The sequence below is a fragment of the Ezakiella peruensis genome, from assembly GCF_900215725.1.
GTDB classification, from domain to species: Bacteria; Bacillota; Clostridia; order Tissierellales; family Peptoniphilaceae; genus Ezakiella; species Ezakiella peruensis.
The window spans coordinates 57,672-115,342 of record NZ_LT962471.1; the positions used below are offsets into that span (position 1 = coordinate 57,672).

The window sequence follows — 57,671 nt, forward strand, 5'->3', positions numbered from 1 at the left end:
CGCCTGATTCAACTACGTTTGTAAATGCGTTCCAGTCAAGGTTTTGAGCGTCAACTTTGCATCCTAGAGCCTTTTCAATTTGTTGTTGGAAAGCTTCGATAGCAATACGTCCTGAGTCTGAGTTGTCTGAACCAAGTAGTCTTACAACATATCCTGCTGGATCTCCGCCAAGTTCCTTAACTCCTTCTTCGAATAGAGCCTTTGGATCTTTGATGTCTTCCATCAATCTCTTAGCTGGGCCTTCACCTTCTTTGTTGAATTCTACGCCTTGGCATCTCATAACTGGTGATACGAATGCGTATGCAGGAACTGGTGTACCGTTCCAAGCGTTGTCGATAACTTCTTGTCTGTCAAGAACAGCTGCAATAGCTCTTGTGATCTTGTTGTTAGCTACATGTGAATCTGGACCGTAGTTCATCATGAAATAACCTGTCCATGGGTTTTGTCTCTTAAGAATGTTGTATTCACCTGATTGTTCAAGTTCTGCACGAACCTTTGGATCACCAACACCTGATTGGTCAATTTCGCCTGTCATTAGAGCGTTGTTGATTGTGTTTTGGTCGTTTAGGATAGCAACGTGAACTGTGTCTGGCATAACGTTTTTAGCATTCCAGAAGTTGTCATTTCTAACGTAGTTAATTTCGTTATTTAATGTCATGTCTTCGATTAGGAATGGTCCACACATTGGAATGTTGCCTAGGTCTGTTGAGTATTGGTCGCCGTATTCTTCAACATAGTCTTCTCTTTGTGGGAAGTAAACTCTGTTTAGAAGCATGTCCAAGAAATATGGAACTGGATTGCCAAGTGTAAGAACTAGTGTGTATTCATCTGGTGTTTCAACGCCAAGTTCTTCAATGTCAGCTTCGCCTGAGTTAACAGCTTGACCGTTAACTAGTGGGTAAATGAAACTTGCATATGGTGATGCAGTGTCTTGCATAGCTGAACGTCTGATACCGAAAGCATAGTCTTCAGCTGTAACTTCTTTACCGTCATCCCACTTGTTTCCTTTTCTGATATGGAAAGTATAAGTTAGACCGTCATCTGCAATATCCCAGCTTTCAGCACCAGCTGGTTCATAGTGGTCTTCGTTATATCTGATAAGTGGTTCTAGAACGTTAACAAGAACATCGTTACCATAAGTATCGTTACCTTTTGATGGGTCGTATGTGTTTGGCCATAGACTCATAAATGTGTTGATGTGTTGGTCTTCGTCGATTTTTTCTCCGTCGATCATACCATCATCTTCGCTAGCTGAGTCATCTGTTGACTCGTCTGTCTTTTCTTCTGACTTGTCTGAGTTATCTGTAACTGCAGGTTCGTCTTTCTTTGCTGGCTCATCTTTCTTGCCACATGCTGTTAGCATTGTGATTGCCATTAAAGCTGCAAGAATTAAAGCCAATAACTTTTTATTCATATGTCTCCTCCTTTTGTTTGGGAAATTCCCAACACAGATATTATAACTAAGTTACAAGTTTATGTCAAGTATAAACTTAATAGTAGTGCTTAGCTAAAGCAAATCCAAAGTGTGTTTTGAATTACATAAAGGCCCTGGCTTTGATTAAATCACGTCGTGCGGAATCCGTACTTTTTTTATTTAGCAATTGTTACATTATAGAAATATTTAAATTATTACAAAAAATCCAGGATTTATCAAAAATCCCGGATAAAATTTGTCTTTGAAAATTAATTTAAATTTGCTTTTGCTTTTTCGTCTTCATATATGTTTCTAAGGGCGCCCGTCAGTCCAAAGACCATCCAGAGCATAACAATTATCCTATTTATATATACGATGTGCTCGGTCATTCCATTTGTCAAAATTCCTATGATGCTTGCCAAAAGCCCAATGGAAACGGTCCTTATATATTTGTCTGTGGATTTCATTCCGCTCTTAAATAAATTTACAATTGATCCAATCACTATATATAGGAAAGAAATAATTCCCAGTGCCCCACCCTCGGCCATAATTTCCAGATAAGTGTTGTGGGCGTGGAAGATTGGCATGGACCTAATCAATAATTCAAACTCCTGCTTAAAGGTCTTGTGGCCAAAGCCAACTCCGACCATTGGATTGTCTCTGATCAAATCTTTTGTAATTCCCCACATCTTAAAACGGTAGCTGGTGGATGAATCGGCGAAGTTAAAAATGCTATAAATCCTATTTTGAATTTTCTCCGGCAAGAAATTTATAGAAAAAATTCCTATCGGAATCAAAAATACAAAGAGGGGTCTCATGGCAAAGAACAAAAATACCATGGCCGCAAGGGCAATCGAGACCATGCCTCCGCGCGAAAATGTCAGCATCATATTTAATAGAAGTAGGCCGGCTATCATTAGATAAATAAATTTTTTAAAGCCGTCCCTGTGGGCCCAAAATTGGCTGACTACCAAAGGCGTTACCAGGACCAAATACTCGGCAAAGATATTTGGATTCATAAAGACCGAGTAGGCCCGTCTGGTGATGACGCCCTTGAGGCTGGCGTCTATCCATTCCCTTTGGACCGTGCCTAAAAATACGAATTGATATAGGCCAAAAACTCCGACCAAGGTCGCACCAATTGCAATCGAGGTCAAAATATTGTTGAGCCTTTCTTTGCTGTTAACTTCCTTGTAGACCATAAGGGCCAAAAATATGCCGCCAAAGTTAAAGGCCAGGTCTCTCATAGATCCCAAAATATTCAAACTGGTAAAGGAATTTATTATCATAAAAATCCCGACCAAAAACATGGGAATCAAAAGCGTATTTGCCTTTATAATCTTCTTATTAAATTTTAAATCTATGACCATTACCACAAAAAATAAAATTTCTGCCGCCAAGATAACTATGTCTGGCAAAAAGGCATAGGCCATCATAAATAAATTGAGAAATAAAAACTGGTACTTGTAAACTATTGGCAGGGCCATGGCACCGGCCATTGCAAGCAAAGCAAACTTGCCGCCCATAAAGATGCCCAAAGTCAAAGTCAAAATAGCAAATACAATGGCGTAGATAACTTGGTCCTTGTCTATGGTTTTTCTTGAGGTCAACTTATTTTCCATGGCCATCCTCCTCTAATCTATAGGCGTATTTAAAAAACCTGACGACCTGGCTGGTCTCATAGTATTTATTTTTAATAATCCAGGCAAGAACAAAAGCCATGACCAGCAAAAGTCCGCCGACCATCAAAAGTTTTTTACCTATGAAGCCTAAGGCAAAGGCGATTACAAGCATTACAAAGGCTGCCAATCCTGCGACAATAGACGTGGATAATTTTTCCCCAGCCCTCAAAAAAACCGAAGTGTTTTCCTCAAAAACCCTTGGCTGATCCAAGGTCTTCTCTATAAAGCCGTAAGCCTTGGAGTCCTTGGATAAGTCCTCGTCAACCAAAGTCCGCACAATTTTGGAATTGGTCTTCCCGTGCTTGCGTGAAAAAATCTTGTAGAGATTTGAGGATACAAAAACCCTGCCAATATATTTACCTGTTATTACAAGTCCGTTTACAAATTTTGAATTACTCATCAATATCAAAACCCACAACATGGGCTTCCATATTCATATACTTGGTCTTTACCATATACTTGATGCCGACGCGAATTTGCTCGCCGCCCAGCCAAAAAGCGTTGCCGTCGTCCTTGACCATGGCGTCGATCACAAAAGTCACCGCATACTTGCCAGGTACGGGCATGTTAACCCACTGACCATTTTGTTCGATTGGCTTTTCAAAAGGAATGTGGTTTACCTCAACGATTTCTCCCAGCGGAGTGGACCTATCAGCCCAATAAAGCTGGTGGCCAACCTTGATCGTATCAACAGTCACCTGTCTAACATCATTGATCTCAAAAGTCAGCTTAGCTGGCTTCATCATCTTGGATTCGTCAGGCTTGGTAAAATACCTCTTGGCCCCAAAAACAATGGCCAAAACCACAATTACAAGAATAAATAGGTCGACTATATTGATCAGCCCAAATAGCCTCCCCTTGTCATCTAAAATCTTCATAAAAATTTCTCCTTATCTTTCTATCATTAACAGCTATATTTTACATTATATGACACAAAAATTCAATGTGCCAAGTAATTTGTGGTTAAAATTGCGACTTTTTGCAGTGTTCGACTTTTTTGTCACTGCGGCGTAGGCTCTACTACGCCTCATTCCTAAAAAGTCTCAAGCTACAAAAATTCATCAATTTTTCCTCACAAATTATATTTAAATGGACACCTGCGTCGGCAAAAAATTCGTCCACTTCAAATCTCATCAAATTTTCCAGCGAAATTTATATATAAAAGGATTTCTTTCTCTTATTTCGAATTTTTGCGAACTGAAGCCCTGCCCAAGAGAGCGAGTGTAAACGAAGCTCGATTGGTGTGCAGCGACTCACGCAACCTGTTGTTCACGAAGAAAAAATATAGCGAAGCGTGTAGGGTCCACTTTATGTGGACCGAATTTTTTCTGAGTGAGTACAACAGTCTGAGGAGACGACGTACCCTCTAGTACACCTCATTCGACAAAAAATCTCAAGCTACAAAAATTCATCATTTTTTCCTCACAAATTCAGAGATAAAGAATATAAAGATGTTCGATTGGTGAATCTTACGGCCCTAACAAAATTGTATTTAGAAGTGMAARAAAAAAGCGAGCACATGCCCGCCTCTACAAATTAATAATATTTAATTTTTTGCCTTTCTATAGCCTGCATTAATCGCCTCTTCTTCAGTATTGAAAAAAACTGCATTTTTTAAAGAAACCTTATCATAGGAAGCACCGCCCGGCACATGGTAAATCATAGAATTTCTATTGCCGATTATCCTCCCGTCCGCCTTTAGATAGGCCAATAAATCTCCGTTGTCCGGATTGTACTTTGTAGGATCCTTCTTGGCAGTGTCTGAAGTTAAATTATAAGTAGCATTTGTGTTCTCATTATCTGCATCCATGATTAAAACGGTTTGTGTGGCTTGGTCCCAATCAACTTTTTTGTCCAGGCATTCACCAATAACCCTAATCGGTAAGTAAGTCCTTTCCATGTAAACTACTGGTGCAATGTCCATAGGAACATCTATGCCATTCTTGTTGTAAGTAGTCGTGCCAATAATAAATTTAATTATAGTCGCTTCATTTGTCAAAGTAACCTCTTGGAGGTCCTGGTTCCAATCAACTGCAAGACCTAAATTTTCAGAAACCAACCTAACAGGCACAAGTGTTCGCTCGTTTACAACAATCGGACTAGCATCACCATAAACATTCTGCCCATTTATGTTTATCTTGATGTCACCCTCTGCACGTAAGCTAAATTGCATGGCAAGTGCAAATAATATGACTAAATAAATTGAAAATCTCTTCTTCATAATCCGCCTCCGATCTTTATACTAACATTTTACTATAAAAAAGTACCTTTGTAAAGATGAAAATATATTTACAAAGTTTTCAAGCAAAAAGCCCGCATAAAAAATGCTAGCCCATCCCTAATCCAACTTCTTAAGTCCATCATAAAGTTCATTAAAAAACTTTTTAAAATTATTTATAAATCCAAGTCTCTGTTTTTTCGATAAAACCGTCCATAAAAATATTTTTGAGTTTCATGGCAATGGAATCAACGTCATCAGCCTCAAAAACAATGGTCTCATGATTATTAAATATCTCCTGGCAGAGGGCAAGCAAAAAATCATCGCCCACCAATGACTCCTCAGCCAACACATAAGCAATTTCATTATCCTCCACAAAGGCAAAGTTTTTCTCATCAAGATAATAGACCTCGTTGGGTAAAATTTTCATAAAATCTTCAAAGCTCGCTGTCAAAGGATTGATTGCCTGGTGCATCTTTTTATAATGAAGATAATAAGCCCAAGAGAACTCACGATTTTTAACTGTCCTCATGATTTTTACATGACTTGTGGCAATTTGCAAGTCAGAAGAAGAAAATTCACATGAATAACAAGTGCGCATAAGCTTAAAACCCTTTGACGAAGCAAAGTCTCTCTTTATAAGATCCTTGCCATCCAGCATAAGTTGAAGCGGCGCGCCATATCTGTTGGCAAGATCACGAAACGGAGGCAAAGACCTCATGTCTTCATTTCCAAAATCAATATAAATATTTTTATTGTGAAAAGAATTCCTATAAGTCTTAAACATAAATCCCCTTTGCAAAATAAACCCCATCAAGCCATAAATATTAATTAATTCTTAAATATTATTTTGCTAGCAATTGTAGAAAATTTATAAATTTTTCTCTCTAAGAATATGCCATAAAATTTTATCTTCGAAGCCACAACTTTCGTACAGTTTATCTGCTTTAGTTTTATTATCTACTCTTCCTGAAACTGTGACAAAGCTTGCCTTCTTACTGAGTCTTCGAAGTAGTTCATAAACAATAGCTTTTCCTAATCCTTGTCCTCTATATTGTTCAGATACTTGGATCCAATCTAAATATCCTTCTTTGATTTTATTATCAAATTCAGCAATACCTGTAGCAGCTATAGCATCGTTTTTCTTATCATATAAGCAGATCCATAGCTCTTCATCATAAACTGGCTTCTCTTTATAAGATTCCAGTTCACTAACTGTTAATCCCTCTTCCTCATAGCATGAATTTATATGATTTACAAAGTCAGCAGTGCTAGCTTTAACAAATATAAAGTCATCAGAAATAAACTGTTTGCCTACATCTTTTAGATAATGTGCTAACTTAAAGTAGACTTCATCAGTGTGTGTTTCCAATAAGCTAGAGTTAAATTCATTTTCATTTAAGACTTTAATATGAGCAGGAGTTTTAAAGTTACATGCCTTCCAAAATGATAAGGCAGAGGCAGCCGTTGGTTTCTCTAAATATTCTTTTTTATCCATTTTAACCTCACTTAGTTATTATCAGTATAAGAAGTGTCTTGTAGAATTGTGTTTGCATAATTAATAGCTCTATTAATAGCATATGAATATATTATATCATATTTTAAAACTTCTTACAGGTCTAATATGTTTAAATTAAAGCATATTAAAATCTAGCAGAATTGAATTGCAATACCTTAAACTAAAAATAGGATTCTACCTAACAACAATCCAATTTTTTCTATCATTTTCTTTTCTTGTAAGGACTTAAATGCCCTCTCAATAATCCTCTTTGTCACGCCATTTTTTCTGAAAGTTCTATTGATGTCAAGCTTGGATTTTCTAGTAGAAGTTCTATAGCCTTCTTCTCAGTCTTATTCAAACCGACATTTTTATTGTCTATTTGATCAATTACTTCTTGCTCAAAAGGAATGGTGCATCTAATATAGTTGCTTTCAATTTCAAAAACATCTTTTCCATATTTTTCTACAATAGTTGGAATCCCATGTCCAGTGTGTTCAGTTAGTCCCATATTTAGAAATATCCTCATCAATGTTGCGTTTCTAGGCTTACTTATTCCATCAAAAAATTGCTCTTTTGTCATTCCATTAGGAAGTCCACCATGTGATAATATATCAAGTCTATCATTAAACATTGAAATCTGTGGTTCAGTGATTGTCCAATCGTTATGAACCAAAGCATTTAAAATCGCCTCATTTACACAGTCAAAATCAAATAAATATGTATCTTTTCTGGGCCTTACTGTCGTATCAGAAATACATATATTTTCAGCCTGCAATCTGTTTTTTATTTTTCCATAAGTCGTTAATATGCAACCGTAACCATAATCGCTTCTTTCAGATATAGAGGCTTTATTATGTCCTTGGAATTTCACAAAAATAAATGGAATATTGTTTTTATCGGATAATAGTTCTGCCAATAAATTATATTCTCCGGCTTCATTCCTTAAATTTAAATTCGTTTCAAAAGGTATCTATTTTGGTAGTGAAGCCATTCTGAGAATTAGAAGTATGCTTGAACAATGGCAAAAAATGAAGGAAAAATACGAGAATAACGAGATCACAAAAGAAGCATTGGAGGATTGGAAGATAAATTATCCCGACAGTCTAAAAAAATTATGTTCGTTTTGAAGAAAGTAATCTCAAACGCTTTCATAACTCGATGTCAGTCAAAGTTCCACCGGAAATAAAATAGGCACAGAAAAAGCACATCACTGAAAGATTCTATGATCTTAAAGTCATGTGCTTTCACTATATAATTTTTTAAATGAGCCAGACAAATTGCGATTAGTATTTTATCGCCATTCTTGGCGAAGAATCCTCATCATAATAAAGTCACTGTACTCGTTGTTATAGTAGTATCCTTGCTCTTGAACACCTTCTTGCTTAAATCCGATTTTTCTATAGAAATTCAATGCATTGGTATTCATCCCTACCACACCAATTGCCACTCGGTTCATTTCATAGTGATCAAAAGCAAGGTTCAGCATAAGTCTAATAGCTTCTGTTCCATATCCTCTATGTTGCATTTTAGGGTCAGGGATGATAATCGAAAGATCAGTACAGTTCCAGGTAGGCCACATTCGTAACAATCCCGTTTCACCTATTATATTCCCCTCTAAATCTGTAATCGTATACCATACTGAGTCTTTCTGTTTATGACCAATTTTAATCCTCTCTTTCTCAGCTTCTTCATCAGTAAGTTTTGTAAAGCCACATTGGAACATGACTAATGGCTGATTGTACCAGTAGGTAAAGAATTTCACATCTTCGATTTTTTGCTCACGCAATATAATATTGTTTCCCTTAATTTCATTAATCATATTATTTCATATACCTCCAAATACTTCATTACACACATAGCTTCTAATTTACCTATCCCGACAGACAGGGATTTACCTCTACAAACGATATATCATCAGTCCATCGATAATACCACACTTTTGAAATCCATATTTTTCAGCTATCCGAATACTACTTTTTTGTTCAGGTACACATTCAATCACTACATGTTTACCTGAGTTTCTAGCTTTTGTCATCATCTCTGATGTCAAGCATGATGCAATCCCTAACCCCCAAAAGGAAGGTTCTAAAACCCATCCAATCTCGACACTCTCTGAATCATAATCATGATAAATCACATATCCGATGAAGTCGTTATCTTTTTCAACTGCATATATCAATGGTGTATCAGAAAGACCGAATCGAAATAGGAATTGCTCGGCCTGCTCTTTTGTGTATGGTGCTTCGATATATTGCATTACTTTCGAATTCGACAAAAGTTTGTAAAGCGGTTCAAAATCACTGACTGTCATTTTTCTAATTCTTATATTCATTCATACTCCACAACTTCTAATCTACCATTCTCTATTTTCCACAAAAGCCTCCCACCAAAACGATGGAAGGCTTTCTAAAATTTTTTCCTACCTTATTGCCCTTCAGTCAATAAGTATCACTCGTAAAACTCGCTTAATTCAACAACTCTCTTTTGAATCTATTTTTTCTCGCTTTTTGTATCAAAACAGTATCATTTAGAGAAATTTGCTATATCAAAATCGCTAAAACCTCGTGTTTTCACGGTTTTATAGCAGTAACATATTTGCTTCCGTTCTATCAAATTTCGCTGGAAAATTATCTTCTATTTATTTTTATACATACAATTTGCGAGGAAATTTCGATAAGGGCCGTAAGATTCACCAATCAACATCACGCGTTCGCGTTCGTTTCTTGGGAATCTCTGACACGAGACCTGCTAGCCAATCGACAGCGTCCTTGCGGACTTGTCTCTTGGGCTAGGGCTTCGAAGTGAAATAAATTTTTTAGGATGCAGGTGTACTAGAGCGTACATCGAGGACTAAAAAATTTTTTCACGAGAATATCGCGAAATTAGCCGCAAATTCTTAGATGTATTTTTCGATCAGCTCTCTAGCCTTTTCAATTCCATATTTATTTGCTGATGAGAACGGTACAATCGGGTGCACTGCCTTTAATTTTTTCTTAATCACCTTTTCCGCCTGCTGATATTTGCCCTTGGCGATTTTGTCTGCCTTGGTTGCAATTATTACGCAATCTATCCCTGTGTGGACGATGTAATCATACATGGCGCAGTCCAGAGCTGTAGGCTCGTGCCTGATGTCCACGATTAAAAAAATTGCCTTGAGGTTTTCCCGGGTTTCCAAATAGGTGTTGATATAATCGGCCCACCTATCCTTTTCGTCCTGGCTGGTGGCAGCATAGCCGTAGCCCGGCAGGTCGACCAAGCGGACTTGATTATTTATATTGTAAAAATTTATGGTCCTGGTCTTGCCCGGCTTACCCGATGTACGCGCCAGCGCCTTCCTATTCATAATGGCATTTGTAAAAGAGGACTTGCCCACATTTGACCGGCCGGCCAGGGCAATCTCTGGAAGATTCGCTTCTGGGTATCCATCGGGCTTAACTGCGATTGCCTCCAATTCTGCTGAAATAATTTTATCTAAGTGCAATTTTAAACACCTCTCCAACATTTTTTACAAAATGAAATTCAATATTTTCCTTTACATTATCAGGAATTTCGCTCAAATCTTTTGCGTTATCCTCTGGAATTATAACTTCCTTGATCCCCATCCTGTTTGCAGCCAAAACTTTTTCCTTGAGGCCGCCAATGGCAAGGACCCGTCCAGTTATAGTCAGCTCCCCTGTCATGGCAACTGTCCTGTCGACTGGTTTGTTGCTTAATGCTGATAAAATCGCTGTTGCAATCGTGATGCCAGCACTCGGTCCATCCTTTGGGACTGCCCCTTCGGGCACATGGATGTGGATGTCGGTTTTTTTGTAAAAGTCATCCTCCACTCCAAGTTTTTCTGCATTCTTTCTAATATAAGTCACAGCTCCGAAAGCCGATTCTTTCATTACATCGCCTAGCTTACCTGTAAGTTGGATCTTGCCCGAGCCCGGAGTTGCGATTGCCTCTACTTGCAAGTTGACTCCGCCAACAGAAGTCCATGCAAGTCCATTTGCCACACCAACCTTGTCCCGCTTACCCAGCACATCTGCAGTGAAAATCTCTGGTCCCAAAAATTCGTGAACCTCTTTTATACCTACAGACACCTTATCAACTTCACCCTTGGCAATTTTAACAGCGGCCTTTCTAATGACCTTGGCCAGCTCGCGTTCCAAATTGCGGACGCCAGCCTCACGGGTGTAGGCTTCGATAATTTCTCTTATGGCGGGCTTGGTGATATTAAAATTATTTGTGTTTAAGCCTGCATTTTCTCTTTGCTTGCGCAAGAGATATTTGCTGGCAATATTTAACTTCTCATCATCTGTGTAACCGCTAATCCTGATGACTTCCATCCTGTCCAAGAGGGCTGGCGGTATGTCCAGAGAGTTTGCAGTCGTGATAAATAAAACTTGGCTGAGATCAAATTCCAAATCCAAATAATTGTCCACGAAGTCCTTATTTTGTTCAGGGTCAAGGACCTCTAAAAGCGCAGACGCAGGGTCCCCCCTAAAGTCTGAATTGATTTTGTCGATTTCATCCAAGAGGAAGACTGGATTTTTTGTCCCAGCTTTTTTAATGCCAGAAATAATCCTGCCCGGCATGGCGCCAACGTAAGTCCTCCTGTGGCCGCGAATTTCTGCCTCGTCGCGAACTCCGCCAAGTGACACGCGAACAAATTCACGGTCAAGAGCCTCAGCTATGCTCCTTGCGATACTGGTCTTGCCAACTCCTGGCGGACCTACAAATAATAAAATATTGCCCTTGGAATCAGGATTTAATTTCTTAACAGCCAGGTATTCGACAATCCTGTCCTTGATATCGACCAGGCCATAGTGGTCGCGATTTAAAATCTCCATGGTCCTGTCCAAATCGATTTCTGATTCAGAGGCTTCCTCCCACGGCAGGTCCAAAATCAAATCCAAATAATTTCTGATAACGCCCGTCTCAGCTGTATTAAAAGCATTTTGCGAAAGCCTCTTGACTTCCTTTAAGGCCTTTTCCTTGACCTCGATGGGCATTGGCTTGTCGTTGATGGCCTTCTTGAGCTCCTCAATCTCGGCGTGGATTTCCTCTTCCTCGCCCAATTCCTTGCGGATAGCTTTGATTTGCTCGCGCAAATAATAATCCTTTTGCATCTTGGACATCTGGTTTCTAACGCGGACGTTAATTTTTTCCTCCAATTCCAAGAGCTCTAATTCTTTTTGCAAGACTTCGTAATAATAAGTCAAACGCTTCTTTATATCCAATTCCTTGATCAGGTTTTGGTATTCGTCTTCCTTTAAAAGCGTAATGGCAGCCGCAATATCGGTAAAGCGTTCTGGGTCGTCTTCGTCGTAAACATTCATAAAAACATTTTCAGGAATCTTTGGGTGCAGGCTGACATACTCTTCCAGGTCCTTCTTTATAAGCCTGACTAGTGCTGTCACTTCATCATCAAAATCATTTTCTTCAAAATCGGGTTCATAAGTAGCAACATTGGCTTCAAAGTATTCGCCCTCATCTGTAAAGTTTTCTATATGGCCACGCATCTTGGCCTCAATCATAACGCGAATGCCGCCTGTAGGCAGCTTCATAATCTGTTTAATATTGGCAACCGTCCCCCAGTGGTAAAAATCATCCGCCTTTGGGTCCTCGGTCTTGGCGTCTTTTTGGGTAACCAAAAGAATAGGCTCTTCCTTCATAGAGGCAACTTCAATCGCCTTCATGGACTTGGGCCTGCCAACATCAAAGTGAATCATCATATATGGAAAAATCGAAAGACCACGCAGGGGTACAACCGGCATGCTTTCAAGATTAATTTTATATTTATTAGTAATCATATTACCTCCTTCTTAAATTATATCATAAGACATCTTATTTGCAAACAAAAACGGCCATTATAAATGGTCGTTTATTTTTGTTGTTGTTACAAGCTCAATATTTCCCCTTCACCTTTCGGGCGGGACTTTTCGGGCTACATAAAGTAGCCCCTACAACCGCAGAGCGATTTTTGAATAAATACCATTGATATATACACAATGTATTTTAAATTTTTTCAATAAAAAATGGCCTTTAACGACCATTATCTATACATAATTTGCGAGGAAAAATTGATGAATTTTTGTAGCTTGAGACATTTTGTCGAATGAGGCGTACTAGAGGGTACGTCGTTTCCTCAGACTGTTGTACTCAATCGTTTTTCCCTTCGGTCGAACGATTGAACAACAGGTTGCGTGAGTCGCTACATACCAATCGAGCTTCGTTGTCACTCGCTCTCTTGGGCAGGGCTTCAATTCGCAAAAAATCGAACACTGCAAAAATTCGCAATTTTAACCGCAAATTTATTGCAAATTATTTAATTAGGCTTAAAATTTTCGTGTATAAGAGGTAAGAATAAAAATCCTCCCTTGCCGGCAGCTTATAAAAAAGCTCTGTTGCATCCACGATTCCTTCCCCGTCTACAGAAGCTTGATCGATTACAAGGCTCCCGTCTTTTAGGCTTATAAATGGCGTGAACTCCGTAACTTGGTCCCTGTGCCTCAAAATAATCTTGGCATTTGAATAAATGTCGCTGATATTTACCGCCAGCAAGGCTGGACCAGTAACGGACATATTTTCAACCGCCAGATTTTCCACTTGAGATAACTTTCCTTGTTCAGTCAAATCCAACTGCCTAAGGGCAATAGATGTCGCCTTGTACTTGGGGATTACCAAATAAAATTCTTGGCCCATCAGACTTATATCAAAAGTTTCTGGGTCTGTCGTAATCATTGGCAAAAATACTGGATCTGCGTAATTGTTAAAGACCATCTGCCAAGGATAGAGGCTTGCTACCACACTCTTCGTAGTCTCTTCATCATAGGCTCCGCCAACAAAGAGTATAAAGGCCTCTATATTTTTGTCCTCTGGATTTAGGCCGAGAGCCTTGGCCGTTTGGATAAAGGCTGGCGAGATTTCGCTATCGTTTATATTCAGACCAGCAATGGGAGCTGTCGCTATGGATTCTCCACTACCACCATCAACATACTGTTTGTAAATAAAATTTGCCTGGCCATTTTGATCTATAAAAATCCGACTCTTTTGAGGATTATAGGAATCCCATAACTCATCTAAGGCCTTGCCTTCAAAATACTTGGTGCCCCACAAGAAATATGTATCGTCCATCTGCGAATCATAAAGATTAGCCATGCGATTATATTCCCCTTGGATAGTAGCTTCCAGTCGGCCCATTATCTCGTCCTTGCCAATGCCAAAGTGTTTTAAAAGTTCTTCGTCACTTATCAGTTTACCAGTACTTGGGTAAATCCTGTCTGGAATTAAAAAGTTATAAACCTTGTGCTTTATAAAATATCCTTCATTAAGATTTAAATATTTCAGGTGGACGCTAATAATTTCCCCGTCATCAAAGGCAGAAAAACTTGCATCCACAGGCAGGTCGGTGCCAGCATAATCGTCTTTACTTTCCTCAATAATCTTTAAAAATTCTTGAGAAAGATTTATTAGCTCATCGTTGACCTTCATGGCGTCATTGGATGTCAATAAAATCTCTGGCAGGTGGAGGCCGTCAATGGGATTCTTGGCCAATTCCATTAATTTTGGATCGGTCAAGTCCTTCCAAAATTCCCTGTCCTTGACATGGTCAGACCTAGACCCCATGATGGCTCCATCAACCAAAGCCTGGTCTAAACTTTTGAAGGGATCTCTACTAGTCATCGCCTTCTTACTAGTGGACGCCTCTTCACCAGCGTCTGCCCTTTCACCAGCATCCGCCTTGTCATCAGTGTCCGCCTTCTTATCAGTATCCGCCTTCTTATCAATGACCGGCCTCTTGCTAGTGGCAGGGTCATCAACTTTTTTCGAACACGCCATAGTAAAAACCATGGCGAAAATTATCGCAATTATAATAAACAGATTAAATCTCTTCATCACAAACCTCCTTTATGTAAATACAGATTTCTTGACTATATTTATTTATACCCTTTGCAAATAAAAAATGGCCATGATAAATGGCCATTAGATTTTTGTTGTTAATAATTTTTTTGAACATATCAATTTTTTCCTTCACCTTTTGGGCGGGACTTTTCGGTCCACATTCTCCTCAGACTCTTGTACTCAATCGTTTGTCCCTACGGTCCAACGATTGAACAAGAGGTTGCGTGAGTCAACGCTAGCCAATCATCTTCACGCTTTCGTGCTCGATTCTTGGGCGTGGCTGCAAGTGGACCCTACGTATGTTCTGATAACTTTTATGTTTTTATTTACATTAAGCAAATTTATTTTTTAATTATTCTCTACCTATATACATAATTTGCGAGGAAATTTCGATGAGATTCTCTCTACCTATATACATAAATTTCGTAGGAAAATTCGATGAGAAAGGCGAAGTACAGAAATTTTGCGAATGAGGTGGGCTTAGTGCCCTCCGCAATGAGCAAATATTTCGAAACAAGCCTTTATCGCGAATTTAACACGAAATTAACCGCAAATTTATGGGATATAGATTATTGCGTTCAATCCATAATCTGTTTTTTCCCTTCTATATGAATGGAAGATTTTACTCGTAAATGTATCGTGTTTGCAAATATGAATGTCATTCGCCTTTAATCCTGCCCTGATCAATTCTGTTTTGACGAATTTTTGCAGGTCAAAATAATATTTGCCTGGGTTTTTTCCATCCAGGGTCAAGAACTTGTTAAAGTCCCTCCGCCCTTTGAATTCCCTTACAAAGTCCTCACTCACTTGAAATGAATCTTTTTGTATGGACGGTAAGAGATAGGCTTCCATCTCTGTCCGCCTGCCTAGCTTATTTATGGCCTCAAAATAGATGCGTTTTTGCACGCCTCGCCAACCTGAATGCAGGAGGGCGGCCCTCTTTGAATTTTTATCCTTGATTAAAATCGGTATGCAATCTGCCGTGACGACCATGACTGGACGATCCTCAGTAATAAAGCCGTCCACACCCACGTACTCGCCAGGATGCGGGTCTACGATTATATTTTTTGTGTGCTTTTGCCTGGTCTTTGAAATGAGCTTATCTGTCATCTTGAAGTGCCTTAGGAATTTATTGGTGTTTTTCACATTGTAGCGACGAAAATTATAGGGAAGGCCCGTCATAAAAAGTTTAGACCCGTCTGCAAATTCACCCACATAAATTCCCTCTGCATATTTTTTCATTTGATCCATAAATAATACACCACCATTATTACCGCCATTGGCACACCGAAAAATCCTATTAGAAGGGAGTTCAAAAAGTTCAGGGGAATCTCACCGCCCACCATGGATATAAAAGCGTTTATAACAATAATTATAACAAATCCAACAGCTGCGTTTACCAGGAGCTTGATAATCGTCTTAAAAGAAAATTTTAAGATCAAATAGACTAAGATTACAATTGCAATTGCGACTAGGCTCATGCTGCCAGCCTCCTAATCCATTTTTGCTTTCTGGTCCTGGGCAGAGTGATAGCCAACTTGGCAATTTCTTCCAGAGAAATCAAAACCATAACTCCATAGAGTGGCCAGCCCAAAACTATGGCTCCCAAATAAGCCATTGGGACGCCAATCAGATAGGCAGTCGAAGTTTCAGCCACCAGGGAATATTTTATATCGCCACCACCGCGGACAACGCCGACCACGATTGTGGAGTTGGCGGTCTTGATTGGATAAAAAATTCCCATTACAACCAAGGCCTCCATGGCAATTTGCCTAACCTCAGGAGTCAGATCAAAGAGCAAGAGCAGATATTTCCTGGCCAAAATTAAAATTATTCCAAGTAATGCCCCCAGATAAAGCGAAGCGATGATTGACTTGTCGGCCATGTCTTGGGCCCGGTTCAAATCGCCCTCGCCAATCTTGGTCCCCACCACAACCGCAGTTGCAGACGAGAGTCCACGGGCAAATATATAAAGCATATTGGAAACGGCAAAGGCCACTTGAACGGCCGCCGTTGAATCAACACCAGTCTTGGCATAGAAAAAGTTATAAAGGACTTGGGCAAAGGACCAGAGGATTTCCTCCAAAATTACCGGTATAACTATTAGGGAAAAGTTTTTGAAAAATTTAAAATCCGTCTTAAAAAATTCGGCAAGCCTAAAATAAAGGGGCCCCTTGTATTTGACAACTACAAAAATATAAACGCCCAGCTCTATAAATCTGGCGATAATTGTCCCGACAGCTGCGCCCAAAACGCCCAGCTCAGGCATGCCAAATTTACCAAAGATAAAGCAGTAGTTAAAAAATGCGTTGGCAAAAAACGAAATAATCGAAGCCATTAGTGGCGTACGGGGATTACCCGTCGACCGCATGGCCACGCCAAAGGCAAAGGACAGGGATGTCACTATATATGAAGCAGAAACCGCCCTTAGGTAAATTACGCCCGCCTCAATAACCATAGGATCATCGGCTATAAAAAGCGCAATGATCTGATGGGGAAAAGTCAGAGCGCAAATATTAAAGATCAGGGCTATTACAAAGGAATACTTGAGGGAGAGGATCATGGTCTTTCGCACAGACTTGTAATCCTCCCTGCCATTAAACTGGGAAAATAAAATAGCCGATCCCGTATTTAAACCAAACAGAAAAAAACTAAAGAAAAAGAAAACCTGGTTGGCAAGACCCACGCCTGCAATGGCGGCAGTGCCAAGCTTGGTAATCATAAAAGTATCCAAAGTATTTAGCGACGAAGCGATCAGCGACTGGATTGTAACCGGTATTGCAATCTGCAAGGTCGCATTTACAAACTCCTTATCCCTTAAAATTTTTTTAAGCATAAAAAACCTCCACCAGTAAAAGCAAATATACATTTATTTTACCACAGACCCCTGCCTCCTGCAATTACATTTTGGTTACTAATGCCAGCAAGGGTCAGCTTTTTTGGCAAATCACGCGACATTATAGTGAAAAACAAAAAATAACGCCTAGCGTTGGAGAGGCCGTGGTTTATCCCGGCCATTTTTTTATACAAAAAAGGCCCACAATAATGTGGGCCAAATTTTCAATCCCTTAATCCAATTTCTTAAGGCCATCATACAATTCATTAAAGGACTTTATTTTTTTCATTCTACCAAAAGAAAATTCTGTGTTTTCTCCAAATTCCAACAGGAAGCATTTTGCAAGCTCCTCTACGGTAACTTCAAGAGTTTCAAAAAAAGTTTGATATGCGAAGTTCTGCTCCTTGCTGCCCTCTTTAAACATATTAATTATCATTGACTCACACACTTGGTCCAGTGGATACATCTTTATGTGCATGAACTCGTGAACAATCGTCTCTTCAATGTTTTCATCCTTAGGGCTAGCAGCATTTAACATTAGAATCGCCTTTTTATCAGTTGGATCAATTTTAAAATCCCCCGTCTTCTTCCAGTCCTCATCCTCCACAAATTCCAATCTAATATCCCACTCAGGAACAATCCTGAGTTTTTTTGTATACTTATCAAAAATTTCCCTTGCCTTCAACCTATCCATACCATCTCCTATATTTTTCAAAACACAAAATCATGCTAATATTCTTGAATCAATTATAGCACAAGATATAAACAATTTCATAAAAATTTATTAATCCAAGTCTCTGTTTTTAAGTAAAGTCATCCGCAAAGATACTTTTCAAAATTTAGTTTTAGTCCTATATTAAATTACATAACTCTCAAACCCATACGGGATGCACCGAAACCAAGGAATTGTTTTAGTCCTATATGAAATTACATAACTCTCAAACACGAATCGGACACCAAAGCCGAGAAGAAATGTTTTAGTCCTATATGAAATTACATAACTCTCAAACAGGGCAGGACCGTGGTTGAAGATGTCAAAGGTTTTAGTCCTATATGAAATTACATAACTCTCAAACCTGACGAAAGTAACAGAGACTCCACCTTTGGTTTTAGTCCTATATGAAATTACATAACTCTCAAACTTCCAACTCATTATTTGCCTTGCTGTCATTGTTTTAGTCCTATATGAAATTACATAACTCTCAAACTTCCAACTCATTATTTGCCTTGCTGTCATTGTTTTAGTCCTATATGAAATTACATAACTCTCAAACACATCACCTTTTTCATATCTTACGATTGTTGTTTTAGTCCTATATGAAATTACATAACTCTCAAACAGCGTATTCATTGGCAATCGCTCCGCAATATGTTTTAGTCCTATATGAAATTACATAACTCTCAAACCTATATACAGCTCTTTTGATAGAGATAAGGGTTTTAGTCCTATATGAAATTACATAACTCTCAAACTCTTCGGGTATACAGTGCTTCATAAATGGAGTTTTAGTCCTATATGAAATTACATAACTCTCAAACAAAACATATAAAGAAGCCTTGTATATTTATGTTTTAGTCCTATATGAAATTACATAACTCTCAAACCTCAAATTCAAAGGTTTAAGGTTAATAGCCATGACGTAAGCTATATTTCACATAGGTCTTGGTCAATTATTCTTAAATGTTCACAAGTTTTGACTTCCCTTGTGATTTTATTTTGTAGGGCTAAAAGCTTAATTTCATTGTAGCATAAGAATTTATTTAGTTCAACTAGATCTTCTTCTGTTAAAAAGCTATCTAGGTTTACTATTATAAATAATTTTTTATTCAATAATTCTGAACTTACTTTTATATACTCGGTTAGTCTTTCTAATATTGATGTTTTTTCATAATCGAATTCTACCGAGAGTGCTTTGAAGAAATTTTGGTAGTTTATTTCATCTGATTTTAGAGAAAATCTAGACCTGTACCTTAGTTCATCTACAATATTTGCAATGGCGCTTTCCATTTCTAGCTTTTTTATATACATGTCCTCTGAGCATAAGTCTTCTTCAAGTTCTGTATAGAGTTTTTTCAATATAGTAGCTGCATTGGCTTCTATATTAAATAGGTCGAATATTATATCAGTTGTTTTAGATATATCTATCTTCTTGTAGTCGTCTATAAGTTCAATTTCTTCGCTCTCTTTATTGCTAACTTCTATTAATGTTCTAAGAAAGTTAGTGAAGTGTTCTGTATCCTCTATAACCAAAGTATTTAAAGTTTTTGCCTTTATTTCATATGAGTTTTCAAGGTATTGGCTTACAAGGTTCATAATATTATCAGCCTCCTATCATCTGTGATATATTCATCTGAGACTTCGCCTACCAGTATTTCCATTCTTGAAAATTGTTTTTCAGTTATTATAAACATTTGCACCAGGCCTTTATCTGGCTTATTGTCCCTGACTTTATTGGCTATCAATTGCGCCATGCTTTGGTTAAGGGCAATTTTTGTATAGACTGATTCTTGCATCATCATAAAACCATTTTTTATTAAAAATTTTCTAAACTCCCTATAATTTCTCTTGTCTTTTGCATTTAAGGTTGGGAGATCAAACATTACTATTAGTCTCATATATCTATAACTCATACTTGGGGAACCTTAATAGTGATAGGTCTCTATTGTTTAGGGTATCAAAAACAGACCTAACGTATATGTCTATTGCTTGATTTACTCGTGTGTTTTTGTTGTCTATACTTATCTCCTTATTTAATAAATTAATTAACTCAAACTTTTGGTCTTGGTCGAAGGTCTTTTTAACACTATTATATACATGGTCATCAACAAGGCCCCTCCATGGCTCTATGAGATCGCTTGATAGATTAAATTGATTGAACATATTGTCATGAAATATGCCAATTTGTGTTATGTATCCATTTGACACAACCTGTCTATTTATCGATGAGAGTAGAATTGAATAGCCGTAATTTAGGGCAGCATTTAAATTTGAATCATCACTCCTAGAAAAATCTTTACCAAAGAGGGCATTAAAATAAACCTTTGCAGCGTGTCCTTCGCGATTTGTGCTGTCATAAAATTCAACTTCATCTATATATTTTTCTAACAACTTGTATTCGTTTTTCTTGCAAGATTTAAGGAGACTCATTTGATTTTTTATTTTTTGCCTGACTATTAGCTGCCAGACATCCCCTTTTATATAATCATCCCACTTTATCTGAGAGCGGATTTTCTCGCTAGTATTGTAGGATGAATAAAAGGGCGATACCTCTGCTGTGGGATTTCGCTTTTCATCGCAGAATATTAATTTGATTTTGTTTTTGACTATCTCATTTAATAGTGCAAATGTAATAGAGGCCTCAGTCGTATTTACAATAATGTGAGATATGTCTTTTAAGTATATTTTGCGAACCTTGTTGCCATCTTGCCTTACGACAAGATGGCTTAGTTTTAATTCAAGTTTCGCACGATTATCTATGACCACTACTCTCCAAGTCATAATTTTAACAAGTCCACTTCGTTTTCAAAGAGGCCTGTAATTGATTGGTTTATGATTTTAAATTCTTGATAGTTTCCTATATTATTAGTCTTGGAGCTCAATCTACCATAGTCTGATTTTAAATCTATAGATTTTAAGTCTTGGCGTACACCAGAAGCTCTGATGGCTTTTACTAGCATCAATAGAGTTTTACACTTTTCTTTAAAATCCATTGATTTGAATTTAAAATCTATATTTTCGATTTTATCATCTTGGAATAAATTCAAAAATGATTTTTTAAATACAGATGTTTTAAATTTATTCACTATTATATCAAACGTATTGTATACAAGTTCTTCCGTTAAATCTTGTATCCTTTCAATTGTTAGGTAATCATTCTCACTGGATTTATCAATTTGCTTTATTGCCCATTCATTTTTCTTTGGTAATATTAATTGAAGTGCACTCCTTAATTCCAATGTTTTGTCACTTCCACCAGTTATAAAATAATAAGATCCATCTATTTTTAACAAAGTTCTCATCTTTACTACAGGATATACTACTCTATAATCTTCAATTCCGAATCTATCTTTCAAATATTTGCTAAATATTTCATCACTCAATTTTTTATCATTCTTTTGCTTAGCGTATATTTCTCTTTCAACTGGCATTAATTTTCTTTCTATTTTATTTTTTGATTTAATATCCAACACTGCAAAGCAAGCCTTGTTTATATTAGTATATCCACCATATTTTTCTATTGAGCTCTTAGGCCCCTTATCTTTTAGAGGGCGACTTCCTTTGTTTTTTCTTTGCAGGGTAGCATTAAATAGTGCACCACTTTCTATATAATTCATGCGAGTAAATCTGTAGTTGGTCCCCTCTAGTTCTTTTCTTATTCTCTTGATGCTAGCATTTTTAACAGTGCCTTTTTCATCGTCTGCTATCCATGCTGTATAGCCCCCGCGCTTTACGTCATATTTAAACATGTTTTCCAAGTTATAACTTCTAGCTTTCTCTTGTTTTTTGACAAAGTTCATGGGGTCTTTGGTAAATTTTGTATTGTAGACATTGCCAACGATTATATTTATATAAGCGTCATGCATGTGGTGGAGGTCATTGACTGCACGGCATTTTACTATATCAAATTCCTGTCTGAATCTGCTAGCATTTTCTGCCTTAGAGTAAACTATTTCTGAATTTTTGCAAATGGTTTTTAAGAGATTTGCTGTTTCTTTGGTAGCCTGCCTGGTCTCAACTATTTGCCTGGATATAAATTGGACAAGTTCATCATCAGTAAATCCTGTCCTACGTGTAAGTCTGGTATATTTCTTTTGACCAATTAGTCCCTTGTCATATAGAATTTTCCAATAAGCATAGCAATTTTTATTTAAAATCTCATCCGGTATTGGGTATGAATTGCCTTTCTTGCTATTTAAATCTTTCTTAACCAAAACTCTGTTTTCAATTGAATCATCATAGATTTTTGACTTTGGATAAATGTGGTCTTGGTCATAGATGTTTTTCGATGAGAGTTCTGAAATATCAATTGGCTCAAGACTATACATACACCTGCCAAGCTGGGTGTAGTAGAGATAAAGATTGTCCCATCTGAATTTGTTTTCCTCTTCTCCTTCGATTTCACTTAAAAGATAGCTATATCTTTCTTCGCCGATTTCTGATATAAAGGCTTTTTTGCCATCCTTGTAAAATTTTAAGAGCTGATTTTTTCTAGATTCTTTTCTAGCCTTGACTTCTTCTTTGCCCCTGGCCATTTCAATAAAGATTTTCTTGGAATCAGTGCCCATTATATTTTTAATTTCATCAACTATTCTTAGACTTTGCCATAACATTCTCTTAACTGAAGGTGATAAATAAAGCTCATCAACCATCTCATAGGAGAGTTTTCTATCGTCAACTGGATTTAACTTTTGAATTTCCTCTGTAAAAGTGAAGCTGGCGCTCATTAATTCCATTAAGTTTAAATTGTACTCACGCATAAAATGGATTATAGATCCTCTTTCGCCTGTAATTTTATTGGCGCCTTCTAAACCTGTGAGTAGTTTTTTACTTAATCTGCCCCAGTCTTTATAATTTAGGCCAGCCATCTTTTTGATTTCTGAATCTGTAAAATACTTGCCGTATCCCGCCTTTATTTTCTTTTGCAAGTAAGATTTGTCATCTCCATAGAGGACGATTAGCTTGATAATTTCTTCGATTTTATCCCTATAGTCGTCGCTGTCAACCTTGTCCCCAACAATGGCCTTAAAATCGTTATAAGAGTTTAGCCCTTGTTTAAAATCCCCATCTGTGCCGGACAATAGGATTTCTCCATTTATATTAAATTCTTTTTTGAGAAGATTAGCGACAGCCTTTAATGTTACTTTTTTCCTGGTCTTAAAGAGTTGATCGAAGATTTTCTTCTTCATTTCTTCAGTAATAGGAAGATCATTTAATTTTAAATTGTTGAGTTCATTTAAAACCATATACTCATTGTAGAGAAGCGAGGCCTTTGGTAGAACTTTTTCATCTTTTAAATATGTGCACCTGCCAATTAAGCTATCTATAAACTCTTCCCTTGAAGAATCCAAATCAACTACATCTTTAAAATTCCATGGCGTGATTTCGCTGTCCTTTTGCTTCTTAATCCAAGCATATTTTGAGTTAGGATTTAAAGGCCCAACATAATATGGAATCCTAAATTCCATAATCGAAGCAATCTTGTCGCAAACGCTTCCATATTCATCGGATACGTTTAAAAATTCATGGTGTTTGGATTGGTTTTCAAGGATCTTATTTAGCTCCATAAGTTTCAATTGATAAGGTATAACTCCATTATCAGAAGATTTTATCTTTGGCATGAAATTTTTAAATTCCATATCCCTTAGCATTCCATCTATTAGTTCAAGGTCAGCTTTGCTACCATTAACTTTATTAATTTTGTATTTTATAGTTTCTAGGTGCTTTTTAGCAAACTTATAAAAAGCTTCTTGGTCTGTAAACTTATTCGCCTTCACTCTCTTGTTATTGGATATACTTGACTTGGTATATGAAACATAGTTATCGTTTACTTTTTCACTCCTAAAGATGTCGAAGTAGGCTGATTTATGGTACTGTCTAACTAGGCGCTTAAATTCCTTGAGGTCCTGGCCATGCTTGTTATATTTTTTTACAAAGGCGTTAGAAATGTACTTATTGCCATCTTTTGATTTATCGGCTTCTTTTAATAAATTTTCAAGTATAGATGAGTCATAGATTTCTTTTAATATATTTACAAGGGCAATTTTATCCCCAAGGGCTAACTCGTAATCGCTATATTTATCATCAAAACTCGTCGTAGAAAAATCCACTGATTTGATTGCCGAATCATCAAAGTCTTCAGGATTTTCAAATAGATCTACTAGCTTTTGAGAGCTACCAATCATAATAGCAGATACTGCCTTTAGAAATTTTGTATCTCCAATAACACTTTTAAGTTCTTTCTTTTTTGCGGTCTTGTTTAACTTAGGATCTGTAAGTATATTTATCAAATTTTCATTATCAAACTCAAGATCAAGACCGTATTCATCATTTAAGTGGACCTTTAATTCATTTAGAGAATTTTCAAAGGAGCTCTTTGTATCAAATTTTTGTCCTTCAAAAATAAAGTGGCCACGATTTTTAAGTAAGTAATGGCAAGCTAAATAAACCAGTCTAATATCTTTTTTGCTATCATCTTCAATCAAGTCCATAAGGAGATGGTGGATAGTCGGATATTTTTTGTGGAAGTTCTTGTCTTTAAAATCTTTATCATTAAATAAAGTGTACTTGGACTTTAACTTTTGATCTTTGTCCTCCATATAAAGGTCGCTGTTATCTAGACGCAAAAAGAAATTTGGATCTACTTTAGCAACTTCCTCTGCAAAAAAATCTTGCAAGAGACTTAAGCGTTCTTTTTTGCGGTCAAGTCTTCTCCTGGCCCCTCTTTGCCCTCGTCTTTCTTCAGCAGTTTTGGCATCATCAAAAAGACGAACTCCCCACATCTTCTTGGAGTTGAATTTTAGAACATTGTAAGCCTCGTCTGTTACTGCCCAGCCAACTGATGATGTACCTATATCAAGTCCGATATAATAATCTTTTACTTTTGTCATAAGTTACCTCCATACTTGACAAATAAATTATCCCATGCTATAATATGTATGAAATTACATGACGAGTTCAAATAAAAATTTATTCAAACCGCCTATTTATAGGCCGCAGATGTTCTGCATTATGCTTGCTATTGCAAGCTTTTTTATTGCCAAAAATTATAGCTACATAATATCTTTTGACTTGCATCTTGCTCTTTTAGCAAGATTTTTATTTAATCATTTGCAAATCACTTTAATATATTATATCACATTTGACCTAAAATTTCATTGACTTTACACTTAAAAAATAAAAACTCACGTTAAAAACGTGAGTTTAATATACCCATATACATAATTTGCGAGATTTCTTAATAATTTGCGAGGAAATTTCGTTTTAAAATCATTTTTGTCTTTCTACATAATTTGCGAGGGCCGTAAGATTCTCTAATCAACATCACGCATCCGCGTTCGTTTCTTGAGGATCTCTGACACGAGACCTGCTAGCCAATCGGTCAAAAAATTTGGTCACCATAATCTCGTCCTCGCGGCATCGAGCCTGCTCGTACGAGGTGTCCACAATAAAGTGGACGGTACATGGCTACATATATATACATTGAATAATTAATATGTTTTTATATCTCCTCTTTCCTTTTCCACATAAATTTCGCTGGAAAATTTGATGAGATTTGGAGTGGACGAATTTTTTGCCGACGCAGGTGTGCTTGGTGCACATCGAGGAGGCAAATAAATTGGGGCCGCTTCAAAGGTCGCAAATTTAACGTGAAATTTTAATAGTCGGAGGTTATGTCGATTGCTAGTTTCCTGAATAGTTCATAGTCAATCGTAGGCAATATCCCCGTCGAATGTCCTTTAAGTCCAGAGAGTCTCTTTAGGTTTCCAATACTTACCTTGGCGGAGGGGTTATACATTTGGCTAGTAGCCAAAGAAATTAAAACCTCTTCCAGATTGAGCTGGGTATTGGAATTTTTTTCTATATCTCTTTTCATATCGAGAATTGGATTTAAAATGGCTGGATCAATCATGTGGAGTTCGTCAGGCAGGCCTGAAATGAATTTCAGGGCATTTAAAAGTGCGGCTGCAGCTGAGTCCATGAGTTCGGATTCCTTGCCTGTGATGACCTGGCCGTCTTCGAGTTCAAGGGCGGTTATGTTTTTTACAATGCCCTCTTCATTGAAGATTTTCTCCTTGCGTTCGCGAGCAGCCTTAGTGGAGACCCTTTCTTCTGCTTTGAGGTTAAGCTCGTCCATTAGCCGCCTGATGTTGGCAAGCTCATCTCCATTTAACATATATTTTTTGTATTCAAATTGAGCGTTCAAATACCGCCTTATGATTTCTTGCTTGGCTGCCTGCCTGCAAACTTCGTCATCAATAATGCCGTCTTTGATGCAATTAACTCCCATATCCGTTGGCGACTTGTAGGCGTCCGCCCCCATAATCCTGTCCAGCATGCGTTTTAAGATTGGGAAATTTTCTATGTCGCGATTGTAATTAATAGCGATTTCCCCATAGGCTTCCAGATGGTATGGATCAATTTGAATAACGTCTTTTAAATCTGCGGTCGCAGCTTCATAGGCCATGTTAACCTCGTGCTTTAAGGGCAGATTCCAAACTGGGAAAGTTTCAAACTTGGCATAGCCAGCCCTGACTCCGCGAATATTTTCCAAATAGAGTTGGGAAAGACAAGTTGACATCTTGCCCGAACCCGGTCCAGGCGCAGTAACAACTACGATTGGCCTGGTCGTTTCTATATAAGAGTGCTTGCCAAAGCCCTCGTCTGACAAAATCGTGTCGATGTCGTTGGGAAAACCAGCTGTATCTTCGTGCTCGTAAGTTTTGATGCCGTCTGCATTTAGCTTTCTGATAAAGCCATCCACATTTTCGTGCTTGTAATAACGATTGATGACCACAGAGTTGACCATGATATGCTTTTCCTTGAGTGTGTCGATCAGCTTCATGCACTCGGCCTCGTAGGTCATGCCTGTGTTGTTGTTCATCTTGTTGGTCTCGATATCATAAGCGCGGATGGCAATTACCACCTCAAGCTTGTCGCGGAGCTCTTCAAAAAGGGCAAACTTAATATCAGGATCGTAGCCAGGCAAAACGCGTGAGGCGTGCATATCGCCCAAAAGCTTGCCGCCAAATTCAAGATAAAGCTTCTCAAACTTGCCGACCCTGTCCAAAATCTTTTTAGATTGCTCCTTTAAATATATTTCATTAGAAAAACCAATTTTCATATTATCACCTGGGATAATTTTATCAAATTAAAGGATTTATTGCAATAAAAAATCTTCCAATAAAAAACCTGCGTCGGCAAACGCAGGATAATTTTATATTCTTAAATTGACTTCCTCTCCCCTCATGCCTGGCAGGAGGATTTTCTTGCGCCCGTACATATAATTTATAAATAGAGCGATCGATGCCAGAGCCCAGGTAACAGGATAGGAAATGTAGAGGATAAGCCTGGTTTGATACATTTGAAAGACCGTCATTAGCCAAACAATCCTGAGGCCGCAAACTGCAACAAGGGTAATAATCATCGGCGTAATGGAGTAGCCCATGCCACGAAGGACACCAACTTGGACATCCATAATACCGCAAAGAGCATAATAAACAGCCACGATTGACAAACGCTCTAGCCCATAGACCACAACGTTTGGATCATTGGTGTATAGATTTAAAAGTGGAGTTCCCACAGCGTAAGCGCCAATGCCCATGGCCAGACCAATCACTGCAACCACAGCTAGGCAAGTCTTATAAATCTTGGAAACGCGTTCAAAATTTCTGGCCCCCATATTTTGACTGGTAAAACTCAGAGCCGTTTGATAAATTGCGTTCATGCCCATGTAGACAAAGCCCTCCACAGACCCAGCCGCAGTATTTCCCGCCATTACCACTGGTCCAAAAGAATTGATGGCCCTTTGGATCATGATATTTGAAATGCTAAACATGGCTCCTTGCAAACCTGCAGGCAGACCAATCTTTAACATGGCCCCAACCTTGTGCCAATTTAAATTTAATTTCTTGACATCCAGCCTCATTAGGTCGTCGCCCTTCATCAGACTCATGATGATCAAAACCGCAGACAAGTATTGGCTGATAACAGTCGCCCAGGCAACCCCAGCCACGCTCATCTTAAAGACAATTACAAATAATAAATTAAAAATAACATTGACTACCCCTGACAAGGTCAAAAAGTACATAGGCCTCTTGGTGTCGCCCGCCGCCCTCAAAAGGGAAGCGCCAAAGTTAAAGACCATAAAGCCCGGCATGCCAAGGAAAAATATCCGCAAATACTCAGTCGCCAAGTCCAAAACTTCAGGCGGAGTGTCCATCCACTCCAGCAAAATCCTGGACGTAAAAACGCCAAAGACCAAAACCAAAATCCCAGAAATCACCGACAAGCTAATGGACGTGTGCAAGGTATCCTGTGAGTTCTCATAATCTCTGGCCCCCAAATACCTGCCCATAACAACCGACGCCCCAATGGAAATACCAATAAAAATATTAAGCATCAAATTTATAATAGCCCCCGTTGACCCAACCGCCGCCAGGGCGTGGTCAGAGGCAAACTTACCAACTACAATAATGTCCGCCGCATTAAACATCAATTGCAAAATCGAAGTCAGCATAAGCGGCAGAGCAAATAATATAACAGGCCCCAATAAAGGCCCCTCTAACATCTCAACTCTCTTGTTAAACATTGCATGTCCCCTCCAATATATTCCGTAATTATACCACAATTTTTTTACATATTCAATCAACTTCGTAAGTCGTAATAATTTTTTAACAAATTAAAAAGTCGAGAGTTAATTAAACCCTCGACTTAGTATATAATTATATTTTGATATTTCTATAGAAATCTTTTATTTTCTAGTAGCACCAATTATATATCTATTGTTACCATTGGAATCGACAGTATTTAATATATCCATCAATGTATCAAATGAAATAAATTGGTATCCATAATATTTCCCATCCTGTTCACCATTATTATCCATAATCTTTATTCCCAAGCTTGATGTGGGAACTTGGTCATTATAATATATGATTGTAATATAATGGCCACCAGATTTTTCATAATTATAATAAGGAAGTTTTTCCATAAGAGCATTGACTACAGGAGCATGACCTCTTGATAAGCTTTCTAATATAAAATTGTGCAAGTCTTTATATGTGGGTTTTGTAATATATGTCCATTTGCTGTCAGTATACTTATTAAAAGTATCTCTCATTTGATAAACCATTGTACCCGAACTTGCACTAGTTCCCATCTCTTCAGCTAATGTTTCTTGTTTACTAGAAAGATTGTCTCCGGCGACTTTGCCTTGATCATTTGAATAATAAAGTGATGTTAATAAACTTGCAGGACCACAATAATAGTCCTCAATTTGCTTAAACATTTTAACTCTATTCTTGCTTGCTTTTAATTCTTTTGAATATTTAGAACCCGAAACCACATAGTCGTAATAATTATATCTATTCCTGGCAATAATTTCTATCATTTCCATTGCAGATTCTGGATTTAATTCTAAATCTTCTCTAAACTCTTTTAATTCCATATATTCATCAAGCACTTGTTTTTTAACTTTGTTAAATCCTTCTTCTGATTTAATCGCAAGAATAGGACTTGCAAAAAGTATCAGTGCAACTAGTAATGCAATTACTCTTTTCATAATATCCTCCTAACTATTTATATAAACAATTCCCTTGTATACAATTTCAAGCAAATCCACATTAGTCCTTGGATCTGGAATTTTATTTACAGTATAAATTGGTATATAGCCACTATAATATCCATCATTATAATAATACCTATTTTCATAAGTATCTGTTGCCAATCTATACACTGTAACTCTTACCTCTTTATAATTTCCTCCCGTTCCTGGCCCCACTCCTAAAAACTCTACGCCTATTTTCTATTCATATATGAAACCATTAACATTATTTGCCATTATATTTTGTGTTAAAAATATAATGCACAAAATGCACAATATGAAGAAAGTAGTTTTTTTCATAATATCCTCCTTTTGTTGATTCGATTTTAATTTTCTAGCGAAATAGTACGAACGCAAAATCTATTTCACATTCCTTGCGTCAAATTGCATTTTTTAATCTAAATGTAAACATGACATCTTCTTCTATAATTAGTATATCATAAAACAGATTATGCGTCAAGCCATTAAAGCGTTTCTTGGATATTTAGTTACGATTTAAATCTTAATTTCTCATAAATTTTTCCCCAATAAAAAACCAGCGAAATAATTTCGCCGGTGTGAAATGCTTAATAGCTAATTAGAGATTGTAAAATACTTGTAGGGTGTCTTATTTATTATCATCCTTCCAATCCTCTTACAATAAAAAGAAGTAGATTTTTTTCTCTACTTCTCCTTATAATTTATATTTTATTTTTCCTTATATTTTTTAATAACCTTGATCTTCTATTTTCCATTCCCTATCTTTGTCTTTTCGAACTAAGGTCCAGCTGTAATTTTTGTATTTTCCCTTACTTAATACAGGATTTTTACCAGTCACATCAAATTCTGAAAATAGAACGATAATATTATTTGGATCTATATCAGTGCCCTTGCCTGCTCCATATTTCACAAAATCTTTTATTGCATCTTCAGATTTAGCTTCATCGTAGGAAACTGCTTTTAATTCTGACCCCGGAAATGAAAAATTATCCTTTACTACTTTAATTGCAGAATCTATTTCTTCTTGGCTAAATTTACTTGAATCACCTTTATCAATTGTAATATCTCCATCTGCTTTTCCTTTACATCCTGTTAATGAAAATAAAATCAATAAAGCAAAAAGAATTCTAAAACCAGGTTTCATAATATTTCCTCCTTTGATTATATACCATGTCCACACAATAATTTGTCTTGCCGAGGCTTACCCTCTATTCATTGTCTACATACATAAAACCCTTGCCAAGTTCAAGCAAGAATTTTTCAATATGGTCTATTTGTGCTTTTTCTAAATCACTTTCCATCATCGGCTTTTCTTCTGGCAAGCCTAAAAATTCAAATACATAAGGGTCTTTTACAAGGTCGGCTGCCTTATTTATTTCATTGCCCTTTAAGGCTAGGTCTAGGACTTTTTCTTTGTTTTCTTCTCCTGATGATAGGAGCAATCTTTCAAAAAGTGAAGTTTTTATTTGTCTTTTAAGTTCTCTTACTGACCAATTTGCATTTATACTTTCTTTTTCATAGAAGCTTGGTTTTTTCTCATCGCTGAGAGATAAGAGTTCGCAATAATGGGACATTAGTCAATTTTCCAGACAGTGTCTGGCAAATTGGATATGATAAAGATTGTAAGTCCCCTTTCATTATTAAACGCCATCAAAATACTCTTCAGTATATAAAACCTCAACTTCTCCGGACCAATTTAGTATTGAACCAATAAAGTCATTGATATCTATGCCAGGCATTTCATAAATTTCTTCATCTCCAAATGTTCCCGAAGCATTTTCAATAAAAACGGTTTCATAGCCCCTGTCAGAACATAAGATGCTAGCAAACAGGCAACAATATTCCGTATTAAAGCCGCAAATATATACTTTAGACACGTCATTGTCTTTTAGGACTTGAGCAAGATTGGTTTTATAAAAAGGATTGCAAGACGTTTTTTCAATCACATAATCTCCAAGCCCTTGAATCTCTGCCCACACTTCTGCATCTCTAGACCCCTTAAAATAAGGAGTGTCTTCATCATCCGAAAGATGCTTGGTCAAGATTACAAGGTCCTTGTTCTTTTTAAAATCATCAATTAGACTTTTAATATTATTTAAAGTCTCTGAAAAATCCTTTTTCTTCAATATTCCCTTTTGCACATCCAATACAATTAATGCATTCATGATTGTCTCCTTGGTTTTTAAATTTAATAAGAATTTATCGCACGATTTGTGAAGGGCGTCAAATTTCAAAATGAAACAAAAATTTTGGGCCACATAAAGTCGCCCCTACATGGAAATTTTTGTTGCGTGAGTCAGCAGTCGTTAAAACGAAGGCTCGATTTGTGAGGAAAAATTGATGAATTTTTGTAGCTTGAGACTTTTTGACGAATGAGGCGTACTCAAGTGTACGTCGGAATGAGCAAAAAGTCGAACACTGCAAAAAGTCGCAATTTTAACCACAAATCACCCCCTAGCGGCTGCCGCCTCCAGATCCTCCTCCACTAAATCCTCCCCCACCACCGAAGGATGCTCCTCCGCCAAAGCCTGATGATGATTTTGCGCTGGAAGATCCTGAGCTAAAGCCTCTATGGGCTGACTGTCCCATGGATTGTGAGAGATAGTACATTTGATATGGGTGGATATAAAATCCATTATTAGAATTTTCTTGGGCGAAAGTATAATCTGGGATGAGTTTTTCAAAGGCCTTGGAAACTTCTTCTCCCATGCCATAAATGGTGGCGATTATTAAATAATAATCCCAGAGTTCAACTTCCCTGACCCCGCGTTCGTTAATTAGGGTAAAGTCTTTGAAAAATCTCCTCATGGCGTAGGCGTTTGCACATTCCCTCTTGCCTTTTTCTGTTAAGAGGAGTTTTTTGTCCGCCTCTAAATAATCGTTTGCCTTCAGATATTCAATGCCTCTATCGTATAATTTTTTAAACAAGTCCGTGTAAGACGAATAGTGCTTCTTAAAATATTTTTGCAACTCTTTGCCTTCCAGGATAGAGTTGTCACCTGCAGCTTCAACTACTGCCCTCCATAAAGAACCTTCTTCGCTGTCCAAGATATTTGGCTCTTTTAAAATAATCAAGGACTGTTTCTTTTTATTTTCTAGATTTTCATCAGGTCTCAAGGCCCCTTCCTTTATCCACTTTAAGAAGTAAGCTGAGAATACATTTTCCTCCAGCTTTTTGGGTGGATTTTTTTGCTGGGCCATGAAAAATATGGCTGGAATATAATTGTCCAAGAGGGTGTCCCTGTAATAAGGCGGATTTTCAAAGTCAACTTCCTTGAGGTTTTTGACTTTTTTCCTTGAGCTAGCCTTAAAGATTCCCCGGCCAATCAAGATTAAAAATAAAACCCAAAAGCCACTAAAGGCATTTCCAATAAAACGGAAAAAGCTCGAGAGCCTGGAAGGGCTTTTATAATATCCCCCATTATATTCTGGATATTCATCTCCGCCATGGTAATCAGACGAATTATCTTCATTATCAAATGAAGATCCCACAAAGGCCCTGTCCTTTAAATCTTCAAAAGTCCCTTGTCCCTGATAAGAGGGATGAATGAGGCCTTTATCAAAAGCCATCATCAGGGTCATAGATGATCCGCTGTCGTAACTTTCGTCAAGGGCGACAACTTTTCCCCCATCAAAATTAATGGTCCCCCTGTTGCCAAAGGACCATATACGGGCGTTTTCTTCAGATAATTCGACCCCGTCCACACTTAGAGTGACCCTAACCTTGTCAGGTGCTGGATTCATCTGGTCGTTTACAAAACGAATTAAAAATCCATCGTAATCTTCAAAGGCTTGGACTGCATTTATATAATCAAAGCTGACCATATAAGTATAGTCGCCCATCTGGGTCTTACCCCAGCAGAGCTCCAGGCCATCACCAGTATAATTTATCCCATAGCGAAGACTCTTGGAATCAAAACTTCCATCCACATTCCAATTATCGTCCTCAGTCCATTCCAAGCCGTCTTCGCCTTGTACGCGAAAATTTGAAATAGACATGTGGTTTAGATTTTGCATTGGGATATACCACTCAGTCCCGTCGGTGTTATAAACCCTCCACTCCTGTGTTACATGAGCCGTCCCATCATCTGTAATATTAACTTTTACATTGATCTCTTCTATGGAGTTTGCCCCGATATTTATTGCTAAAAAACAAATAAATATTGCCAGCAAACTCAACTTTAAAAATTTTTTCATCTTAGATATCTAGATTTGGCATCTCCGTTTTTTCATCAGGAGTTTTGATGTAGTCTTCTGCCTTATAGCCAAGCATGCCTGCAAACAAAGATGCTGGGAAGACTTTTACAGCTTGGTTTAACTTAGTGGTCGTGTCGTTAAAGACCATCCTTGCCATGCGAACATTGTTTTCGTAGCCGTTGATGTCGTTCATGAGATTTGAATAAAGGCTGTCGGCCTTAAGGTCTGGATAATTTTCCACGACTAGGCTTATCTCTCTCATAGCGCTTGAAAATGCATTGTCGTTTGCCTCTACATCAGCAGCAGTCTTTGGCATGGAGCCCGACCTTTGACCAATAACATTCATCAGCGTATCCGCTTCGTGGCCTGCGTAAGATTTAACGGACTTAGCAAGTTGAGTCAGGGCATCCCACCTGGATTGTTGTTGGACACCAATGCTTGATAAAGCGTTTTCTCTTCTTTCGCCTAGGCCTACCAATTTTCTTTGCAGAGAAATTACATATAAAATAATTAAAACTGCAATACCTAAAATAATATATAATGCTGTCATAATATACCTCCTTATATTTATTATACCCAATCAAAAGTTTTTTCTAATTATTATAAGCGTAAAATAAATTTGACATTTGTCCTCTTCCTATTATAAAATTAAGGTGTATAATGTATACTGGAAATGAGGAGGACAGATGAAAAAAAGACGAGCCATATTTTTTGATATAGACGGAACCCTGGTGCCCTTTGGCGACGAGCGCTGGACTGACCAAACGGTTGGCGTTTTAAAGGAGCTTATAAATCGCGGCTATGATTTATTTATCGCAACTGGCCGCCACCATTTAAACACGCCCAAGTACATCAAGGAAAGCGGTCTTTTTACTGGCTTTGTCTGCTTGAACGGACAGATGATTTTTGTGGATGACAAGTGCGTCCACCAGGCTGCAATTTCTGACTCCGCCATCCAAGGGCTTAAGGACTTTTGTAATGCAAGAGATTTGACTGTCATGTTTGCAAGCGCTTCTTATTTTCATTTGTCAAAGCCCGACAAGGACTTCGAAGCCTATGTCGAACAGCTGACCACTTATAAATACGATCCAAATCCCGACGCCCCGATTTTGCAGGCGACCATGTACATTGAACCTCATCTTGACCAAGACCTGCAGGCGGTCATTCCCGACTGCGTAATCACCCGCTGGAACGACAGGTACATTGACATAAATGCCAAGTCGTCTTCCAAGGCCGAGGGGATAAAATATTTTATGAAACACTTTAACATTGACCACAAAAACACAATAGCAGTTGGCGACGCAGGCAACGACCGGTCCATGATAAAATTTGCTGGGACAGGAATCGCCATGGGCAACGCCGACTTTGAAACCCAAGCCTGCGCAGACATAGTTATAGGCGCCGATATCGACGGCGGAATAAAAGATTTATTAGAAATTTTAAAATAGAAAGGAGAAACATGGCAAGGAAAAATGATCGTGCTACAATTGTTAGAGTAGTCGCCTTTATAATTTTAATATATTATGTATACGTGCTTTTGAAGACCTCGATCTTTACAAGGCTTTTTTCAAAAAATTTAATGAGGGGCTTGGAGCTCACGCCCTTTAAGTCATTGGCTTTTACGGCAGACGCCTTCAAGGATCCGGCTGGAATTTTTCGGTCGACTGGTTTTAAGACCCTGTCCGGCCCTGTCTTTATGTTTTTGCCACTGGGCTTTCTCTTGCCCTTTGTCAATCCCCAGCTCAAAAAATATATAAATATACTTGGGATTACGGCGGCCCTATCTCTATCGATTGAAATCCTTCAATACATTACAAAAACTGGGATCAGCTCAATCGACGACTTACTCTTAAATATAATCGGCGCATCACTTGGATTTTTAATTTACAAAATCCTCCGCTTTGCCTTTGTGAACTCATAATGAAAAATATTAAAAGATATTTGGCGGCCGTCCTCGCTCTTCTTATCTTCCTCAGCCCAATTTCCTTGGCCAAGGAAATCGAAACGGACGCGGCCTACGCCATCTACGATTATTCAACCAATAAAATATTATACGGACAAAAAATCGACGAGGAAATTGCAATCGCTTCTGTCACAAAACTCATGACAGCCCTCCTGGTCTTCGAGCAAATCGAGGCCGGCGACCTAACACTCACCGACACCTACACTTACAGCCAAGAGGAATTAAATCTTTATATGTATGGTTCAGATGTTGGCATTCAACTGGGTCAAAAGGTCACTGTGGACGAACTCTTGCAACTACTTATGATTCGGTCTTCCAATTCATCGGCCCAAGCCCTAGCAAAACTCATTGCTGGAACCGAAGCAGAATTTGTTAAACTCATGAATGCAAAGGCCCAGGCCCTGGGCATGAGTCACACGCGTTTTATAAATAGCCACGGCCTACCTATAATTGCGACTGACGATCAAAACACATCGACTATCAAGGACCTGACAATTATGGTCAAAGAACTTTACTCTAAGTATCCGCAAGTCATCGACTACTCGAAAAATGCTGAGGCAAATCTAGACCGCATTGGCATCCATATAAAATCGACCAATCCTTTACTCGGCTACAAGACCGTGGACGGATTAAAAACGGGGACCACAAGTCGGGCTGGTAAGTGCCTGATTGCAAGTGCAACTGAACCTGCAGAAGGCATCGACCTGACCAGGCGGGTCTTTACATTTTTGTTTGGTGCAAAAACTGATAAAGAAAGAATGAACGTGTCCAGAGATCTAATCGACTTGGCCCTGGACGACTATGTTTACAAGAGGGTTATCGGCACTGATATGACTTTCAAGCAAGACCTGGATCCCATTAACTTTGACCAGGAATCCATAGAAATAATTCCAGCCCACACACTGGACAGGCTCTTGGACAAAAAATATCTCTACCAGCTGGAAGTCTTTCACAATGACCCAGTCGAAGAGGACATCAAGGCCGGCGACCTCATGGGCAAGCTAGTCCTAAAACAAAACGGCGAGGAAATTGACGCCGTCGACTTGATTGCAAAAACATCGGTCAAAAGAAGCCCAATGCTCAGGCGCTGGTGGAAGAAAATTAAATCATGGTTTTAAAAAAATATCCCGACGTGTAAATCCGCCGGGATTTTTTGTGATTTCATTTTCAAAGCCAAAGGACCTAAGTTTCATAATTATTTTGTTGTAAATTTTTCATGAAGAAAACGATTTTCTACATTAATTCCATAATAATTCCAACTCACCTGTTGCTTTTTCAAATTTTATAATCAAATAGTATCGACATTTTTTATCAACATTTATACTAGAATTTGGCATATCAGAATCCAGACCTAACAATATTTTTTTGTTACTGTCCCATATTTCTGCCGAAACAAGCCCATTTTCAACTTTACTCTTTAAGCAAAAATCATAGGTGCGATTTTCCTTAAATTTAACTATTTTTTTAATATAGCCATTGCAGGATGCAAATTTTATCCTGCATTCTTCCTTATTTCTAAGGGAACCAATAAATAATTTAGCTGTTTTCCTACTTATTATTAAATAACCCTTAATCCACAAAATATAAAACATTATGCTTAAAAAAGTAATAAATAATATCCCTATAAATAAGTATTTCATCTTCTTGTCTCCCTCTTTTTTAGATTGTTTTTTATAACAAGTGGAAATATTCTAATTCTTTTCAGATTCTTGTACAATCTCTTTACATCGAATATTATTTCTTAAAGGCCAGAATCTTGCCTCTTTTGATATATCTTTCCATATTTTCGTGGCCCCACTTGTTAAGATATTCTTCAGTCAAATCTTCTTCGATTACTGCATAGGGATCAAAGCCGCATTCCTTTAAAATATTTTCTAACGAATCCTTCGTTATAGACCCGCCGACTCAGGTGGCGTGCATATGGGGATCGTCAAGTATTTCCTGGGGCAGAGGATTTATTTGAACAATATCAGAGATTGAAAGCCTTCCGCCTGGTTTTAAAATCCTATAAATCTCTTGATAGACCTTCTTTTTATCTGGCAATAAATTTATAACGCAATTTGATATTACGCAGTCGCAAAAATTGTCAGGCAAATTAATATCGTCAACTTCGGACACAATAAAGTCCGTATTGTCAAAGCCGCGTTTTTCCTTTATATAAGAGGCCTTTTCAACCATCTCTGGCAATTTGTCAATGCCGATTGCCTTACCCTTGGTCACAATCTTGGACGCCTTAAAAACATCCATGCCCTTGCCCGAGCCCAGGTCAACCAAAATATCCGTCTCTTTTAAATTTGCATTCTCAATAGGATTGCCGCAACCAAGTCCTAGGTTGGCCCCCAACTCTAAATCTTCTTCTGTATAACCAAGAGACAGGGCCAGCCTCCGCTCCATCTCGCCGTCCTTGCTAATACCATCCTGGTTTGCAATATTCCTATAAAAATCAGCAGTTGTCTTTTTAAAATCTTTCATTATAAATCTCTCCTAAATACATATAATTTATCATTTGAATTTTCTTTATCATATACAAAACCATCATCATTAAAATCTTTCAAGTAATCTAGATTTGTAATTTTATTTTTCACTATAAAATTCGCCATCTTACCCCTAAGTTTTTTGGAAATAGTCGAGTGGCGTCTTATCTTTCCATCCCTAAGCTCATAAAAATCAAAGTCTATAAAGTCAAAATCATCTCTCTTAAGCAAAGATGAAAATTCATCAGAGGCCAAATTTAAAATCCTCTCACCTTTTTCAAAATAATTATTATAATAGTCCGCCCAAAGTTTCTTCAGGCTCATCCCCTTGACCTTGATCCCGGTATTAAAGTCCAGGCGATAGGGTTTGATCAAGTCGTCGGTCCTCAGCGGTCCATAAAAAGCAGAGAGTATAATTACATGGTCTCTGGCAAAATCATCAGTCGCATCAAAGTCAATTTCCCTAAAGGCCATGCCCTTGTACATATCGATGGCATAATAGGCGTCACTCTTGTCAAAGTCCTGGTAATATCCGTAAACCTCGTCAGCGAGCTTGTCGGACACCTTAAGCTTCTTTTGCAAGTCATTCTTTGACATCTTTTGAATTTCTTCCAAAATCTCCTGGGAAATCTCATTTAATTTTATCTTTTTATCTATACTCTTTTCAAAAGCCATCTCCTTGGACGGCGATAAAATAATCTTCATATCCACCTCTATTATCTATATACCACAAAATCCACAAATTAAAAGAGCCGGGAATCAATCCCAGCCCTTTTATCTATTTTCTTAGGAGAAAATAATATGAATTATATTATTTTTCAGAAAAATTTAAATCATCCTACGATTCTATAATCAAAAACAAAAGTTCTTAGACACATCCATAGGAGAAAAAGTTTATCTCGCCCACGGGACATTGAGTCTCCGTGGCCGAGGTGTCCACAATAAAGTGGACGGTACATGGCTACATAAATATCCGTTGGATAATTAATGTGTTTTTATATGTCCTCTTTACCTTTATACATATAATTTGCGAGGAAAAATTGATGAATTTTTGACTTTTGAGGCAAGACTTTTGCGGGCGACATAAAGTCGCCCCTACAACGTTCTAAAAAATCGTCTTGCTTTTACAGCACTCGTAATTTGCTATGGCCGTAAGATTCACCAATCGAGCATCGTTACACTCGCTCTCTTGGGAATCTCTGACACGAGACCTGCTAGCCAATCGACGGCGTCCTTACGGACTTGTCTCTTGGGCTAGGGCTTCGAAATTTCGTTGAGATTCGACGTGAAAAATTTAATCGGTCATGTAGCGTCTACCTTTATGGTAGACAAACCGATTAAATTTCACGAGAATGTCGCGAAATTAACCGCAAATCAATACGGAACCTCCACACTAAAGACCGTTCCCTGTCCAAGTACACTCTCCAAGGATATCTTTCCCCCCAACTTATCCACTCCATGTTTTACAATCGAGAGGCCTATGCCTGAGGAGTCCTTCCTATGTCTGGATGGGTCGACTGTGTAGAAGCGTTCAAAGATTTTTTCTTGGTCTTTGTCAGATATTCCGATGCCGTTGTCTTCGACTTGGATCATAAAATAAGTCTCGCGGTCAATCAGATTTACCTTGATATATCCATTTTCTTGGCCGTATTTGTAGGCGTTATCTACCAGATTGTAGACGATTTCTTCGATGATCTTTTTGTTGCCTTGGTAATTTATCTCATCGAGTTCTTTGTCTAGTCTGATATTTTTTTCTTTTGCTTTAAGTTCATACAAATCCAGAGTGTTTTTAACGATTTCATCTACTCGCAAGTGTTCGGTTGGAATTTCTTCCATTTCTTCCAGCTTGGAGAGATTCATCATGGATTCGATAAGCCTTAGGATTCTCTTGCCTTCTTCTAGGATTGTGCCGCCAATTTTTTTGACGTCGCCTTCATTTACCTTGCCGATAGATAAGAGCTCTGCGTAACCGTTGATGGATGTGAGCGGAGTCCTGAGTTCGTGGGCAACATTTGAAGTAAATTCCTTGCGTTCGCGTTCCAAAACTGCAGCTTCGGTCACGTCTCTTAGGACGATAATCTTGCCTAACAATTCGCTGCGACCAGTTAGTGGTGTGATGATGGCCCTGACTTGTAGGTCTTCAATTTCCATATCCACAGTTGAGGCTTGGTCTTCGGATAAGCCCGCTATAAACTTTTCGTCGCGGGTCAGATAAAAGACCGATCGATTAGTGTAATCCACATGGACGTCGCGGCCCAAGAGTATGAGGGCTCTCTTGTTGACGAGTTCAATCCTGTTTACATCGTTAACAAAAATCAAGCCTTCTCTCATGTTGGCCAGCATAACTTCCATGGTGTGCCTGTAATCTTCCAGCTCTCCCATCTTTTGATTGAGGCTTTCTCCTTGGTCCTCGATAACTCTCTTGACCGGATAGAGCTCCTTGTACATGAGACTGCCGCCAGTTGTCAGATTTTGAACTTGGTCTTTCAAATCATTTACAATTGAATTTGAAATGGCGTTTCCAATTATAAAGGTGATTATCATTGCCAAAATTATAGTAAAGATTACTGGCAAGAGGGCCTTTTGAAAGGACCTGTGTATATTTTGTTGGGGTTCGGAGATTCTTAAAACTGATCCTGTGTCTAACCTAACTGCGTAGTAATAATAGTTTTCGTGCATGGTCTCCGAATAGCGGATGGCGTTGCCGTGGCCCATTTGTCTGGCCTCGATAATCTCCTCACGCTCATCATGGTTTTCCATGTCCTCAAACCACTTGTCGGAGTCGTAGGCTACGTTGCCGTCTTCATCCACCAGGGTTATACGCATGTCTTTGAAAGCGTTCTTGGCTTTTTTATAATATTCTATATCCTCAGTCATGGAGCCCATGAGGTCAACTAGATTTTGCAAGCGCTTTTCGTGGGCGTCCTTGCTATTGTTGTAAAGTACGACCGATGTCAGGGCAGCGGTTATAAGAATAGCAAGCACAACTAAAATTGAGAAGCTGTTGTATATTTTTCTTTTCATCTGTCCTCCATTTTGTATCCAACATTTCTAATCGTCTTTATATACTGACCTTTTTTGCCTAGCTTTTGCCTTAAAAATGCGATGTGCACGTCGACCGTTCTGGATTCGCCTTCAAAATCAAAGCCCCAAATCTCAGACATAATCTTGTCTCTGCTTAAAACTATGCCCTTGTTTTGGACCAGGTAGGCCAGGAGTTCGAATTCCTTGTAAGTGAGTTCAATTTCGCTATCGTCAACATAAACCCGTCTGGAAATTTTATCTATACGTATGCCGTTTGCTTCGATAATGGTCGAGTCGTCTTGGGAAACCCGCCTCAAAATCGCCCGCACTCTGGCACAGAGTTCCAAAATCGAAAATGGCTTGGTGATATAATCATCTGCGCCCAAGTCCAGGCCCTTGACCTTGTCTATCTCGTGGTCCTTGGCCGTTAGCATGACTACAGGCAAATCCTTGTAGGAATTGTGCCTGAGCCAATCTAAGATAAATAAACCGTCTTCGCCTGGCAGCATTATATCAAGCAAAAATAAGTCTGGGGTCTCTCCTTCCAAGCCCTTTTTCATGGACTTGAAATCTTCAAAACCCTTGACTTCGAAACCTTCATTTGAAAGTGCATATATAATTAAATCTCTAATGCTCTTGTCGTCCTCAACGCAAAATATCTTGGTCATCATTGTACTCCTTTAACGATGGATGAGTACCCGTCTCTGCATACACCACCCATTCGGCAATGTTTTCAGCATGGTCGCCAATTCTTTCGACATACTTGGCTATTTGCAAAAAATCTAGGGCAAGCTCTGGATCGTATTTACCTTCTTTTATAATGTTGATTATATTTACCCTGACCTTGAGGAAGTCTTCGTCGACTATGTCGTCCTTGGCGTCTTGGTCTTCGGCCAGTCGCACGTCTTCAGCTACAAAGGCATCCATACTTATCCTAAGCATATCTTGGACTGTCAGATACATATTTTCTAAAATCGGGTAGTCAAAGGGAATCTTTTGGTCAGGCATGAGCTTTTGAATTTCTGCAATGTCTTCTGTGTGGTCACCGATTCTTTCCAGGTCGGTAATTATTTTTAAGACAGATGCTATAGTTCTAAAATCCTTGGCCCGTGGACTATGAGTTACCAATAACCTTAAGCACTTGGACTCGATTTCCTTTTCCATGGCGTCCGTCCGTCTGTCGTTTGCTATAATTTCATCCAACATTTTTTTATTATTTTGGTCAAGGGCCACAAAAGTATCACGCACATTTGCTTCTACAAAGGCGCCCATATTTATCAAATCTTGTTTTAATTGACCAATTTCTTTTGCTAAGTTTGTCATCCTTAACCAAACCTCCCGGTAATATAATCTTCTGTCCTCTTGTCTCTAGGATTTTCAAACATTTCTTGAGTAGGACTAACTTCAATCAAGTCGCCGTTTAAGAAAAAGGCTGTCTTGTCTGTGATCCTACTTGCTTGAGCAATGTTGTGGGTTACTATAACTATAGTATAGCTCTCTTTAAGGTCTAGTGCAAGCTCCTCAATCTTACCTGTTGAAATCGGGTCGAGGGCTGAAGTTGGTTCGTCCATGAGGATTACCTCTGGTTCAACCGCCAGGGCACGAGCTATGCAAAGCCTTTGTTGTTGACCACCTGAAAGTTCTCTGGCGTTTTTGTAAAGCTTGTCTTTGACTTCGTCCCAGATAGCAGCTTGCTTTAGAGAATGCTCTACAATTTCTTCCAAGTCTCTTTTATTTTTTACGCCGTGGGTCCTTGGACCGTAGGCGATGTTATCAAAAATACTAATAGGAAAAGGGTTTGGCGCTTGAAAGACCATGCCCACTCTTTTTCTTAAAAGATTTACGTTGTATTTGGGGTCGTAGATGTCTTCGCCATCCAATAAAATTTTCCCCTCTACCCTTGACCCGATAACCAGGTCATTCATCCTATTTAAACATTTTAATGTGGAGCTCTTGCCGCAACCAGATGGGCCTATAAAGGCGAGGATTTCGTTTTCCTCAACTTCCAAGCTCAAGTCGTGGACTGCGTGAAAGTCTCCGTAATATAAATTTAAATTTGAAACACTTATCTTAGTCAAACTAATCTCCTCCTAATTTCTTGGCAAGTTTGCCCGATATAAAGTTTAGTAAAAATACAATTAATAATAAGATAAAGCCCGTTGCAAAGGCCTCACCTGTGTGTCTAACTTCACTGGAAAGCTTGTACATGTGAAGGGCGAGGGTTGACCCACTTTCCAATGGAGTTTTTGGAATATTGGTACTGGACCCCAAAGTGTATAAAAGGGCCGCAGTTTCTCCAACCACCCTGCCAATAGCCAAGATGACACCGGATAAAATTCCCGGCATGGCCGTTGGTAAAACTATTTTAAAAATTGTCCTGATGTGGCCAGCGCCCAGGGCAAATGATCCTTCCCTGTAGGACTTGTCAACGCTTAAGAGTGCTTCTTCGGTCGACCTTACAATGGGTGGCAAAATCATAATGCAAATTGTTAAGAGGCCCGATAAAAAACTGTAGCCGAATTGTAGGGCTATACCAAAAAACAAATACCCGAAGAGGCCGTAGACAATTGATGGAATACCTGCCAAAGTTTCCGTTACGATCCTGATCACTTGAACAAATTTTGAACCTGGCTTGGAGTATTCTACCAAATAAATTGCAGTCGAAATTCCAATTATAGATGAAATTATTATTGAAGATACAACCATAAAAATTGTCGTGACCAGGGCCGGCATCATGGAAACGTTTTCACTGTTGTATTCAAAAGAAAATAGGGATGGTTTGAGGTAAGGAATACCCTTTATGCTAACATATCCTATTATAAATAAGAGGATACCCACTGCAAATATTATTGAAAATGAGGTCATAATAGTGTAGCCTACAGATTTTCTTTTGCCTGTGACCTTGTTTTCCTCCATAATTTTTGAAGCCCGAATGGCAGGGTCGGCTAGATTTTTTTCCTTGTAAATATTATTTTCCATTTGAAGCCCCCTTGTTTTTTAAGATTAAAAATGATCCGTTTATCAAAAGTATAAAGATGAAGAGAACCGTAGCTGTAGCAATCAAGGCCAACTGGTGGTCACCTGATGAGTAGGCCATTTCCAAAACTACATTTGTGGTCATGGTCCTGATGCCCTTGGTAATGTCGTAGGTGATCCGCGCTTGGTTTCCCGCTACCATGGCAACTGCCATGGTTTCTCCGATGGCCCGGCCAATGCCAAGGATTATTGCGGCAAAAAGTCCGCTCCTAGCTGCAGGGACCATTATCTTCATAATAGTACGCGAGTGGCTGGCTCCCAAGGCCACGCTTGCCTCGTAATAACTTTTTGGTACTGCTCTGAGGGACGCCTCTGCGATTGAAATAATGGTTGGCAAAATCATAATGGCAAGGAGGATTCCCGCTGCCAAAATGCTAGTCCCCTTTGAATCTGGAAATATAATTCTAATCAGGGGTACGATTATTTGCAGGGCAAAAAAGCCGTATACAATTGAAGGCACACCTGCCATCAAATCTACCATTGGCTTTAAGAACCTGTGGAGCCTGCCGTTTGCTTCCCAGGTTAAAAAAATTGCTGAAAAAATTGCAATTGGAACTCCAATCAAGGCTGCCAAAATTGTAATATAAAATGATCCGAAGATCATTGGTAAAATTCCATATGATGGTGGGTTTAAACCGGGATTCCAGTTCGTCCCAAAGAGAAATTCTTTGACACCCACCTTTACAATAAATGGAACCCCGTTTTTAAAGATGAAATAACAAATGAAGAGGAAGGCTACAACAGAAATTGCTGAAGCCATCATAAATATGCCCTTCATTATGTTTTCTTTATAGTCTTTCCTCTTCATAGTCTTACTTTACTTCTTCCCAATTAGCTGTTTCGCCAGTGTATATAGATCTGATTTGATCAACAGTGAGTTCGTCGATTGGGTTTTCATTGTTAACGATAACAGCGATACCGTCTCTAGCAAGTACTAGGTCGTCTAGGTTTTCTTCTTCTTCTGGTTTAAGAGCACGTGAGCTCATGCCGATGTCACAAATGCCTTCTGTAGCTGATTTAATACCTGCGCCTGAGCCTGTTGCTTGGATGTCAGCTTTGAAATCTGGGTTCAGAGCCTTGTAAGCATCAACAAGTTTTTCCATAAGTGGAGTAACTGATGTTGAACCAGCGATTGTAAGTGTACCTGACATTTTAGCTGGTGTGTAAGATTCACTTGTTTCAACTGGGATACAGCCATCTTCTTCAACAATTTTTTGTCCTTCAACGCTCATGCAGAATTTCAAAAAGTCTTTAGCTAGGTCTGAAAGTTCAGCTTCCTTATAAGCAAGCATGAATGGACGAGCGATTGGGTATTTGCCAGCAACAATTTCTTCTGGTGTAGCCATAGCGCCGTCAACCTTAAGAGCCTTAACTGAATCGTTTAGAGATGCTAGTGAGATGTAACCGATAGCTGCCTTGTCGCCTGAAACTGTAGTTACAACAGCGTCTGTTGCGTTAGCGATTGTAGCTTCGATTGTTGTGTGGTCTTCTTCTTCACCCTTGTCGTTCTTTGTAATGATCTTGGTGATTTCTGTGAAGGCACCGCGTGTACCTGAACCAACTTCTCTGCTTACTACATTGATAGCGCCCTTAAATTCTGCTGGGGCTTCTTCTTTCTTTTCTTCTTTTTCTTCTGTTTTTGTTTCTGTTTTTTCTTCTGTCTTCGTTTGAGTCTTGGTATCTGTTTTTGCTGTGTCATCTTTTTTGCCACATCCTACAAATACAAGTGCAAGGGCAAGTGCGATTGCAATAATTGTTAATTTTAAATTCTTCATTTTTTCCTCCTAAAATTTAAAAAATCATTTGCATCTCCTGATGCACCTATATAATACCGCCCATTTGTTAAATACCTATTTCCCATTTGTAAAATCTATGTAAAATATGTAAAATTGGTAAAGTTTTTTAATTTTACAAATCTCTCTTATATTCTATATATAATATTGCTTTATAAGTTGGCCAAAGGGGTATAAGTCATCATAGGAGGTTTTTTATGAAGATTTATATTAAAGACACTGAAGATTTAAAAGTTAGATTTATCGCATCAGACAAAGAAGACATTTGCTGCGATAAGGTCAAAAATTTGTTTGACAAGAAATTTTTCACAGGCGACCTAGGTGAAGTTTTCTTAAGTCTAGACGAAGGCAAGCCATCACTTTTCGTTGGCCTAGGCAAGATGGCCGACTACAGCCTCGACAATATGAAGATTGCAGGCCTCAAAGCTGGACAAAAGCTAGCCAAAATCGGTGCAGAAAAAGTTATGTTAAAATTCTGCTCCAAGGCAGAAGACAAAAACGAACAAGTCCTAGCAATTCTGGAAGGGATTTTAAATTCAACCTATTCCTTCGACAACTACAAGTCAAAGAAATCTGACCCATCCAAGCTTACTGAAATTAATATCTGTCCAAAATGCGCAGAAAATTTGAAGGATGCAGACATCAATGAGCTCCTAGACAAGTGGGCAGGCATCGTCTTTGCAAGAGACTTAGTAAACACTCCTGCAAATGACATGACCCCATCAATCTTGGCAGAAAATGCTCAAAGCTTAAAAGAACTTGGCGTGGATGTAAAAGTTTACGGACAAAAAGAAATCGAAGGCTTTGACATGAAGGCCTATCTATCAGTGGCCAGAGGATCAAATGAAGAGCCAAAACTAATCGTTATGGAATATATGAAGGGCGAAGGCGCTCCAATCGTTTTAGTCGGCAAAGGCTTAACTTACGACTCAGGTGGATACAGCTTGAAGCCATCAGACGGTATGAAGACAATGAAATCCGACATGGGCGGATCAGCTGCAGTAATCGGTGCTATGAAGGCCATTGCAAAGTCAGGTCTAAAGAAAAACGTGGTTGCCATTGTAGCAGCTTGCGAAAATATGCTTGACGGTGGAGCCTACAAACCTGGAGACATCATCGGATCAATGAAGGGTCTTACCATCGAAGTTGACAACACAGACGCAGAAGGCCGTTTGACCTTGGCAGATGCTGTTCACTACGGAGAAAAAAATTACAAGCCAAAGATGATAATCGACCTGGCAACACTTACAGGCGCTTGCCTAGTTGCAGTGGGTCAGCATTACTCAGGAGTTATCGGCAGATGTGACAAGTGCATTAACACTGTTCTTGACGCAGCCAAGGCCGAAGGCGAAAAAGCTTGGGGCCTACCATACGGCAAAGACTTCCAAGAATTAAATAAATCTGAAATCGCTGACATCAAAAACACAGGCGGCAGATTTGGCGGATCATCATCAGCCGGTGAATTCGTTGGTGCCTTCCTAGAGCCAAGTACTCCATGGGCCCACGTAGACATCGCAGGACCAGCCTTTAACTCAGCTCCATACAGATACGAACCAGCAGGCGCAACCGGCCACATGGTAAAAACATTATATAGAATTGTAAAGGAGTCATAATGGACTTAAAATTATATTACAAACCAGAATGCCCATTTTGCAAAAAAGTTTTAAGCTTTATGGAAAAGAACGATATCGAACTCGAACTAAAAAATATTCACGATGAAGAAAATAAAAAATTCCTCGTTGAAAAAGGCGGCATGAACCAAGTGCCCTGCCTCTTTATCGATGGCAAGGCCATGTACGAATCAGACGATATCATTGAGTTTTTAAAGGAAAAATTCAACAAATAGGAGATAAAATGGATATAAAAACATTTTTTGACAAGTCAAAACTAAATTTTGAAGCCATGGACAATTTATCAGCCATGCTTGATGAAGCCGGCTTTGAAAGATTAAACGAAGAAGACAAGTGGGATTTAAAATCCGGCGGCAAATACTATGTAATAAAGAATGAAACTTCTCTCTTTGCCTTTAGAATGGGCAAGGACAAGAAAAATGGTTTCACAATCGTAGGGTCTCACTCGGATTCACCAGGCTTTAGGATTAAACCCAATCCAGAAATGGTCAAGGAAGATGTCGTCGTCTTAAACACAGAAGTTTACGGCGGACCCCTTCTATACACCTGGTTTGACAGGCCACTTTCAATTGGCGGCAAGGTCACTGTAGATTCTGGCGACCCTTTAAAGCCAAGGGTCATCAAGTACAGGTCCAAGGAAAATTTAATGGTCATCCCATCAGTTGCAATTCACATGAATCGCGAAGCCAACAAGGGCTGGGAAATAAATCCCCAAGAGCACACCCTTCCAGTTGTTGGATTAGACAAGGACTTTAAGTTAATCCCATATATTGAAAAGGAAATCGGCGAAAAAATAATCTCCCACGAACTCTATTTAATTAACGACAACGATTTTGAATACGTAGGAGTAAACGACGACTTCTTTATGACAGGCAGGATCGACAATCTAGGCATGGCCTTTGCAAGTGTAAATGCCATCATAAATGCCAAGGGCGGAGACAAAACCGCAGTCGCCTATGTATCGGACAACGAAGAAATCGGATCAATGACAGCCCAAGGTGCCTTTGCCCCATTCTTTAGAGACACACTTGAACGCATAGTCGTGGCCACAGGCGGAAATTTTGAAGACTTTAGAATAGCCCTCAAAAATTCCTTTATGATCTCAGCCGACCAAGCCCACGCTGCCCATCCAAACTTTGGAAAAGTTGCCGACCCGACCAACCGCCCACGCATGAACGAAGGACCAGTTATCAAGGTCGCAGCAAACGGTGCTTACACATCGGATGCAAATTCCATTGCAGTCTTTAGAAACCTGGCAAAAATTGCCGGTGTCAAGACCCAAACCTTTGTAAACCGTTCAGATAAACGCGGCGGATCAACCATCGCCTCAATCACCACATCCAAGATCGACATACCAATAGTCGACGTAGGAAACCCAGTCTGGGGCATGCACTCCGCAGTCGAAACCGGCGGCGTCAAAGACCAAGAAGCCATGGAAAAAATCATGACCACCTTGTTCGAACAATAGAGAACGTAAAGTAAAATATGTAAACTTAAAAAGCTTGTGGGTTTGCCACAAGCTTTTCTTCTTGTTCTATAACATTATATTCTATAACTTAGCCCTCAAAACTATCTCCTCTTTTATTCGTTTCAAAAATATTCTCATAGTACTTTGTTTAATTTACCATTCTTCATATTATATATAGTGAAATCATCAAATTCCGTTAACTCGTGGCTTACCATTACTACATTTTTGCCAGAATTTACATATTCTCTTAAAAATGCAAACAGCTTTTGTTTTAATCTCGGAGCTAATGCATTTGTTGGCTCATCAAGTAACAGTATCATTGGTTCATTTATGATAGCTCTGGCTATTGCAACTTTTTGTTTCTCACCCCCAGAAAGATGTTTTACTTTTTTCTTTTTTATATCTTCCATTTCTAAAAGAGAAATGCATTTGTCAATTTGTTGCTTCCTATCAAAAATATTATATTTATCACTATAAAAAAGAGGTATTGTTATATTGTAAATCACAGATTCATTTTCAATCAAATTATAATCTTGAAATACAAAGCCTATCTCCCTATTCCTAATTCTCGGCAATTTGGATTTTTTTATTTCATCAACATTTATTTCATTTAAAATATAATGACCTTTATATTTTTTGTCAATTAAACCTATAATTTTTAGTAAAGAAGTTTTTCCACTACCATTTTCACCTACTATTAATACACCTTCTCCCCTGTCCATTTTAAATTCACACTCATCTAAGACTAATAACTCGTCTTTTGTGTTTTCAAAATATTTCTTTGAAACTTTTAATTCAATCATCTACTCACCACCTACATATCTTTCAAGATTTTCATTTTTAATTAATACATATAATATAATCTCTGCAAAAACAAATTCTATAATGCATAATATAGGAATTACTTTACTCGCTATTGCATCTTTATCAATAGTATTTGCCCATGTTAAAAATAAAAAATTGCAAATCATTATAATTATTATAAACAAAGAGTTTCTCAAAAAAATATCCTTAATAGTAGCTCCTGATATAATATGCACAATGTTTTCATTACGCATTTTATATAGGACATTCTTATAAAATATTATAAGTGATATATATATACCAGTTATTACAATAATTAAAAATGGTATTACATATATTATTATAAAGCTAACCTCATTTTCTTTGCTATTCTCTATATATTTAATTCGTATAGTCTTATCTTCAAATTTTTTAAGAAATTCTTCAGCTACTTTATTTTTAATTTCCTCTTCTGAAAAGCTTAGATTACTTATAACATCAGAAAAACTGTCCGCCGTCAATTTATAATCTGTCAATTTATTCAAATCTGCCATATAGAAGTTTTTATCTTTAGTGTCAAAGTCAGGAATATTTAACTTTTCAATATTTATATAATCTATACTATCATTACTATCATTTACTTTAACAGCTTCCTTTCTCAGTTTATCGTTATTTTTAGAAACTGCCCATATATATCTTACCTTACTATCATCTATAAAATTACCAACCAAAACAAATATTCTACAATTGTATTTTTCGTTTAAATCCTGTGAAATAAAGTAACTTTGACCATTTCTAGATAACAATGCATCTGTTTCTTTTATCATACTATCTAAATCATTAAATTCAAAAGATGTTGGCACTGGTTCAAAATAAATCTGTTTATCGAGACTTAAATCTACATTTCTATTCCTATTTATCGCTATACTCATACTTGTTACCATAAGACTGACAACAATAACTAGAAATAAAGTGACGATAAAAATTGTTTTATTATTTATTATATCCTTAATTGCTTTTCTAATAATCATATATTTACCTCACTTCTCTTAACGAAAATATTATATTTATTACAAAGCTTATTAAATTAACTACAATTATAGTAACTAAAATCAATGAGCATGTCTCCATTATATTTGCTCTAGACAAGGATAATAAACCAAAAGCATCTAAATATAATAAACTTAGTGTCATTGAAACGGTCGATAACATTAATACTGTAATAAGATTTGTAATAAATTTATTTAAGAATATTTCCTTAATACTAGCCCCACATATTCTAATAGCGTTCATATAAATTTTATATTTTGATAAAAATATAAAACTTACTACTATGAATAAAATATAAAACAATATTGTACTAATCAGAAAAAATTTTACATATAATCTTCCCTTAAAAGATACTTTTATAGTCTCATAAATAGAATTGGCTTTACTTTTTAGATTAAACCCCGCGCTAATTAATTTGCTAGTAGCTTCATTAATAATACGGTTGCTATCACTATCAATATATATACTGGTTATATCCCCTCTATCAATTGAAAATAAATTTTTTGCTATCTTGATATCTTCTTCTGCTTGAAAAATCTCAGAATATATATCAAAAATATGTATTATATCTGTATTATATTCTTCTTCAAAATATTTTATTTCAGATTGGCTAATAGTTATTCCATTATTAAGCATTTCCACAACAGGATATGATAATATAGAAACATTGCTATTTTTAATATAATCATTCTGCGAAAAATATCTATAATGTCCATTATAAATTACTTTGGAAGAGTTAATATAGTAAAACATATTAGGATCATATACACCTATAATGCTATTGTCATTTGTCTGAGCAATGACTTTAATATCTTCATATTCTTTTAAAAAGTCAAGTGAAGTATCTTTTGTCTCAGCTCTTTCAAAATGTACGAAATCTCTGCTCATGCCATAATATATTTTACTAAAATCACTTCCTACTAAATAATTTATACCAAAAACTATGACTATTGAAAATAAAATCAACAATATATAATATATTAGATTTCTCTTAATCATAAGACCCCCTTATAAAATTAAATGCTGGAAAAATCCAGCATTTAATTTTATTTAACAATTTTCCATTCTTTTAATATTTTCCCCTCACTAAAAACTCCGCCACCGTATATTGAATCTCCAACACTATGAACATTATTTCCTCTTAAAGGAGACTTTTTATAATTATAAGTAACCGTGGTTTTTGGACCGAAATTAAGCTCATCAATTGCTATTACTCTCTCAACCCTTTTTGCTGAGTCATTTTGTCCATAAGAATAGGTTGTCACTTCGCTTATTTCCCCCTGTACATCATATCTAATTCTTACCCACTCAAAATAACATTCTCTGTCATTTTCGCAAATATCTCTATCTGTTCCTCTTACTGAAACTTCTCCAGTATATATAGCATCCAAAAGAGAATCTCCATGCTCTGATTTTGCGTACGTTCCATCTGAATGCCAAAATAGTATATCAACTTTAGCATACACCCCTATTGCCATTGCTAGCACTAGCATAACAGCAAAATAAAACCCAATTTTCCTTTTCATAACAATCCTCCTTAGTTTTATTTAAATAGTATACTAATTTATTTAAGTAAACTATTATACTATTTATTAACTGCATTGTATCATATAAAATATATAAATGCAAGTCTTTTTATATTTTATATTTCATAATATTATTTTTATTAACATTAATTTTATTATAAATAAAATTAATACAAAATTTCTTTTCTAAAAATATATTTTCGTATTCAATTATTAATATTTCCTATCTGTATTATTAATTATCCTTTCTAAAGTCGATTTCGAACAATAAAATATCTAAAATAAAATTAAAAGGGAGATGAAATAAATCATCTCCCTTTTTGCTGTGTCAATAACTCGTCCACCTGGCATCGAGCCTAGGTGAACGAGAATGTCCTTTCACATCTTATAGATATATTTTATTAATCAAATCTAAAAGATGCTTTTATCTCTTCCAACATAGGTTTTAATTCTTCGATAAGTGCTTTAATAGCAGAGGATTCTGTATCATAAGAAGAATCTCTAAAATAAAATGCAATATCTCCCTGCTTGCACAAAAATTCCGCTCCAGGATAAGTTGCATTATTCGTACACACAATTATTTTAAATAAGACCCCTGCAACTTCTATATCATTTTCATCTTTTGTAAAAAATTCAAAGTTCAAGCTTTCTATATTTTCTTCTATCTTATCTTGCATGACATTATAAAATTTAATATTATATTTTTCCTCGGGAATTTCTATACTAAATCCATAATCATCATTATGATAAATCAACTTGTTAGCTTTATATATACCGTATAGACTCTTTTCATAGTCTTCAATAATTTTGCTTTCTATTTCTTTTTGATGCTCTATTTCTTTTTTTAATTCATCAACTTCCCTTTGTTGACTTTCTATTTGTTTTTTAAGGTTTTCTATTTCTACCTGCTTTTCTATCTCAACTTCATTTCGTGCATTCTCCATTTCCACTTTTTCTTCTTGCATCTTCTTATCGGCACAAGCAGAAAAGAAAGAAAGAAATATAAGAAATGCAATTAGTAATACCTTTTTCATAAGTACCTCCTTTATTACTTTAATCATATCAAACAACAAATAAAAGTCAAGCTTTTCCTTGTGTTGATGACAAAAAAATACGGCTGACATTAAGTCAGCCGCTACAACGCTTCGCGTTATTTTTTATTTTTTATATTTGTTTATCTTCTCTAGCTACTTACATCACTCTAAATTTGTGAGGGCCGTAAGATTCACCAATCAAACATCGTTACACTCGTTCTCTTGGGAATCTCTGACACAAGACCTGCTAGCCAATCGGTCAATTTCTTGGCGACCATTTCAGGATCGCCGCTACGGGAAATTGACCTCTTGGGCTAGGGCTTCGTAATTTCGATGAGATTCGCGTGATTCACAAAAAACATCAATATCTTTCTACATACAATTTGCGAGGAAAAACGGGAATATTTCGCGATGTGCAGAAATTTTGCGAATGAGGTGGGCTAATTGCCCTCCGCAGTGAGCAAACATTTCGAAACAAGCGAAAGAAACCGTTTTAACCGCAAATTGCGAAATTTTTTAGATGACTGCTACTACAGCATACATCCTAAAGTCTTGAATACCTATTTGGAAAGTTAGGCTTGTGAGTCTGCCTTTTTTGTCTGCTGTGTAGAAAGGAATCTTTGAACAGTCTTCTAGCTTGGCGCTTTCGAGTGTACTGCCATCAGAATAATTTGCAACAAAGGTGATTGTTCCAAATGGTGCGGTTTCAATTTCCTTTTTATCTGCAGTTAAATAATAAGGTATATTTACATTATTCTTAAATAAGTCAAATACAAACATGTGTTCTTGGTTAACGTTGATTCCAAAGTCATCAACAAGGCTTAGGGTATCCAAACTTTCTCCGGCAAATCTATCGGCCTTCAAGAAATAATAATGCAGGGTGTTCTTAACGAAATATTGGTCGTCCTTGGATCCTGACAATTTCATATTAGCCAAGTAAGCGGTTTGCTTGTCGAGAAGGTCTTCGATATTTTCGTAGGTCATCTCTTGGTAAATTTCAACTGGAACCTTAACAGCTTCGCCTTGGTCGCTCTTGATAATTAGATAATACCAATCCTCTTCGATCAATAGGCCGCCATCCTTCACATCTTTTAAGCCATTTTTGCTTAAAAAGCCCATAATTTCTTCGGGACTTGCGTTTGGATTTTTCTTTTTAGCTTTTTCGTGTGATTTTTCTTCTTCCTTGTATTCAGCACTTGTGTCAACGACTATAGCCTTGGTTTCCTTGTTGTAAGCTACCAAAAATCCAACAATCTTTCCAATGTCACGGAGTTTTACATAGTTGTTGCCATCTATTACAGCTGCCTTGAGTTCAACTTCTTTGCCGTCAACTAGGATTTTATTTATGACCATCTGTGCCTCAGTCTTGTCGTGCTTCATTTCTTGCAAATCAGTGTCTAATTTTTCGTAACCCTCTCCAAGAACCAGACCGATTTGCTTCTTTTCGTCATCAAAAACTACATTGAATTTCTTGTCTGTTTCATTTAATAAAGCTGCGACATCTCTCAATTTATAATAATTGTTGCCATTTATCAAATAGCCACCGATTGTGGCCGCTTCCCCATTTAGTTCAAATAGTTGATAGCTCTTAACAGCTTCAGCCATGGCATCTGTCTCATTTTCAGCTCTTAGCACAGGTGCTAAGACCATTAAAATTGCAAGTGCAATTGATAAAATTCTTTTCATAAATACCTCCTTAAATGTATCTTACTTTTATAATAACAAAAAGCCCAGAAAAAAGTCAAGTTATTTAAATCTTTATATTTTAAACAAAAAATGCACCCTCATAGAGGATGCATTTAGAGCCATATTATATAAGAATAACTCTGGCTAAGACTATATTAGAATCTGCAGGACTCATAATTAACATAATGCTAGTCATATCTGCGCCATTTTCATTTGCCTTAACTTCCAAATTGGTAATATTATTTGATGGGTAAGGTTTGTTTGCAATGCTATCCCCATATGTTACCATAACAGCTGCTTGTCCCATTACACTTGGTGCGATTGTTACTTCCCCATCTTTGTTAACAAAGAAAGGTATATATAAAGCACCGTCTTGAATGCCCACAAATAGTTTTTGTTTACCAGCTAAAGTAAAGTTAAGATTGTTTGCCAAAGTTAAACTATCAATTTTATTCTCTTCTAATAAATCTTTGTTTAAGAAATATATTTTGCTAACAGTTTCATAGCTAATGCTAGCTGAGTCTCCTTTATTTAAACTATAAAAATAATCAGTTTGCTCTTGAATTTGTTCTTGCAATTTGCTACTATCAAAAGCTTGATAATTTTCGATCCTGTAAGCAGCTTCTGATCCGTTTTGACCCTTTTCTATAAAATAGTATTTACCATTTTCTTCTTCAATTCTAAATTCATTTAAACCATATTTTTTTATGTTTTCTTCGTCAGCCAAAAATGCCTTGATTTCATCGATAGAAGCATTTAATTCCTTGGCCTTAACTTCTTCCTTCTTTTCTTCTTTTTCTTCAACCTTTTCTTCTTCGGCTTCCACTTCAGCCTTTGTATCTACGATAATGGCTTGTGTTTCCTTGTTGTAGTCTACCTTAAATCCAACAACTGCGCCTAGATCACGAAGTTTTACATAATTGTTTTGGTCGATTAAAGCTGCCTTGAGTTCAACTTCTTTGCCGTCAACTAGGATCTTGTTTGTAACCATCTTGGCCTCTGTCTTGTCGTGCTTCATTTCTTGTAGGTCAGTGTCTAACTTTTCGTATGGCTTGCCAAGTTCCAAAGCGATTTGCTTCTTTTCATTGTCAAATACAACGTTAAACTCTTTGCCTGTGCCGTTAAGTAGTGCTGCCAAGTCTCTTAGCTTGTAGTAGTTGTTGGCATTTATTAAATATCCGCCAATCTTTACTTCTTCCCCATCGAGTTCGAATGGTTGGAAACTCTTTTGAGCTTCAGCCATTGGGTCTGCTTGTCCTTCAGCCCTTGCAATAGGTGCTAAGACCATCAGAATTGCAAGTGCAATTAGTAATACCTTTTTCATAAGTACCTCCTAAAAATATTATCACTTTAATCATAGCAAATATCGAATAAAAGTCAAGTTATTTTGTTAGATGAAAAGCAAAAAAAAATGGCCGGAATAAACCGGCCGCTACAACGCTTCGCGTTTTTTTGTCCTTATAAATTCTCTTTTCCTATATAAATTTAATTTGTGAAGTAAAACGGATGAGATTTAAAAACATGCTTAGATGATGTATCCATAGGAGAAAAAGTTTCTCTCGCCCACGGGACATCGAGTCTCCGTGGCCGAGGTGTCCACAATAAAGTGGACGGTACATGGCTACAAAAATATCCGTTGGATAAATGCATTCGTTTTTTATTATCTCTCTGCCTATTTACATATAATTTGTGAGGAAAAATTGATTAATTTTTGTCTTTTGGGGCTAGACTTTTGCGGGCGACATAAAGTCGCCCCTACAACGTTCTGAAAAATTGTTTTATTTTTATCCCTCTTTAAATTTGTGTGGAAATTTCGATGAGATTCGAAGTGAAAGAAATTTTTTAGGACGCAGGTGTACTCAAGTGTACATCGAGGACTAAAAAATTTTTTCACGAGAATGTCGCGAAATTAACCACAAATTTAACACGAAATACTATTTTTTGAGCTTCCTGACAGGAATGTGTTTTTTGTCTTTGACTTGTTCAATCCTATCCGCCGACAACACAATGGCGTTCCAAGAAACTAGGAGCACGATTAGTATTGTTATAAAGTCATACATATAAGCTGTTGGTCCTTTAAAGACAAAGTTTGTAAGGACCAGGCCAATTACGTGAAAGATCACAGCTAGTGGCAGGCCTTTTTTGTAGGCTTCGTATCTGTCG

At 37.6% G+C, this 57,671-nt stretch carries 52 protein-coding genes, 2 pseudogenes and 1 CRISPR repeat array (2 of these 55 cut by a window edge); of the genes and pseudogenes, 6 read left to right on the plus strand and 48 right to left on the minus strand.

What is annotated here, in order from left to right:
• From CUU59_RS07110 to CUU59_RS07255, 30 genes and pseudogenes are all read right to left on the minus strand, one after another.
• Positions 1-1,414, minus strand: partial view of a peptide ABC transporter substrate-binding protein gene (locus CUU59_RS07110; RefSeq protein ID WP_099951272.1) — the 5' portion only. 332 nt of this gene lie to the left of the window's left edge; only the first 1,414 of its 1,746 coding nucleotides appear in the window; its start codon is at positions 1,412-1,414; its stop codon lies off the left edge, out of view.
• Positions 1,415-1,683: 269 nt separating this feature from the next.
• Positions 1,684-3,036, minus strand: coding sequence for an O-antigen ligase family protein (locus tag CUU59_RS07115; RefSeq protein WP_169922890.1), 1,353 nt, complete (start codon positions 3,034-3,036; stop codon positions 1,684-1,686).
• Entirely contained in the window at positions 3,026-3,496 is a 471-nt protein-coding gene (locus CUU59_RS07120) for a hypothetical protein (RefSeq protein ID WP_146036080.1), read from the minus strand. The genes CUU59_RS07115 and CUU59_RS07120 overlap by 11 nt, the downstream gene beginning before the upstream one ends.
• Complete coding sequence (locus CUU59_RS07125; protein ID WP_099951275.1) at positions 3,489-3,974, minus strand: DUF4330 domain-containing protein; 486 nt, start codon at positions 3,972-3,974, stop codon at positions 3,489-3,491. Before CUU59_RS07125 ends, CUU59_RS07120 begins: the two co-directional genes overlap by 8 nt.
• Positions 3,975-4,642: 668 nt before the next feature.
• Complete coding sequence (locus CUU59_RS07130; protein WP_099951276.1) at positions 4,643-5,317, minus strand: copper amine oxidase N-terminal domain-containing protein; 675 nt, start codon at positions 5,315-5,317, stop codon at positions 4,643-4,645.
• A 169-nt stretch (positions 5,318-5,486) separates the two neighbouring features.
• Entirely contained in the window at positions 5,487-6,101 is a 615-nt protein-coding gene (locus CUU59_RS07135; protein ID WP_099951277.1) for a hypothetical protein, read from the minus strand.
• Between the two features lie 84 nt (positions 6,102-6,185).
• On the minus strand, positions 6,186-6,812 hold the full coding sequence (locus CUU59_RS07140; RefSeq protein ID WP_099951278.1) for a GNAT family N-acetyltransferase: 627 nt from the start codon (positions 6,810-6,812) through the stop codon (positions 6,186-6,188).
• Positions 6,813-6,988: 176 nt separating this feature from the next.
• Positions 6,989-7,779: pseudogene (locus CUU59_RS07145) on the minus strand (ATP-binding protein); the annotation flags it as partial.
• A gap of 327 nt (positions 7,780-8,106) precedes the next feature.
• Positions 8,107-8,634 (minus strand): GNAT family N-acetyltransferase, encoded by a 528-nt coding sequence (locus tag CUU59_RS07155; protein ID WP_099951279.1) that lies wholly within the window; start codon positions 8,632-8,634, stop codon positions 8,107-8,109.
• A 78-nt stretch (positions 8,635-8,712) separates the two neighbouring features.
• Entirely contained in the window at positions 8,713-9,147 is a 435-nt protein-coding gene (locus CUU59_RS07160) for a GNAT family N-acetyltransferase (RefSeq protein WP_099951280.1), read from the minus strand.
• 564 nt (positions 9,148-9,711) lie between these two features.
• Positions 9,712-10,296, minus strand: a complete 585-nt coding sequence (gene yihA / locus CUU59_RS07165; protein ID WP_425432820.1) for a ribosome biogenesis GTP-binding protein YihA/YsxC — start codon at positions 10,294-10,296, stop codon at positions 9,712-9,714.
• Positions 10,283-12,613, minus strand: a complete 2,331-nt coding sequence (gene lon / locus CUU59_RS07170; protein ID WP_099951282.1) for an endopeptidase La — start codon at positions 12,611-12,613, stop codon at positions 10,283-10,285. The genes yihA and lon overlap by 14 nt, the downstream gene beginning before the upstream one ends.
• Positions 12,614-13,124: 511 nt before the next feature.
• A complete protein-coding gene (locus tag CUU59_RS07175) occupies positions 13,125-14,699 on the minus strand; it encodes a hypothetical protein (protein ID WP_099951283.1) in 1,575 nt (524 codons plus the stop codon).
• Between the two features lie 561 nt (positions 14,700-15,260).
• Positions 15,261-15,956 (minus strand): purine nucleoside phosphorylase YfiH/LACC1 family protein, encoded by a 696-nt coding sequence (locus tag CUU59_RS07180; protein WP_099951284.1) that lies wholly within the window; start codon positions 15,954-15,956, stop codon positions 15,261-15,263.
• On the minus strand, positions 15,944-16,186 hold the full coding sequence (locus CUU59_RS07185; protein ID WP_099951285.1) for a pro-sigmaK processing inhibitor BofA family protein: 243 nt from the start codon (positions 16,184-16,186) through the stop codon (positions 15,944-15,946). Before CUU59_RS07185 ends, CUU59_RS07180 begins: the two co-directional genes overlap by 13 nt.
• Positions 16,183-17,541 carry an MATE family efflux transporter gene (locus tag CUU59_RS07190; RefSeq protein ID WP_099951286.1) on the minus strand — a complete coding sequence of 453 codons (1,359 nt, stop codon included), beginning with the start codon at positions 17,539-17,541 and terminating at the stop codon, positions 16,183-16,185. The genes CUU59_RS07185 and CUU59_RS07190 overlap by 4 nt, the downstream gene beginning before the upstream one ends.
• A 232-nt stretch (positions 17,542-17,773) precedes the next feature.
• Complete coding sequence (locus CUU59_RS07195) at positions 17,774-18,235, minus strand: hypothetical protein (RefSeq protein ID WP_099951287.1); 462 nt, start codon at positions 18,233-18,235, stop codon at positions 17,774-17,776.
• 148 nt (positions 18,236-18,383) lie between these two features.
• A CRISPR array of direct repeats spans positions 18,384-19,146; the repeat unit is 36 nt; unit sequence GTTTTAGTCCTATATGAAATTACATAACTCTCAAAC.
• 40 nt (positions 19,147-19,186) lie between these two features.
• Positions 19,187-19,855, minus strand: a complete 669-nt coding sequence (csn2, locus tag CUU59_RS07200; protein WP_099951288.1) for a type II-A CRISPR-associated protein Csn2 — start codon at positions 19,853-19,855, stop codon at positions 19,187-19,189.
• Complete coding sequence (gene cas2, locus CUU59_RS07205; protein WP_099951352.1) at positions 19,852-20,157, minus strand: CRISPR-associated endonuclease Cas2; 306 nt, start codon at positions 20,155-20,157, stop codon at positions 19,852-19,854. Before cas2 ends, csn2 begins: the two co-directional genes overlap by 4 nt.
• A gap of 4 nt (positions 20,158-20,161) precedes the next feature.
• Positions 20,162-21,040, minus strand: a complete 879-nt coding sequence (gene cas1 / locus CUU59_RS07210; RefSeq protein WP_099951289.1) for a type II CRISPR-associated endonuclease Cas1 — start codon at positions 21,038-21,040, stop codon at positions 20,162-20,164.
• A complete protein-coding gene (cas9, locus tag CUU59_RS07215; protein ID WP_099951290.1) occupies positions 21,037-25,149 on the minus strand; it encodes a type II CRISPR RNA-guided endonuclease Cas9 in 4,113 nt (1,370 codons plus the stop codon). Before cas9 ends, cas1 begins: the two co-directional genes overlap by 4 nt.
• Before the next feature lie 767 nt (positions 25,150-25,916).
• The gene (locus tag CUU59_RS07220) at positions 25,917-27,383 is read right to left on the minus strand and encodes a DUF1846 domain-containing protein (protein WP_099951291.1); all 1,467 of its coding nucleotides are present in this window, start codon (positions 27,381-27,383) and stop codon (positions 25,917-25,919) included.
• A 93-nt stretch (positions 27,384-27,476) separates the two neighbouring features.
• Positions 27,477-28,850 (minus strand): MATE family efflux transporter, encoded by a 1,374-nt coding sequence (locus tag CUU59_RS07225; protein ID WP_099951292.1) that lies wholly within the window; start codon positions 28,848-28,850, stop codon positions 27,477-27,479.
• Positions 28,851-29,012: 162 nt separating this feature from the next.
• On the minus strand, positions 29,013-29,822 hold the full coding sequence (locus CUU59_RS07230; RefSeq protein WP_099951293.1) for a C39 family peptidase: 810 nt from the start codon (positions 29,820-29,822) through the stop codon (positions 29,013-29,015).
• Positions 29,823-29,831: 9 nt separating this feature from the next.
• Positions 29,832-29,996 carry a hypothetical protein gene (locus CUU59_RS08195; protein WP_169922891.1) on the minus strand — a complete coding sequence of 55 codons (165 nt, stop codon included), beginning with the start codon at positions 29,994-29,996 and terminating at the stop codon, positions 29,832-29,834.
• Between the two features lie 574 nt (positions 29,997-30,570).
• Positions 30,571-30,987 (minus strand): DUF4829 domain-containing protein, encoded by a 417-nt coding sequence (locus CUU59_RS07235; protein WP_245870579.1) that lies wholly within the window; start codon positions 30,985-30,987, stop codon positions 30,571-30,573.
• Positions 30,986-31,460 (minus strand): annotated as a pseudogene (locus CUU59_RS07240) (PDDEXK nuclease domain-containing protein); the annotation flags it as partial. The pseudogene CUU59_RS07240 and the gene CUU59_RS07235, both read right to left, overlap by 2 nt.
• Positions 31,461-31,483: 23 nt before the next feature.
• On the minus strand, positions 31,484-32,008 hold the full coding sequence (locus CUU59_RS07245) for a cysteine hydrolase family protein (protein ID WP_099951295.1): 525 nt from the start codon (positions 32,006-32,008) through the stop codon (positions 31,484-31,486).
• A gap of 289 nt (positions 32,009-32,297) precedes the next feature.
• Complete coding sequence (locus CUU59_RS07250; protein WP_099951296.1) at positions 32,298-34,040, minus strand: DUF2207 domain-containing protein; 1,743 nt, start codon at positions 34,038-34,040, stop codon at positions 32,298-32,300.
• Position 34,041: 1 nt separating this feature from the next.
• Entirely contained in the window at positions 34,042-34,590 is a 549-nt protein-coding gene (locus CUU59_RS07255) for a LemA family protein (protein ID WP_099951297.1), read from the minus strand.
• A gap of 136 nt (positions 34,591-34,726) precedes the next feature.
• Between CUU59_RS07255 and CUU59_RS07260 the strand changes: the two genes are divergently transcribed.
• Genes CUU59_RS07260 through CUU59_RS07270 form a run of 3 tightly spaced genes read left to right on the plus strand, consistent with a single transcriptional unit; the run spans position 34,727 to position 37,121 of the window.
• Positions 34,727-35,488 carry an HAD family hydrolase gene (locus CUU59_RS07260; RefSeq protein ID WP_099951298.1) on the plus strand — a complete coding sequence of 254 codons (762 nt, stop codon included), beginning with the start codon at positions 34,727-34,729 and terminating at the stop codon, positions 35,486-35,488.
• An 11-nt stretch (positions 35,489-35,499) separates the two neighbouring features.
• On the plus strand, positions 35,500-35,961 hold the full coding sequence (locus CUU59_RS07265; RefSeq protein WP_099951299.1) for a VanZ family protein: 462 nt from the start codon (positions 35,500-35,502) through the stop codon (positions 35,959-35,961).
• Positions 35,961-37,121, plus strand: a complete 1,161-nt coding sequence (locus tag CUU59_RS07270) for a D-alanyl-D-alanine carboxypeptidase family protein (protein WP_099951300.1) — start codon at positions 35,961-35,963, stop codon at positions 37,119-37,121. The genes CUU59_RS07265 and CUU59_RS07270 overlap by 1 nt, the downstream gene beginning before the upstream one ends.
• 120 nt (positions 37,122-37,241) lie before the next feature.
• Here CUU59_RS07270 and CUU59_RS07275 read toward each other — a convergent pair whose 3' ends face one another.
• The 10 genes from CUU59_RS07275 to CUU59_RS07320 all read right to left on the minus strand — a co-directional run bounded on the left by CUU59_RS07275 (position 37,242) and on the right by CUU59_RS07320 (position 46,312).
• Positions 37,242-37,643 (minus strand): hypothetical protein, encoded by a 402-nt coding sequence (locus CUU59_RS07275; RefSeq protein WP_099951301.1) that lies wholly within the window; start codon positions 37,641-37,643, stop codon positions 37,242-37,244.
• A 265-nt stretch (positions 37,644-37,908) separates the two neighbouring features.
• On the minus strand, positions 37,909-38,475 hold the full coding sequence (locus tag CUU59_RS07280; RefSeq protein ID WP_099951302.1) for a methyltransferase domain-containing protein: 567 nt from the start codon (positions 38,473-38,475) through the stop codon (positions 37,909-37,911).
• Positions 38,475-39,182: a YaaA family protein gene (locus CUU59_RS07285; protein ID WP_099951303.1), complete on the minus strand. Its 708-nt coding sequence runs from the start codon at positions 39,180-39,182 to the stop codon at positions 38,475-38,477. Before CUU59_RS07285 ends, CUU59_RS07280 begins: the two co-directional genes overlap by 1 nt.
• A 669-nt stretch (positions 39,183-39,851) precedes the next feature.
• Positions 39,852-41,501 (minus strand): sensor histidine kinase, encoded by a 1,650-nt coding sequence (locus CUU59_RS07290; protein WP_099951304.1) that lies wholly within the window; start codon positions 41,499-41,501, stop codon positions 39,852-39,854.
• Positions 41,498-42,169 (minus strand): response regulator transcription factor, encoded by a 672-nt coding sequence (locus CUU59_RS07295; RefSeq protein WP_099951305.1) that lies wholly within the window; start codon positions 42,167-42,169, stop codon positions 41,498-41,500. The genes CUU59_RS07290 and CUU59_RS07295 overlap by 4 nt, the downstream gene beginning before the upstream one ends.
• The gene (gene phoU, locus CUU59_RS07300) at positions 42,147-42,824 is read right to left on the minus strand and encodes a phosphate signaling complex protein PhoU (RefSeq protein WP_099951306.1); all 678 of its coding nucleotides are present in this window, start codon (positions 42,822-42,824) and stop codon (positions 42,147-42,149) included. Before phoU ends, CUU59_RS07295 begins: the two co-directional genes overlap by 23 nt.
• 2 nt (positions 42,825-42,826) lie before the next feature.
• A complete protein-coding gene (pstB, locus tag CUU59_RS07305) occupies positions 42,827-43,579 on the minus strand; it encodes a phosphate ABC transporter ATP-binding protein PstB (protein WP_099951307.1) in 753 nt (250 codons plus the stop codon).
• Between the two features lies 1 nt (position 43,580).
• Entirely contained in the window at positions 43,581-44,480 is a 900-nt protein-coding gene (gene pstA / locus CUU59_RS07310) for a phosphate ABC transporter permease PstA (RefSeq protein ID WP_425432821.1), read from the minus strand.
• Positions 44,470-45,345, minus strand: a complete 876-nt coding sequence (pstC, locus tag CUU59_RS07315) for a phosphate ABC transporter permease subunit PstC (protein ID WP_099951308.1) — start codon at positions 45,343-45,345, stop codon at positions 44,470-44,472. The genes pstA and pstC overlap by 11 nt, the downstream gene beginning before the upstream one ends.
• 4 nt (positions 45,346-45,349) lie before the next feature.
• On the minus strand, positions 45,350-46,312 hold the full coding sequence (locus CUU59_RS07320) for a substrate-binding domain-containing protein (protein WP_099951309.1): 963 nt from the start codon (positions 46,310-46,312) through the stop codon (positions 45,350-45,352).
• 215 nt (positions 46,313-46,527) lie between these two features.
• On the opposite strand from CUU59_RS07320, the gene CUU59_RS07325 reads away from it, so the two are divergent.
• Genes CUU59_RS07325 through CUU59_RS07335 form a run of 3 tightly spaced genes read left to right on the plus strand, consistent with a single transcriptional unit; the run spans position 46,528 to position 49,429 of the window.
• Entirely contained in the window at positions 46,528-47,943 is a 1,416-nt protein-coding gene (locus tag CUU59_RS07325) for a leucyl aminopeptidase (protein WP_099951310.1), read from the plus strand.
• Complete coding sequence (locus tag CUU59_RS07330) at positions 47,943-48,176, plus strand: glutaredoxin family protein (protein WP_099951311.1); 234 nt, start codon at positions 47,943-47,945, stop codon at positions 48,174-48,176. The genes CUU59_RS07325 and CUU59_RS07330 overlap by 1 nt, the downstream gene beginning before the upstream one ends.
• An 8-nt stretch (positions 48,177-48,184) precedes the next feature.
• Complete coding sequence (locus CUU59_RS07335) at positions 48,185-49,429, plus strand: M18 family aminopeptidase (protein ID WP_099951312.1); 1,245 nt, start codon at positions 48,185-48,187, stop codon at positions 49,427-49,429.
• Positions 49,430-49,563: 134 nt separating this feature from the next.
• On the opposite strand, the gene CUU59_RS07340 is transcribed toward CUU59_RS07335, so the two are convergent.
• The 8 genes from CUU59_RS07340 to CUU59_RS07375 all read right to left on the minus strand — a co-directional run.
• Positions 49,564-50,232: an ATP-binding cassette domain-containing protein gene (locus tag CUU59_RS07340; RefSeq protein WP_099951313.1), complete on the minus strand. Its 669-nt coding sequence runs from the start codon at positions 50,230-50,232 to the stop codon at positions 49,564-49,566.
• A complete protein-coding gene (locus CUU59_RS07345; protein ID WP_099951314.1) occupies positions 50,233-51,243 on the minus strand; it encodes a hypothetical protein in 1,011 nt (336 codons plus the stop codon). It abuts the gene before it with no gap.
• Positions 51,244-51,247: 4 nt separating this feature from the next.
• Positions 51,248-52,261: a hypothetical protein gene (locus CUU59_RS07350; RefSeq protein ID WP_099951315.1), complete on the minus strand. Its 1,014-nt coding sequence runs from the start codon at positions 52,259-52,261 to the stop codon at positions 51,248-51,250.
• Between the two features lie 47 nt (positions 52,262-52,308).
• Positions 52,309-52,788 (minus strand): hypothetical protein, encoded by a 480-nt coding sequence (locus tag CUU59_RS07355; RefSeq protein WP_099951316.1) that lies wholly within the window; start codon positions 52,786-52,788, stop codon positions 52,309-52,311.
• A gap of 401 nt (positions 52,789-53,189) precedes the next feature.
• Positions 53,190-53,822 carry a hypothetical protein gene (locus tag CUU59_RS07360; RefSeq protein ID WP_099951317.1) on the minus strand — a complete coding sequence of 211 codons (633 nt, stop codon included), beginning with the start codon at positions 53,820-53,822 and terminating at the stop codon, positions 53,190-53,192.
• Between the two features lie 516 nt (positions 53,823-54,338).
• Positions 54,339-55,508: a hypothetical protein gene (locus CUU59_RS07365; protein WP_099951318.1), complete on the minus strand. Its 1,170-nt coding sequence runs from the start codon at positions 55,506-55,508 to the stop codon at positions 54,339-54,341.
• Between the two features lie 124 nt (positions 55,509-55,632).
• Positions 55,633-56,832, minus strand: coding sequence for a hypothetical protein (locus CUU59_RS07370; RefSeq protein ID WP_099951319.1), 1,200 nt, complete (start codon positions 56,830-56,832; stop codon positions 55,633-55,635).
• 610 nt (positions 56,833-57,442) lie between these two features.
• Positions 57,443-57,671, minus strand: partial view of a hypothetical protein gene (locus tag CUU59_RS07375; RefSeq protein WP_099951320.1) — the 3' portion only. It continues 221 nt past the right edge of the window; 229 of the gene's 450 nt are visible here — the last part of the coding sequence; its start codon lies off the right edge, out of view — the gene reads right to left on this strand; it ends in the stop codon at positions 57,443-57,445.

Bases quoted from the DNA above. Each gene is read 5' to 3' on its own strand.
- phoU (WP_099951306.1), bottom strand. From the start codon at position 42,824: ATGACAAACTTAGCAAAAGAAATTGGTCAATTAAAACAAGATTTGATA.
- CUU59_RS07125 (WP_099951275.1), bottom strand. From the start codon at position 3,974: ATGAAGATTTTAGATGACAAGGGGAGGCTATTTGGGCTGATCAATATA.
- CUU59_RS07115 (WP_169922890.1), bottom strand. From the start codon at position 3,036: ATGGAAAATAAGTTGACCTCAAGAAAAACCATAGACAAGGACCAAGTT.
- CUU59_RS07280 (WP_099951302.1), bottom strand. From the start codon at position 38,475: ATGAAAGATTTTAAAAAGACAACTGCTGATTTTTATAGGAATATTGCA.
- CUU59_RS07320 (WP_099951309.1), bottom strand. From the start codon at position 46,312: ATGAAGAATTTAAAATTAACAATTATTGCAATCGCACTTGCCCTTGCA.
- CUU59_RS07270 (WP_099951300.1), top strand. From the start codon at position 35,961: ATGAAAAATATTAAAAGATATTTGGCGGCCGTCCTCGCTCTTCTTATC.
- pstA (WP_425432821.1), bottom strand. From the start codon at position 44,480: ATGGAAAATAATATTTACAAGGAAAAAAATCTAGCCGACCCTGCCATT.
- CUU59_RS07335 (WP_099951312.1), top strand. From the start codon at position 48,185: ATGGATATAAAAACATTTTTTGACAAGTCAAAACTAAATTTTGAAGCC.
- CUU59_RS07330 (WP_099951311.1), top strand. From the start codon at position 47,943: ATGGACTTAAAATTATATTACAAACCAGAATGCCCATTTTGCAAAAAA.
- cas2 (WP_099951352.1), bottom strand. From the start codon at position 20,157: ATGAGACTAATAGTAATGTTTGATCTCCCAACCTTAAATGCAAAAGAC.
- CUU59_RS07140 (WP_099951278.1), bottom strand. From the start codon at position 6,812: ATGGATAAAAAAGAATATTTAGAGAAACCAACGGCTGCCTCTGCCTTA.
- CUU59_RS07295 (WP_099951305.1), bottom strand. From the start codon at position 42,169: ATGACCAAGATATTTTGCGTTGAGGACGACAAGAGCATTAGAGATTTA.
- CUU59_RS07365 (WP_099951318.1), bottom strand. From the start codon at position 55,508: ATGAAAAGAATTTTATCAATTGCACTTGCAATTTTAATGGTCTTAGCA.
- CUU59_RS07255 (WP_099951297.1), bottom strand. From the start codon at position 34,590: ATGACAGCATTATATATTATTTTAGGTATTGCAGTTTTAATTATTTTA.
- CUU59_RS07135 (WP_099951277.1), bottom strand. From the start codon at position 6,101: ATGTTTAAGACTTATAGGAATTCTTTTCACAATAAAAATATTTATATT.
- CUU59_RS07250 (WP_099951296.1), bottom strand. From the start codon at position 34,040: ATGAAAAAATTTTTAAAGTTGAGTTTGCTGGCAATATTTATTTGTTTT.
- CUU59_RS07325 (WP_099951310.1), top strand. From the start codon at position 46,528: ATGAAGATTTATATTAAAGACACTGAAGATTTAAAAGTTAGATTTATC.
- csn2 (WP_099951288.1), bottom strand. From the start codon at position 19,855: ATGAACCTTGTAAGCCAATACCTTGAAAACTCATATGAAATAAAGGCA.
- CUU59_RS07185 (WP_099951285.1), bottom strand. From the start codon at position 16,186: ATGAGCCTAGTCGCAATTGCAATTGTAATCTTAGTCTATTTGATCTTA.
- CUU59_RS07260 (WP_099951298.1), top strand. From the start codon at position 34,727: ATGAAAAAAAGACGAGCCATATTTTTTGATATAGACGGAACCCTGGTG.
- cas9 (WP_099951290.1), bottom strand. From the start codon at position 25,149: ATGACAAAAGTAAAAGATTATTATATCGGACTTGATATAGGTACATCA.
- CUU59_RS07340 (WP_099951313.1), bottom strand. From the start codon at position 50,232: ATGATTGAATTAAAAGTTTCAAAGAAATATTTTGAAAACACAAAAGAC.
- CUU59_RS07195 (WP_099951287.1), bottom strand. From the start codon at position 18,235: ATGGATAGGTTGAAGGCAAGGGAAATTTTTGATAAGTATACAAAAAAA.
- CUU59_RS07355 (WP_099951316.1), bottom strand. From the start codon at position 52,788: ATGAAAAGGAAAATTGGGTTTTATTTTGCTGTTATGCTAGTGCTAGCA.
- CUU59_RS07160 (WP_099951280.1), bottom strand. From the start codon at position 9,147: ATGAATATAAGAATTAGAAAAATGACAGTCAGTGATTTTGAACCGCTT.
- CUU59_RS07360 (WP_099951317.1), bottom strand. From the start codon at position 53,822: ATGAAAAAGGTATTACTAATTGCATTTCTTATATTTCTTTCTTTCTTT.
- CUU59_RS07235 (WP_245870579.1), bottom strand. From the start codon at position 30,987: ATGAAACCTGGTTTTAGAATTCTTTTTGCTTTATTGATTTTATTTTCA.
- CUU59_RS07275 (WP_099951301.1), bottom strand. From the start codon at position 37,643: ATGAAATACTTATTTATAGGGATATTATTTATTACTTTTTTAAGCATA.
- CUU59_RS07230 (WP_099951293.1), bottom strand. From the start codon at position 29,822: ATGAAAAGAGTAATTGCATTACTAGTTGCACTGATACTTTTTGCAAGT.
- cas1 (WP_099951289.1), bottom strand. From the start codon at position 21,040: ATGACTTGGAGAGTAGTGGTCATAGATAATCGTGCGAAACTTGAATTA.
- CUU59_RS07265 (WP_099951299.1), top strand. From the start codon at position 35,500: ATGGCAAGGAAAAATGATCGTGCTACAATTGTTAGAGTAGTCGCCTTT.
- CUU59_RS07350 (WP_099951315.1), bottom strand. From the start codon at position 52,261: ATGATTAAGAGAAATCTAATATATTATATATTGTTGATTTTATTTTCA.
- CUU59_RS07175 (WP_099951283.1), bottom strand. From the start codon at position 14,699: ATGAAGAGATTTAATCTGTTTATTATAATTGCGATAATTTTCGCCATG.
- CUU59_RS07190 (WP_099951286.1), bottom strand. From the start codon at position 17,541: ATGCTTAAAAAAATTTTAAGGGATAAGGAGTTTGTAAATGCGACCTTG.
- CUU59_RS07155 (WP_099951279.1), bottom strand. From the start codon at position 8,634: ATGATTAATGAAATTAAGGGAAACAATATTATATTGCGTGAGCAAAAA.
- CUU59_RS07285 (WP_099951303.1), bottom strand. From the start codon at position 39,182: ATGAAGATTATTTTATCGCCGTCCAAGGAGATGGCTTTTGAAAAGAGT.
- lon (WP_099951282.1), bottom strand. From the start codon at position 12,613: ATGATTACTAATAAATATAAAATTAATCTTGAAAGCATGCCGGTTGTA.
- pstC (WP_099951308.1), bottom strand. From the start codon at position 45,345: ATGAAGAGGAAAGACTATAAAGAAAACATAATGAAGGGCATATTTATG.
- CUU59_RS07225 (WP_099951292.1), bottom strand. From the start codon at position 28,850: ATGTTTAACAAGAGAGTTGAGATGTTAGAGGGGCCTTTATTGGGGCCT.
- CUU59_RS07130 (WP_099951276.1), bottom strand. From the start codon at position 5,317: ATGAAGAAGAGATTTTCAATTTATTTAGTCATATTATTTGCACTTGCC.
- CUU59_RS07345 (WP_099951314.1), bottom strand. From the start codon at position 51,243: ATGATTATTAGAAAAGCAATTAAGGATATAATAAATAATAAAACAATT.
- CUU59_RS07120 (WP_146036080.1), bottom strand. From the start codon at position 3,496: ATGAGTAATTCAAAATTTGTAAACGGACTTGTAATAACAGGTAAATAT.
- CUU59_RS07180 (WP_099951284.1), bottom strand. From the start codon at position 15,956: ATGGATCAAATGAAAAAATATGCAGAGGGAATTTATGTGGGTGAATTT.
- CUU59_RS07220 (WP_099951291.1), bottom strand. From the start codon at position 27,383: ATGAAAATTGGTTTTTCTAATGAAATATATTTAAAGGAGCAATCTAAA.
- CUU59_RS07245 (WP_099951295.1), bottom strand. From the start codon at position 32,008: ATGAATGCATTAATTGTATTGGATGTGCAAAAGGGAATATTGAAGAAA.
- CUU59_RS07370 (WP_099951319.1), bottom strand. From the start codon at position 56,832: ATGAAAAAGGTATTACTAATTGCACTTGCAATTCTGATGGTCTTAGCA.
- CUU59_RS07290 (WP_099951304.1), bottom strand. From the start codon at position 41,501: ATGAAAAGAAAAATATACAACAGCTTCTCAATTTTAGTTGTGCTTGCT.